We start from the raw sequence: 57,671 nt of genomic DNA, 5'->3' as shown, positions 1-57,671 counted from the left end.
GTCACTCGAGGTCAACTGGTTCACGTTGGCGCCGCCGGCTTCATTCGCCAGACGCCAACCGCCAGTGCCCTTGTGTCCCCACCCGTGCGGCACCGCGATCACGCCGGGCACGATGTCCTTGGTCACCGTGACCGGCACACTGATCTGGCCGTACGGCGAGCTGACCTGCACCTCCTGGCCGTCGTCGATGTGCAGTGCGGCGGCGTCGTCGAAGTTGATCAGCCCGTACTGGCGACGATCGCCCCGCATCAGCAGCGGCGAGTTGTGCATCCACGAGTTCTCCGAACGGGCTTCGCGCATACCGATCATCCGCAGTGGGAACTCGCCGGGATGCGCACCTTGCGACAGCATGGCGATCTCGGCGGTGATGTCGTTGTGCATCAATTGGATTCGGCCGCGCGGATAACTGATGGCCTGCTTGAGGACGCCGGTCTTCAGATGGGGTGCGAGCACCTTCCCGTGCGGATGGCGGTCGGTGAGTCGGCCGAACGTCAGGCCCCCCGGGCGCAGACCGAACCGGTTGCCGCCGCCGGTGAACCTGATGATCCCGTCGGCCACCACTCGCGGGCCGGCCTCGATCCCCAACAGGTTGAGGGCCTTGCCCGTCGCGGCGACCGCGCGGAACACCGGCGAGTGGCCGCGCAGACCTCGCATCAACTCCCCGACGATCTCCCACTCCTGGCGCGACTGGCCGACGGGCTTGGCCACAGCCTCGGTGGCCTGGCGAAACGGCGTGGCCTGGAACGCCTGGAACGTCAACGGAAAGTCGTCGCGTTCGTACATCGTCGTCACCGGCAGGATGTAGTCACAGCGCGACGTCGTCTCGGTCAGGTAGAAGTCCAGTGCCACAGCAAGATCCAAGGATTCGAGTGCGTTCTCCAATTCACTGCCGTTGGGCACCGACAGCACCGGATTGCCTGCGCTGACGAACAGCGCTCTGATCTGCCGCTGACCCGGCGTGAGTATCTCTTTGGCCATCACTGCGGCCGGCTCTGAGCCGATCAGCGCGCGGAACCCGCCGATCCGAGATCTCTTCCGGCGGTAGGCGCGGCGCAGGAACGCCCCCATCATGACGTTGACCAACCGCTGCCCCGGTAGGCCCAGGCTGCCGAAGACCGATCCGCCCGGTTTGTCGAGATTTCCCGCGACCAGGTTGACGACGTCGATCAGGTAGGAGGTCAGCGTCCCGTACCGTCCCGCGCAGGTTCCCAGCCGTCCGTAGATCGCCGCGCGTGGCGTTGCCGCGAGGTCACGGGCCAACGCGCGCACCACGTCCGCATCGATCCCGGTGAAGGCCTGCGTGACCTCGGGTGTGAACGGTGCTGCCTGTGTTCGAAGCCAATCGAGTCCGTCGGCGTGAGCAGCGATCTGCCCGACATCGACCAGACCCTCGGCGAACATCACCTGCAGAAGTGACAGCAGCAGATGCGAATCGGTGTCCGGGACGATCCCGCACCACTCGAACTGGGCCGCCGTCTCGGATCGGCGCGGGTCGATCACCACCACCCGGCCGCCACCCTTGACGATGTCGTGCATCCGGTCCTTGATCCGCGGCGCTGTCAGGAAACTGCCGTGCGAGACGACGGGGTTGGCGCCCATCACGACGAGGAGTTCGGTACGGGTCAGGTCCGGTATCGGAACCGAGATCGGGGTCCCGTAGAGAAGTTGGCTCGCCATCAGCCTGCTGTTGGTGTCCTGAGACGACGCCGTGAAGAAGTGGGTGCGCCGGCCCAGCCCCTTGATGAACCCGAGCGCCGACAGCACATGCGCATAACTGAAGGCTCCGGGATTTCCGAAATACCAACCGACAGAGCCCGATCCGTGGTCCCGCAGGATCGTCGACAGTCGGGTCGTGATGTCTGCGAGCGCCTCGTCCCAGGACACCGGCTCGAACCCGTCGCCCGTCCGGCGCAGCGGGACCGTGACGCGATCGGGGTCGTTGACGACCTCGGTGAACGCGATGCCCTTCTGACAGGCGAACCCGGACGACAGCGGATGGTCCTTGTCGGGACGCAGTGCGACGAGCGTGCCGTCTTCGACGGTGGCGATCATGCCGCAGAGCGGCTCGCAGATCCGGCAGAACGTGATCTTGTGTTCGACACCGGTGTTCTGTTCGACGCTTCCAGCCATATCGGATCCCCTTTCCAGAGGCGCTATCCGGATAGTCTGATCCGGGTGCGCTGGATTGTCGATGGAATGAACGTGATCGGCTCCCGCCCCGATGGCTGGTGGCGCAACAGGCACCGCGCGATGACGACCCTGGTCGACTGTCTGGAACGGTGGGCACTGCGCGACGGCGTCGAGGTGACCGTGGTATTCGAGCGGCCCCCATCGCCGCCGATCGAGTCGTCGGTCATCACGGTGGCGCACGCACCGACTGCGGCCCCCAACTCCGCCGACGACGAGATCGTCAGAATGGTCTCCTGTGATCCGCACCCCGAAGAGATCCGGGTGGCGACGTCGGACCGCGTTCTGTCCGATCGGGTTCGGTCGGCGCATGCGTCGGTGTATCCGGCCGAACGGCTACGGGGGATGATCGATCCCCGGTGAAGTCCTGTAAGGCATCCGGTTGTACCTTCGATAAGTGCGACCACATCCTGCGGCCCGCGACCGCGCACACGACAGGAGCGGGACGTGACCGACGCCTACTACGAACTCATCGATCCCGACGATCCTCTCGGGGAGAAGTTCGCGGCGTCCGGCCATGTGGTCAGCACCTGGGGTGCCACGATGCAGAACGCGGCGCCGGTATCGGCGCTGCTGGTCCGCGCCCTCGAACGGTGCTCGCCGCGTGATGATTCCCGCATCAGCAGGGTTGTCGTGGACCTCCTGGGGCCGGTGCCGGTCACCGACCGGCTGTGGGTCCGATCCAGTGTGGAGCGCCAGGGGACGTTGATCGAGTTGGTCGGCGCCGAGATGATCGCGCCGGGGCCGGGTGGGACCCCACGGCCTGTCGCCAGAGCCAGCGCCTGGCGGTTCCAGCGCAGTGAGGTGGACGGCTTGCCCGTCACCCCGTACGACCCGATGCCACCGGTGGCCGAGGGCCGACGCCGGCGAGACGATGACGGCCTGCCAGCAGATATTCGCGGTCGCCGATATCGCCAACGGGATGGGGAGCCGGTTGGATCCGGCCGAGTGGACGTTTCTCAACACCGACCTCGCGGTACACATCCACCCGCTGCCCGAGGGAGAGTGGATCGGCGTGCGCTCCGAGAACCATTACGGCCGAGACGGAGTCGGCGTCTCTCGCGGAACGCTCTTCGACGAGATCGGTCCCGTCGCAGCCATCCAGCAGGCGCAACTGGTGCGCCGCCGGAGCACCCCGGACATTCCCAACTGAGAGGCTTTACCGTAAGATTTACCGTTGGTTCATTTCCGCAGGCCGGATTGTTCGGAGGTACCTGAGATGCACGATGTCGCCATCATCGGTGTGGGCTTGCACCCGTTCGGCAGATTCGAGGGTAAGTCGGCGATGGAGATGGGTGTGGACGCCATCACCGCCGCGATCGACGACGCAGGCGTGGCCTGGAACGACATCCAGTTCGGCGTCGGCGGCAGCTGGACCGTGGCCAATCCGGATGCCATCGTGGGCATGGTCGGCCTGTCTGGAATTCCCTTCACCAACGTGTTCAATGCGTGCGCTACCGCCGCGAGCGCCACCAAGGCGTGCGCAGACGGAATCCGCTTGGGTGACTACGACATCGGCATCGCAGTCGGCCTCGACAAGCACCCCCGCGGAGCCTTCACCGAGGATCCCGGGCTGGTCGGCATGCCGAGCTGGTACGCCGAGAACGGCCAGTATCTCACCACGCAGTTCTTCGGCATGAAGGCCAACCGCTACCTGCACGAGCACGGGATCAGCCACCGGACCCTGGCCAAGGTGGTCAACAAGAATCTCCGAAACGGTGCCCTGAACCCCAACGCGTTCCGGCGAAAGCCGATGGACGAGGACGCCATCCTGGACTCCCCCATGCTGAATTACCCTCTGACGCAGTACATGTTCTGCTCCCCCGACGAGGGTGCGGCCGCGGTGGTGATGTGCCGCGCCGACCTCGCCCACCGCTACACGACGAACAAGCCGGTGTTCGTCCGTGCGGTCGAAGTGCGCACCCGCAAGTATGGCGCGTACGAGGTCAATACCACCTTCGCGCCGGTGGAGGAAGACGTTGCACCCACCGTGTATGCCGCAAGGGCGGCCTTCGAGAAGGCGGGCATCGAACCATCGGACGTCGATGTGATCCAGTTGCAGGACACCGACGCCGGTGCCGAGATCATCCACATGGCCGAGGCCGGCTTCTGCACCGATGGTGATCAGGAGAAGCTGATCGCCGAGGGCGCCACCGAGATCGGTGGGTCGATGCCGATCAACACCGACGGCGGCCTGCTGGCCAATGGCGAGCCGATCGGCGCGTCGGGGCTGCGGCAGCTCCACGAGATCGTCCGTCAACTGCGCGGCGAAGCCGGCGACCGGCAGATCCCGGGTGAGCCGAAAGTGGGGTTCGCACAGCTCTACGGCGCACCGGGGACGGCGGGCGCCACCATCGTGACGACCTAGGGCTTGGCCCCCGGCGCCGAGTAGTTCGGCTTGCCGAGGCCGAGTGCGTACTGCGCGATCATGTTGCGGAACACCTCGAGGGTGCCGCCGTAGATGCCGACCAGCGGCGCGAACCGGTACACGTACTCGGCTGCGCCGTCGTCGGCGGCCCCGTCGGTGCCGATCGGCAGCGCCGACGCGGCACCCAGGATGTCCATCAGGTCCGGTGAGATGTCGCGCATCGTCTGCGCGAGCGCCACCCGACCGAAGATGCTGGGCGCCGACAGCGACGCCTCCATTCTGGCCACGCTGCGCCCCAGCCGGTAGGCCACGGAGCCGTCGTCGATCAGCCTGCGGCCGTTGGGGTCTGCGGCTGTCGACTTCGCCGCGGCCTTGTCGACCGCGGCAGCCATGAAATTGGCCTGGTGCATCATGATCGACACGTCCTGCAGACCGTCGACGGATGTGTCCACCGCACCGTGCTCGACATTGAGCGGTTCCCGGACCACCGTCCACCCACCGTTGACCTCACCGAGTCGGTACCTGTCGTCCACCCGGACGTCGCTGTAGTAGACGATGTTGGTGCGGTCGCCGTCGACGGTGCGGATCCCCTGGATCTCGATGCCGGGAGTGTTCAGCGGCACCAGGAACATGGTGAGGCTCTTGTGTTTCGGGGCCGTCGGGTCGGTGTTGGTGATGAGGAAGACGTACTGGCAGTTGTGAGCCCCGGTGGTGAACATCTTCGACCCGTTGATGATCCAGCTCGACCCATCCGCCTCGCGGACCGCCCGGGTCTTGCAGGTCGCCACGTCGGATCCGCCCTCGGGTTCGGTGTATCCGAGGCACATCCGCACGTGTCCGGTGTACACCCGCGGCATCACCTCGTCCCTGAGCTCCTGCGAACCGAACTTCTCCACCGACCGCGCGATCATCGCGGTGGTGCCTGCGGTCACCCAGGGCACGTGCGCGCGACGCTTCTCGAGCTCCCAGATCCGCCGCTGCACTCTGGTGAAGGCCCGCCCGGAGTCGGACTTCCACTCTCGCTCCCAGTATCCGGCGGCGCCGATGGCCAGATGCACGCCCTCGTCGAAGTTGTCGCCAGTTTCGCGATCGCGCCGCAACACGTCCTCGGTGACGATCTCGTGCAGGAATTCCCTGGTCGCGTCGAGGAACTTCTGGTCGTCGTCGTCGAGTTGCACTCGTGCGAAGTCCATGGCTCAGCTCCGTCCTTCGCGCTCGGCGACGATCGCGGCGATGTGTTGTGCAGTTTTGCCGGGGTCACCGCCGGCGATCGCCCAACCTCTGGCACGGACGAGGTAGGCGGTCGCCGCCGCCTCGGCCGAGACTCCGAGCCCGCCCTGCACATGGACGGCCATCGTCGCGGCCTTTGCCGCTTCCTCGGCCATGAACACGAAGACCGACGGCGCCAACTCGGGCCGCTCGTCGGGTTCGTTGTCGAGGAACCAGGCCGCGCGTCGGGCGAGGTTGCGGCCCCCCTGCACGGTGATGGCGATGTTCGCCAGCGGATGGGAGATGCCCTGCAGGGTGGAGATCGGGACGCCGAGCGTGTAGCGCGACTTCGCGAACTCCGCGGCGATCGTCATCGTCTCCTCGACGAGGCCGACCAGCGCCGCACCGGTCAGCAGCCGCCATTCATCCAATGCGCGTTGGTATTCGGTGAGCGCCTCGGCGCCACTGGCCACAACTGTCCGAGTGTCGGCGGCGGCGGGGTCCACCCACGCCATCGGCAGCTTGCCGATGTTGTCGACTCGCGCCGGCCGCGACGCAAAGGTCAACTGCACGATCTCGTCGCCGTCGCGGACCACGATGTGATCGGCGATCGATCCGGTCGGGATCAACCTGACCCCGGACACGCTGTCCTGCTGGGCGTCCAGGCCCACCAGTTGCGTGCCGTTGACCACATCGGGATCGACGGTGCCCAGCCGGGCCAGCAGCCGGGCGGCGCAGACATGATCTATCCACGGCACCGGGGCCAGCGAGCGGCCGATCTCCTCGGCGACCAGCGTCAGATCGACCAGCGTCGCTCCGTCGCCGCCGACCGACTCGGGAAGTGCCATCGTCGTGGCGCCCATGGCGCACAGACGTTCCCACAGGTTCTTGTCGAATCCGGACTCCTCTGCGGCGCGGACGGTTTCGATCGTGCAGCGGGTGCCGAAGAAGTCTCTGTAGGCCGCCTGTAAGGCTTGATGATCTTCGGACAGGCTGTAGTCCAGCCTGCGTAATTCGTAGCGGTCCATCGTCAATCGCCTTCCTGCCCGAAGAAGAAGCTGTTCGCGTTGTTGTAGAGGTAGTTGTCGAGGACATCGGTCGGCAGATCCAGCGCAAGCGCCTCCGGGACGACACGGCTCTGCCGCAGCACCGGCCAGTCGGAGGCGAAGATCACCTTGGTCTTCCCACGGGTGCGCATGTAGTGCAGCAGGCTCTCCGGCAGTCGCTTGGGCGACCATGCCGAGGTCATGATGCGCAGGTTGGCGTACTTGATCAACAGCCGGATCGCCACGTCCCACCACGGGTCGGCACCGTGGATCATGCACAGCTTCAATTCCGGAAAGCGCACACACACCCGGTCGAGGTGGATCGGGTTCTGCACTTCACCGGGGATCGGCGGGCCCGGAAGGCCGGTGTTGACACACAGCGGCAGGTCGAGTTCGGCGCACTTGGCGTACAGCGGGTAGTACACCGCGTCACTGGGCGGATACATGCCGTCCCCCCAGAAGCTCGGGCCGACGGCCGCATACGTGATGGGCAGATCGGCGCGGACGGCGGCGAGTTCACGCAGCGCAGGCACCGGGCGGAGCAGGTTGATGCCACCGATCGCGAGGGAGAACCGATCGGGGCGCTCCTGGGCAAACGTGCGCGCGGTGACCGACGGCTTGACCAGGTTGTCCATCAGGATCGCCTTGGCGACACCGTGTTCGTCCATCTCGTCGAGCAGCGCCGACATCTCCACCTGCTCGTAGAGCGACTGCGGACCCTTGAAGTAGTCGTCGCGCACCTTGAGCATGAACTCGGGCTGCTTGGCGGTCTCCCCGAAGTGGACGTTGACCAGGCAATCGATGACCCGGTCGACACGCGCTGTCATGGCTGACCTGCCAGCGCATCACTAGGTGCCACTTGGCTTTTCGCCCACCGGTAGTCGGCTTTGCCGTTGCCGAGACGGCGGACCTTCTCGACGAAGATGAACTCCTTGGGCGCCTTGAACCGCGCCAGCGCCTCGGTGCAAGCCGTGTGCAGCGACTCGGGCGCCACGCTGACCTCGGCGTGTGTCTGCACCAGGGCCACCAGTTCCTGCCCCCACCGGTCGCTGTCGCGCCCGACCACCAGCGCGTCGGCTACCGCGGGGTGTGCCCGCAGCACGCCCTCCACCTCCTCGACAAAAACCTTCTCGCCCCCGGTGTTCACCACCAGCGAGTCCCGTCCGAACAACCGCAGCGTCCCGTCGGACTCCAGGGAGGCGCGGTCACCGGACACCACCACCCGCTGTCCTTCGATCACCGGGAACGTCGCGCGGGTGGCCTCGGCATCATCGAGGTAGCCCAGCGGAATCCGACCCTTCCGCACCACCCAACCGACCTCGGGGTCGCCGGGTTCGGCGAACCGCGTCATGTCCGCCGACGCCACGGCGCCGCCTTCGCGAAGGTCGAAGGTTTCACGATGCGAACCGCGCTGGTTGTGACCGAAGCCCATGTTCCCGGTCTCCGACGATCCGTATCCGTTGATGATGGTCACCTGGGGCAGCTTCTCCAACAGCGCACTCACGTGCTTGGGATTGGTTGCCGCACCGCCGGTTCCGATTGCATAGATCGACGACAACTCGTAGCTGTTGGATTCGAGTTCCTCGATCAGCGGGGACGCGTAGGCATCACCGACCATCGTCATCAGCCCGACCTTCTCTCGCTCGGCGGTCTGCCACACCGCCTGCGGATCGAACTTCGCCCGATCGTCGTACAGCACCACCGGAAGGCCGGCGAGGGTGCCCGAGAACACCGTCCACAACCCCGCGGCGTGCATCAGTGGCGACACCGCGAACCACGGTGCGCCGGTGTTGCCGACCACCTTGTCGTGGATCTCGGTCGCGGATTCGTGGTCCGCGCCCACCATCGACGAGACGTAGGTGTCGCTCTGGCGCCAGAGCACCCCCTTGGGGCGGCCGGTGGTGCCTCCGGTGCAATACATGATGAGGTCGTCGGGGCTCGTCACGATGCGGTTGTCCGGATCACCCATGACCACTGCGGCATCCAGCGACACCGACCCTGGCAGCGCTACCGCCTCGCTGCCGTCGTCGACGGCGATCATCAGCTCGCAGCCCTCTGGGGGAAGAACGTCGGCGAACTTCTCACCCAGCGCCCGGTGGTACACGACCGCGCGGGGTTTGACGTAGGCCAGAAGGTCGGCGACCTCGCGCGGCGAGTAGTGATGGTTGACGTTCACCGGGACGGTGCGGGCCTTCAGTGCACCCACGACGACTTCCGGGTAGCGGTCGTTGTACATGATCAGCGCGATCCGATCCTGCCCGCACTCCCAGTTCGCCAGCTCGCCACGTTGCCGGTGGGTCCCGAAGCCGTTGGCGGCCAAGAAATTCGCGAGCCGCCGGGTGCGCAGCGCCATCTCCCCGTAGGTGGTCCGACGCTCGCCGCACACCGTCATCGTCCGATCGCCGACGACGTCGGCGATGGCGTCGACGACGTCGCCGATGGTCCACTCCCCCATGTCAGACGGACGCCGTCACATCAGCGCCGATGAGCGTGAGTGCGTTGTCGCGCATCACCTTTCGGGTGTCCTCGTAGCTGAACTGGGGAAACTGCGGGATGTCCGCGGTGAACGTCATCGGGTCGGCGAGGCCCTCCCCGTGCGGCCAGTCCGAACCGAACAGGATCTTGTCGACGCCGATCGTGTCGGCGAGCACCTGCACGTCGTCCTCGTAGTACGGCGCGATCCACACGTTGTTGCGCAGCTGCTCGACCGGATCTTCCCTGTAGTGGTACGGCGCGGTGTTGGCCGATTTCTTCAGCCGCTTGATCAGGCGGTACACGAAGTACGACCCGTTCTCGATGCTGGCGACCTTGAGCTTGGGATGCCGGGTGAACACCTGGTGGACGATCATCGAGGCCATCGCGTCGTGAATGGCACGGTCATCGAGCAGCACCTGGTCGAGTGGATCTTTTTTGCCGAAGCCCTCGAACGTCGCCTTTCCTCCCCACAGTGCCGCGATCGCGAGGTAGCCACTGTCGGACAGATGGAAGACCACAGGCACTCCGGCTTCGGCCAGCCGGGCCCACACCGGATCGTGCAGCGGGTCTCCGAGCGAGCGGGGTTTGACCACCCCGGGTACCGGCGCGGGCCGCACACACACGATCTTGGCGCCCCGGCTCAGGACGAACTCGACTTCCTCGACCGCCTTGTCCGGATCAGCCAGCGAGATGATCGGTGCCGACAGGAACCGGTGGTCGGGACGGTCGAAACCCCAGTCCTCGTCCAACCACAGGTTGAACGCGTGAACCGTGGCCATCGTCGCTTCGACGTCGTGCTTGAGGGCCTCCTCCACACCACACGCGAAGGTCGGCAGCATGAACACCGTCTCGAGGTTCTGCTTGTCCAGGACCTTCAGCCGGGCGTCACGGTTCTGGTACTCGGGATGGTCCGGCAACCGGTCGACCTTCATCAGCGATGCCGGATCGACCCCCTCGGGAATCTCACCGCGGAACAGCAGGTCCAGGCAACCCGGCTCGATGATCGGATCGAACGTCGGGTTCGGGATGAAGTGGTTGACCACGCCCCCCATGACGGCGAAGGTCCGCTTGCCCTCGGTGAGCATCTGCACGCCGCGGCGCTTGAACTCCTTGGGCAGGTGGCGGGTGCACGAGTCGATCGTCTCGTAGTAGTGGTTGTCGACGTCGATCGCCCGGTAGTCCAGTGGCTGCACGTTCTCTGTCACGGCGTCTCCTCCTCGAGCGCTGGGAAGCTGGGCTGTCGCTTTTCGAAGAACGCGGTGATGCCTTCGATGAAGTCGGGCCGCTGCATGGACTCGTGCATCAGTTTCTCTGCTGCGGCACTGGTGTCGTGGACGTTTCGCAAAGCGTCGTCGTAGAGCTGGCGTTTGATCACCGCGAGCGAACTCGGCGCGCAGTTGCGGGCCATGTCTTCCGCGTAGGCCAGTGCCCGCGGCAGAAGTTCCTCGGGCGGGACCACTTCCTTGACGAGGCCGAGTTCCTTGGCTTCGTCGGCGAAGAAGGTGCGCCCGCTCAGCAGTAGATCCTGCGCAGCGCTCCAGCCGGCGATGCGCGGCAGGATCCACGAGATCCCGTACTCGGCGATGAGGCCCCGGCGAGCGAACGCGGTGGTGAACTTGGCGCCTGCCGCGGCGAACCGGATGTCACACATCAGGGCCTGCGTGAGTCCGATGCCGGCGCAGGCGCCGTTGATCGCGGCGATCACCGGCTTGCGTAACTGGGTGACGAAGTACGGGTGGCGTTCGCCCACGAGCTTGGTCACGTCGGTGTCACCGCCTGCGTCGGCGCCCCCGATCGTGTCGAGATCACCCATGTCGGCCCCCGCGCAGAATGCGCGTCCACTGCCCGTGAGCACGATGACCCGGACGTCGGGATCGGCCTCGGCGCGGTCGATGCACCGGTAGAAGGCGGCGGCCAGACCACCGCCCCAAGCGTTCATGCGTTCGGGCCTGTTGAGCGTCACCACGGCAACGCCGCTGTCGCGGAGTTCGAAGAGCACCGGGCTCTTCGGATCGGACTCGGCTTCGGAAACGGTCACTGCGACCTCATCGCCCCATCGGCTCCTCAAAAGCGGTTCCAACTCGATGTTTGCACATACTGTACACCTATCGGTATTGCCTTCCGCAACGCTGTTGGAGCTGTCGGAGATCAGGTTTCGAGCAGGCCGAGACGTTCGTACGGCCGCCAGATCCGGACCGAGGCGGCCTCGCGCGGAACCGCTTGTCCCGGTCGATGGAATCCGGTCAGGTGAAGTCGCTTCCACCGTCGACGTTGATGTCGGCACCGGTCATGTAGGAGTTGCGCCGCGACACCAGAAACGCGACGACGGAGCCGATCTCGTCGGGAAAGCCGGCTCGCGGGAGGTGGGCGGGGTGGCCGAAGTGTTCGTCGATCGCGGACATCAATGCGTACGGGTCGCTGCCGTCGACACCGACCGACTCGGCCCAGCCGAGCAGCGAATCCGAAGCGATGCTGCCCGGAGAGACCACGTTGACGAGGATCTCGTCGCGGGCCAGCAGCAGCGACAGGTTCTTCGAGATGCTCGTCACCATGGATTTGGCCGCGGTGTAGGCCGGCAGGATCACACTCTGGCGCTGCGTCGAGTGGGCAGAGAAATTCACGATGCGGCCCCACTGCGCCTTGCGCAGCATCGGCAGCGCGGCTCGAACGCAGTGCACCATGCCCATCACGCCCTCGTCGACCGCGCGGCGCCAATCGTCGTCGCTGAGGTCGTCGAAGGTGCCGCGGACCGACGGGCCGACAGCGTTGACCAGTATGTTCAGCTCACCATCCCACCGGTCGCCGAGATCAGCGAAGAGTTGCCGGACCTGAGCCTCGTCGGAGATGTCGGCGACACAACCCAGGGCCTCCGGACTTCCCCTGTCCCGCAGGTCCGTTGCGGCACGGTCCACCGCCTCCCGGGTGCGCCCGACCACCGCCACCCTCGCACCGTCGTCGGCGAGACACCGTGCGGTCGCCAAGCCCATACCGCGGCCCCCGCCCACGACGACGGCGGTGGCGTCCCGTAAGCCCAGGTCCATCCGAGTCCGTTCGGCTCAGTCAGGTTCCCGTCCAGTTCGGCGCACGCTTCTCCGCGAACGCCGTCGCGCCCTCCATGGCGTCCTTGGACGAGAACACCGGCATGATCAGTTCGTTCTGTTTGTCCCACATCTCGTCCTCGCTCCAGCCTGCCGACTGCGCGATGATCTGCTTGGTGACCGCCACCGCCAGCGGGCCGTTCGCGGTGATGCGCTCAGCGAGAGCCAACGCACCGGCCAGCGCCTCACCCGGTTCGGTGACGACGTTGACGAAGCCCCATTGCGAGGCCTCCTCGGCGGTGAAGTTGTCCCCGGTCAGGGCCAACTCGAGGGCCTTCTGGTACGGGATGCGGTGGGGCAGTCGCAGGAGTCCGCCACCGGCAGCCACCAGCCCGCGCTTGACTTCGGGAATGCCGAACTTGGCGTTTCGGGCCGCGACGACGAGGTCGGTGGCCAACACGATCTCGGTGCCGCCGGCCAGCGCGTATCCCTCGACCGCGGCGATGACCGGCTTGCGTGGCGGGCGCTCGGTGAACCCGATACCCCGGCCCGGGATGGCGGGAACCTCACCGGCCATGAACGCCTTGAGGTCCATGCCCGCACAGAAGGTGCCGCCGGCCCCGGTCACGATCGCCACCGAGAGCTCGTTGGTGTCGTCGAGCTCGTCCATGGCGTCGGCCAGACCCTGGGCCACGGCGAGGTTGAACGCGTTGCGCGCCTCCGGTCGATTGATGGTGATGACCAGGACCCGTCCCTGACGCTCGGTGAGAACCTCGTCTGCCACTGTGCCCCTTTCGCCTGCCGCACTTCACCGTTCGCGCGATGTCGCCGGATATTGCTGGAAAACCTTACTATAGGACTTACAGTAAATGAGTGGAACGATCGTGGGGACTGCCGAGCGGACGCCGGACGGTAAGGTCACGGTCACGGCGGCCCCGCGACACGACTGCAAAGGCGCAGTTCAGACTAGTGGCTGCGGGTAACTTGACTCGCGGTAACTGAACGACGACCGACCCCGCTGCAGGAGCTGCACGTCGCAGGATCGAATGATGGAGGTGCTCTGAGTGGCCAAGCAGGCGACCGCGGAGAAGCGTCAGCGACGTGAACGCGGTTCCATCAACCCCGACGACATCATCAGCGGTGCATTCGAACTCGCCGAACAGGTGTCGATCGACAATCTGAGCATGCCGCTTCTCGGCAAGCACCTGGGCGTCGGAGTCACCAGCATCTACTGGTACTTCCGCAAGAAGGACGACCTCCTCAACGCGATGACGGATCGCGCGCTGCGCCAGTACGTCTTTGCCACGCCCTACGTCGAGGCGAAGGACTGGCGGGAGACGCTGCGCAATCACGCCCGGGGGATGCGGAAGACGTTTATGGGCAACCCGATTCTTGCCGACCTGATCCTCATCCGGTCGGCGTTGAGCCCCCGCGCAGCCAAGATGGGTGTGCAGGAGGTGGAGAAGGCGATCAGCAGCCTGGTCGAGGCGGGTCTGTCGCCCGAGGACGCCTTCGACACCTACTCGGCGATGTCGGTCCACGTCCGCGGATCGGTGGTGCTGCAGCGACTCCGCGAGAAGAACCTGAGCTCCGAAGATGGCCACGGCGACATCGACGACACGATGACGATCGACCCGGAGAGCGCCCCGCTTCTTGCGGCCGTCACTCAGCAGGGCCATCACCTCAGCGCGGCCGACGACCGCAACTTCGAGTTCGGGCTCGAATGCATCCTCGACCACGCCGGCAAGCTCATCGAGGCGAACAGAAAGCCTGCGCGCAAGCCGGCGAAGGCCGCCGCGCGCAAACGCTGACCAGCGCCGCCACACCCCAGCGCCGAAACTGTATTCCACGCGGCCGTGCATCGAATTTGCGCGCGCGGAATACAGTTTCGGCGGTGTTCGTGTCAGACCTCGACGATGACGGCGCCGCCCTGGCCGCCGCCGGCGCACATCGCCGCCATGCCGATGCCACCGCCGCGACGCTGCAATTCGTAGATGAGCGTGGTGACCATGCGGGCGCCGGATGCGGCGATCGGATGTCCGAGGCTGCATCCGCTTCCGGAGAAGTTGACCAGGTCCTCGTCGAGTCCGTACTCCTTGCACGCGGCGATCGGCACGGAGGCGAACGCCTCGTTGATCTCCCACAGGGTGATGTCCGACGGCTTGAGTCCGGCCCGGTCGAGCACCTTGGCGATCACCCTGACCCCACCGAGGCCGGTGTCGCGCGGTGCCACGCCGATGGCGCCCCAGGCGCGCACGGTCGCCATCACGTCGAGTCCGTTCGCGGCGGCGTAGTCACGCTCGACGAGTGCGACCCCGGCGGCGGCGTCGTTGGTGCCGCTGGCGTTGCCCGCCGTGATCGAGAAGCCTTCGATCTCGGGGTGCAGCACCTTGAGCCCGGCCAGCTTCTCCAGCGTGGTGTCGCGACGGGGAGACTCGTCGACGCTGAAGTCGACGACCGATCCGTCGAACTGGGTCACCTTGAGGGGGACGATCTCGTCGACGAACCTGCCGGCGTCGATGGCGTCGACGGCACGCTTGTGTGACCGCACCGCCCAGACGTCCATTTCCTCACGGGTGATGCCCGCGGACTGGGCGGTGTTCCAGCCCACGGTGATGGACATGTCCTTCGACGGCGCGTCTGCTGTCTCGACGTGGGTGGGCGGCATCCAGCGTTCCTCGAACTTCAGCTCGGGGCCGGGAATGCGCCAGTTCGTCAGCGGGGTCATCGACAGCGACTGCACCCCGCCGGCGATCAACACCCGCTCCATCCCGGAGCCGATCTGCGCCGACGCGTTGCCGATCGCGGTCAGGCTGCCGGCGCAGTGCCGGTTGACCGACTGGCCCGGAACATGTTGGAGACCTGTGGCGTCGGCAGCGTAGCGTGCCAGATCGCCTCCGCCGTAATGTGATTCGGCGAAGATGATGTCGTCGATGTCAGCGGGGTCGACACCGGAGCGCCGGACCACCTCGGGCAGGACGGTGGTGATCAGTGTCTCGGGCGGCGTGTTGACCAGCGTGCCCTTGAATGAGCGGCCGATGGCCGTCCTGGCAGCACCGACGATGACGGGTGTTGGCATGTTCTCGACCTCGGCTTCCACGTGAGTGAACTTTACAAAAGTAGCAGATACTGTAGCGCTGGTTACAGGTGAGCCGGGTCACTCCGGTTCGGCGACGTGGAAATGTTCGTCGCGCAACCGGAACGCCTCCCTGGTGCCGTGCTGCGCGCGGGTCTTGACGAAGTTGAATTCACCGGGTGCGAACTGCAGGTTCGTGCCGTAGGCGTGGAAGAGGTAGCTCGCCACCTCCTCGCCCTGATACGCCTGGCTCTGCTCGACCAGGCGGAAGGCCTCCTTGGCGATCACGACCCCGTCGGCGGGCATTTTCGCGGCCTTCTCGGCCCAGTACCGCGCCCGCGCGACCACCGAATCGGCGTCGCAGGTGTCGGTGAAGATCCCGAGGTGTTCGACGTCGGCGGCCTCGATGATGTCGCCGGTGAGCAGCATGCGCCGGGCCAGTACAGGTCCGAGGCGATGGAAGAACATGTGCAGGCTGCCGAGTGCGGGGCCCAGGAATCGGGTTGCGGGCATCCCGATCTTCGTGGAGCGCCCGATCACCGAGATGTCGGTCATCAGCGCCATCTCGAAGCCGCCGCCCAGTGCGTAGCCGTTGATCTCGCCCACCGTGACCTTCGGAAAGCCCATCAAATTGTGGTAGAAGCCGAACGCCCTACGATCCACCGTGAGCCTGCGCCGTTGGCTCGGGCGGCGTTTCTGCTCGGGAGCGTCTTGAGAGCCGTACCAACCGTAGGCATTGTTCATGTCGGCCCCGGTGCTGAACACCCCCTCGGCCCCGCGCAGCAGCACCACGGTGATGTCGTCGTCCTCGGCGACGTCGTCGAGGTAGCGCGCGAGCAGTTCACGCATCGACGCGTCGTAGGAGTTGCGCTGCGCGGGATTGTTCAGCGTGATGGTCGCGATGCGCTTGTCCCGGTCCACGTCGAACAGCACACGGTCATCAGCGGAGGTGGTCATGGCTGGTTCCTGTCGGTTGCGGTTCTCATCGGTCGCTGTTCGAGATCAGCTTTGCCTCAATGGTTTTCCCACGTCCGGCAGCAAGAGTGTTGCGACGGGCGACGGCAAGGTGATCCTGAGCCAACCGCACTGCGCGTGCGGCATTCCCGTCGGCGATGGCGTCGAGCAGTCGGTGGTGATCGCGCAGCGCTGCCCGCATCGTCCTGGGTTCCATCGGATCGCCGGGATGTCGTTCGTCGCTCCACACCGACGATTCGTGCGCCGACCAGATGACTTCGAGCGATCCGATGAGCAGAATCATCGGCTCGTTGCCGCACCGGGAGACGATCGCCTCGTGAAACCTGCGGGCGTTGGGTACATATCGTGCCGGGTTGTCGAACTGCTCGGCCTGTGTGTCGATCGCCGCCTGCAGATGAGGCACCACTTCGGCCATCCGGTCTGCGCGCGCGGCGCACATCCCGGCGCAGATCGGCTCCAGGTGCAGCAGCGCTTCGCTGACGTCACCGGGTGTGGCAGCGCGCGTCTGCAGCACCATGCTGATCATCTGCGCGGTCCGCTCGGCCGAGGGTAGGTGCACCACCGCCCCGCCGACATTGCCCCGCCGCACGGAGATCAGGCCGTCGGATTCCAGGATGTGGATTGCTTCGCGGACCGCGGGTGGGCTGACCCCGAACTCGGCGAACAGGCTCTCCTGCGACGGTAGTACGTCGCCCTCCTTGAGCCGACCGGTAAGGATGTCGTCACGCAGCCTGGATGCCACGAGCTCTGCGACCCGTGGCTGACGAATGCGCGGTGCTGACACTGTTCCGTCGACGGCCTTTCCTTGCTAAGTTGTACAGGATAGTAATCGTATTACCAACTGTATGGCTATCTGTATAGCCTCCGGGAGGAGATGTCCGGGTGGGTGACGACGCGGACGCCGGCACTGTCCGGCAGGTGCGGGACGGTAGAAACGACTCCGTCCTGCGTATCACCCTGGATCGACTGACCCGGCGTAATTCGTTGAGCCACAGCATGATCGACGACCTCGTCGATCTCCTGAGCGCCGCAGCCACCGACGACTCGCTGCGGGCTGTCTGCCTGGCAGGTGCGGGCGACGACTTCTGTGCGGGCGCGGACTGGGTCGCGACCAACAGCGACGCCCAACGCCCGCGGACCGGAGACCTGACGCGGCGAATCCCGCTCACCGCGAACCGCCTGGTGGAACTCATCGCCACGATCCAACTGCCGGTGGTGTGCCGTGTCGAGGGCTGGGCGGTCGGCCTCGGCTGCAACCTCGCACTGGCGGCCGACTTCGCCGTGGCCGGCACCAACGCCACGCTCTGGGAACCCTTCGTCGATCGCGGCTTCAGCCCCGACTCGGGCGCGACCTGGCTGCTGCCGCGGCTCGCCGGGGTCACCCGGGCCAAACGCTTGCTCCTTCTCGGCGAGAAGGTGTCCGGTTCCGATGCCGCCGAGTGGGGTCTGATCCACCAGGCGGTGCCGCCCGGGGATGTCGGCGCGGCGACCGACGACTTGCTGGAGCGCCTGGCCTCGGGCCCGACGGTCGCGATCGGACTGACCAAACAGGCGATCAACTACGGTCTGCATGCCACCCTCCCGCAGTCGATGAGCCACGAACTGGCGAGCCTGGAACTGTCCTGCCGGACAATGGATTTCAAAGAAGGACTGGCTGCGTTCCGGGACCGCCGTGACCCGGACTTCCAGGGCAGATAGACGAAGGGACGCAGGTGAGCTCTCACTCAGGACGATTCGACACCATCGGCTACGAGGTGGACGGTCACAAAGCCACCATCACGCTGAACCGCCCCGAGGCACTCAATGCGCTGTCACCGCACATGGTGACCGAGCTGCGCGCGGCGTACGACGAAGCCGAGGGCGACGACGACATCTGGCTGATGATCGTCACCGGTACCGGGCGGGCGTTCTGCACCGGCGCAGACGTCAAGGAGATCCCCGAAGACGGAAGGGTCGTCTACGAGCGCCCCTACCTGTCGACCTACGACCAGTGGGAAGCGCCCCAGGAGGGCACACCTCCGTTCCGCCGGATGGCCAAACCGGTCCTCGCCGCGATCAACGGTATCTGTTGTGGCGCAGGGCTGGACTGGGTCACCACGGGCGACATCGTGATCGCCTCGGACAAAGCCACCTTCTTCGATCCGCATGTCAGCATCGGTCTGGTCGCCGCGCGCGAGATGGTGCGCCTGGCGCGCGCCCTGCCGCGGTCGGTGGCTCTGCGGATGGCGCTGATGGGTAAGCACGAGCGGATGAGCGCCGAGCGCGCCTACGAACTCGGCATGATCACCGAGGTCGTCGAACACGACAGGCTCCTGGAGCGGGCCCACGAGATCGCCGACATCGTGAATTCCAATGCCCCGCTGGCGGTGCGGGGAACGCGGCTGGCGATCCACAAGACGCTCGACCTGCCGCTCCTGGAAGGCGAGATCCTCGCCGAGACGTTTCGGGAACGCGTGGTCCGCACCGAGGATGCGCAGGAGGGACCGCTGGCATTCGTGGAGAAGCGCACCCCCAACTGGCAGTGTCGTTGAGTACTCCGATGGACGACTTCGACACCATCCTTCTCGATCTCGACCACCACACCCGTGTCGCGACGATCACGCTGAACCGGCCGGAGTCCCTGAACTCCTTCAACCGCACGATGTGTCACGAGATGAAGCACATCTGGCACATCGTCAAAGGCGACGAGGCCATCAACGCGGTGGTGCTCCGCGCGGCCGGCGACCGGGCGTTCAGCGCCGGTCTGGACGTCAAATCGCCCTATGGGCAACCCGGCATCGTCTGGAACCACGAAGATCCGGGCGAGCTGCTCAGCCCCAAGTGGCAGAAGATGTGGAAACCGGTGGTCTGCGCCGTGCAGGGCATGTGCACCGCGGGTGCCCTGTATTTTGTCAACGAGTCCGACGTGGTGATCTGCTCCCAGAACGCCACGTTCTTCGACTCTCATGTCAGTGCAGGGCTGGTGTCAGCGCTGGAGCCGATCGGACTGATGCGCCGTGTCGGACTCGGTGACACGCTGCGGATGGCGCTGATGGGAAACGACGAGCGAGTGTGCGCCGAGACCGCGCTGCGAATCGGGCTGGTCACCGAAGTCGTTGCCGAAGAAACCCTTTGGGCCCGCGCACACGAGATCGCCGCCACCATCGCCGCCAAACCGCCCACCGCCACGCAGGGCACCGTCAAGGCGATCTGGGAATCGCTGGACAAACCGTACCGGGCGGCGATGGACCAGGGCCTCATCTACACCCGGTTGGGCAACCCGATCGCCACGGCGGAGTTGGCGGCACTCGACATCCAGAAGACACCACCGCGGATTCGCTGATGCCCCATCCGCTCTCCCAACGCATCACCGACGTCCTGAACCTGAACCCAGCCGCCGCGGCCATCGAGTTCGAGGGGTCCTGGGTCACCTGGGCGCAGGTCGGCAGGCTGGCGCATTGCATCACTGCGCTGGTCGGGACCGCCAAGGTCGGGATCATGCTCCGCAATCAACCCGCCCACGTCGCGGCACTGCTCGGCGTGCTGGCCGGCGGCGGCACCGTCGTGGTCATCAACCCCGCTCGCGGCGACGCGCGCACCAGAGCCGATCTGGACGCGCTGCAGTTACCGATGATCATCGGCCTGGCCGCGGACCTCGCCGCGCTCGCCCCGTCCACCTCGGCGACCACCGTGGCCATCAGCGATCTGGCGACCGCACCGGTGGTCACCCAGGGCGCCGAAATCGGAGAATCGCACCGTCCCGGTGTGGCGGTGTGGATGCTGACCAGCGGCACCACCGGCCCGCCCAAACGGGTCGATCTCACCTACGACATGCTGGCCCGCAGCGTCATCGGGCGCGAACCGGCCGACTCCCCGGCCCCGACCGCGCTGCGCCGAGGCGTCGCGATCGTCAACTCGCCTCTGGTGCATGTGGGCGGCGTGTTCCGCATACTGCTCTGTATCGCCGAAGCCCGCCCGTTTGTCCTGCTGCCGAAGTTCGACCTGCAGCGCTGGGCCGATGCCGTGCGCGAACACCGCCCGCGCGCGGTGTCACTGGTGCCCGCGGCGTTGCGGATGGTGCTGCATTCCGACCTCACCCGCGACGACCTGGCCGGTGTCCGTGTTGTCACCTCGGGCACCGCGCCGTTGTCGGCCGACGATGCGGACGCGTTCACCGAGAAGTTCGGCGTTCCGGTGCTGACCTCCTATGCAGCAACCGAATTCGGTGGCGGGGTGGCCGGGTGGACACTTCCCGACCATCAGAAGTACTGGCGGGACAAGCGCGGCAGTGTCGGCCGGGCGAACCCGGGCGCGAAGCTGCGGGTCGTCGACGACGACGGCATCCCGCTGGGACCGGACACCGTCGGCCTGCTGGAAGTGAAACCCGCACAATTCGATTCGGCCCAGGACTGGGTACGCACCACCGATATCGCGCGCCTCGACGCCGACGGGTTCCTGTGGATCCTCGGACGGGCCGACCAGGCGATCATCCGCGGTGGCTTCAAGGTGCTGCCCGATGACGTCCGCAGCGCACTGGAGAGCCATCCCGCGGTGCAGGGTGCAGCGGTGATCGGTCAACCCGATCCGCGTCTCGGAGAAACACCCGTCGCTCTGGTCGAACTGCGCGCCGATACCTCCGTCGGCGACGAGGACATTGCCGAATATCTGCGAACTCGATTGGCACGCTACGAGATCCCCAGCACCATCATCGTCGTCGACGCGATCCCACGGACCCCGTCGGGCAAACCCGATCTGGCGGCGGTCCGGTCGTACTTCACACGGACATGACCGTCGCTGCAGCCGACGTCCGGCTCACACCACCTGGCGATCCCTCAACCCTGTGATGTCCGCTGTCGTGTAACCGATCTCACCGAGGATCTCATCGGTGTGCTCGCCGAGCAGCGGTGCCCGCCGACGGATCACGCCGGGGGTGGCCGACAGCCGGAACGGGGTCTCGATGATCGGCACGTCATGCGGCGCGCCGGGAAACGGGACACGCTGCAGATAACCCATCGCCGCGACGTGCGGGTCGTCGAGCACATCTTGTGTCGAGTTCATCGGTGCCGCAGGCAGCTTCGCCGCCTCGAGCATCTCGAGCACTTCGGCTTTGGTCTTGTCGGCACACCACTGCGCCATGGCGTCGTTGAGGACGTCCCCGTTCTCCCAACGCAGATCGTCGTCCGCGAACCGCGGATCGTCGACCCACTCGGCCCGCCCCACGAGGCGGCACCAGCGCATGAACATCGGCCGGCCGGCGATCTGCAGCAGCACCCACCCACCGTCGGCGGTCTTGTACAGGTCACATGGCGCCACCGACGTTCCCTGGTTGCCCATCCGCGGCTTGTCCGTGCCGAGCAGGTCACGTTCGATCAGGAACGCGTTCGACAGCATCATCGCGGTGGGAAGCAGCGCCCCCTCGACATGCTGGCCCTCCCCCGTGCGGTCACGGTGGTAGAGGGCCATCATCACCCCGATGGTCAATGTCAGCGCGGTACCGAAGTCCGCGTAGGGCACCACCGTTCGGATCGGCTGCTCAGGCAGTCCCTGCCGGTACACCGCTCCCGACATCACCTGCCCGGCGCCGTCGAAACCTATCCGGTCGCTGTAGGGACCACCTTCGCCGTACGCGGTCGCGCTGGCGAGGATGATGTCCTGCCTGACTGCACGCAGTGTCTCGTAGTCCAGTCCGTTGGCACGCATCCCCGCCGCCGGCATGTTGGCGACGACGATGTCCGACCGTGCCACCAACTTCCGGGTGATCGCCTTGCCGTCGTCGGTGGTCGTGTCCAGGGTCAGCGAGCGCTTGTTGCGGTTGCACTGCAGATAGGTCCCGCCTTCGCCACCCTCGGTGACCGATTGCACCCAGCGATCCTCACCGCCCTCGCGCTTCTCGATCCGCACGACGTCGGCACCCATGTCGGCCAGCAGCGCCGAACACCATGGTGCGGCGATGAAGCGACCGAAGTCGAGCACCCGCACACCGTCGAGGACGCCCATGGCCCACCTTTGCAGAAGAGGTGACTGTAAGTCTTACGGTACGTTAGCCGATCACACCCCGGCGGGTCAGATGCTCGATCAACGGGGCCGCCCCGGCGGCAAGGTGCTCCGACATCGCCGAGCGCGCAAGGGACTCGTCCCGGCTCGCCAACGCGTCCAGCAGGCGCCGATGATGTGCGTTGGACTGGTCCGGCCAGCCATCGATGGTGGGAAACACCGACTCGGGGGCATAACGGGTGATCTGCGACATCAGCTGCGCGAGTTTCGGCGAGTCCGCGGCGACGTTGATGGCACGGTGGAAATCGTGGTTGAGGCGACTGGCCCGCTCGCCGTCGTCGGTGGCGTACGCGACCTCGAGGTCGTCCTGGATCCTCGTCAGCTCCTGCAGTTGAGAATCACTGATCCCGGCGGCCGCTCGGGCGGCGAGTTCGCCCCCGATGTGCGCCTGAACATCCGACACGTCGGTGATGTCGCGCACGGTGACCGGCCGCACCACAAAACCCCGACGAGGCTGCTGCTCGAGCAGCCCCTCGGCCTTGAGCTCGAACAGCGCTTCACGGACCGGGGTCACGCTGATCCCCAATCCGGCGGCCAGCTGGTCGAGACGCACATACGTTCCGGCAGCGTAGGTTCCGTCGAATATCCGACCGCGGACGATGCGCGCCACGTCCTCGGCGAGCTGGGGCCTTGCGGCGAAGTCGGGGGTGGTCACCGGATCAGACCCGGTAGTCGGCCAACAGGCGCTTGCTGATGATGTTCTTCTGGATCTCGCTGGTGCCCTCGCCGATCAGCAGGAACGGGGCATCGCGCATCAGCCGCTCGATCTCGTATTCCTTGGAGTACCCGTATCCGCCGTGGATGCGGAAGCTCTGCTGGGTCACCTCGGCGCACACTTCGCTGGCGAAGTACTTCGCCATACCGGCGGACACATCGTTGCGTTCTCCGGAGTCCTTGAGCCGGGCGGCGTTGACCATCATCAGGTGTGCGGCTTCGACTTTGGTCGCCATCTCGGCCAATTGGAATGCGATGGCCTGGTGCTCGGCGATCGGCTTTCCGAAGGTGATGCGCTGCTGGGCGTAACGGACCGCCAGCTCGAACGCCCGCACGCCGACACCACACGCCCGGGCCGAGACGTTGACCCGCCCGACCTCCACGCCGTCCATCATCTGGAAGAAGCCCTGCCCGGGCGCCTCCCCGAGGATGTCGGTGGCTTTGGCCGGGTAGCCGTCGAAGATCAGCTCGGTGGTGTCGATGCCCTTGTAGCCCAGTTTGTCCAGCTTGCCGGGAATGGTCAGCCCCGGCGTCACTTCACCGAAACCGGAGGGCTTTTCGATCAGGAACGCGGTCAGGTTGCGATGCGGCTTGTCGGCACCCTCGTCGGTGCGGACGAGTGCTGCCACCAGGGTCGAGCTGCCGCCGTTGGTCAACCACATCTTCTGACCGTCGATGGTGTAGGTGCCGTCACCGTTGTTCCTGGCCCTGGTGCGGATCGCCGCGACGTCGGAGCCGAGCTCGGGTTCGGACATCGAGAAGGCGCCGCGGGTCTCGCCGGTCGCCATCTTCGGCAGGTAGTAGCTCTTCTGCGCATCCGTGCCGTGCTGGCGGATCATGTAGGCCACGATGAAGTGGGTGTTGATCACCCCCGACACGCTCATCCAGCCGCGCGCGAGTTCCTCGACGCACAGCGCGTAGGTGAGCAGCGACTCCCCCAGCCCGCCGTATTCCTCGGGGATCATCAACCCGAACAGGCCCATCTCCCGCATCGCGTCGACGATCGCCTGTGGATAGGTGTCGGCGTGTTCGAGCTCCTGGGCGTTGGGGATCACTTCCTTGTCGACGAACCGCCTCACCGTCGAGACGATCTCGGTCTGGAACTCGCTGAGCCCCAGCGTCTGCGCGAGTTTAGTCATGCGCGATCCCGCTTCGCTTCTCGCTGGTCGTCATACGGCTACCCTTTCGAAAACTGCGGCCAGGCCTTGCCCGCCGCCGATGCACATCGTCTCCAAGCCGTAGCGCCCGCCGCGACGATGCAGTTCGCGAGCCAGCGTCGCCAGCATCCGTCCGCCGGTCGCGCCGACCGGGTGACCGAGTGAGATGCCCGATCCGTGGACATTGGTGCGCTCCAAATCGGTTGGGCCGAAGTTCCACTCCCGCATGCAGGCCAGCGCCTGGGCAGCGAATGCCTCGTTGAGCTCGATCAAGTCCATATCCGCGAGGGTGAGGCCCGACTTGGCCAGTGCGACTTCGGTCGCCGGCACCGGGCCGATGCCCATCACCTCCGGTGCCACGCCTGCCACGCCCCACGACACCAGCCGGACCAGTGGGGTGAGACCGAGCGCAGCCGCCTTCTGCGGTGTGGTCACCACACACATCGATGCGGCATCGTTCTGTCCGCTGGAGTTGCCGGCCGTCACTGTCGCGCCTGGATCATCCTTGCCCAGAACCGGTTTGAGTTTGGCCAGGGAATCCAGCGAGGTGCCGGCCCGGGGGTGTTCGTCGGTGTCGATCACCGTGTCGCCTCCGCGGGCGGACACCGTCACCGGGATGATCACTTCGGCCAACAGCCCGTCGGTCTGCGCGCCGACTGCCCGGCGGTGTGACAGCACCGCCAACTCGTCCTGCTCTTCCCGGGTTATCGAGTACTGCCTGCGCAGATTCTCGGCGGTCTCGAGCATGCCGCCGGGGACCGGATGGTTGCGGCCACCCGCGGTGGTCCTGCCGCGCGCCAGAGCATCGTGCACCTTCACCCCGCCGCGGGCACCTCCCCAGCGCATGTCGGTCGAATGGAACACCACGTTGCTCATCGATTCGGCACCACCGGCGACGACGACATCGTTGTTGCCACTTGCCACTTGCATGCAGGCCTGGAGCACCGCCTGCAGACCCGATCCGCAGCGACGGTCGATCTGCATCCCGGGCACGGTCACCGGCAGTCCGGCGTCCAGTGCGATCACCCGCCCGATCGCCGGCGCCTCCATGCTCGGATAGCAGTGTCCGACGATCACATCCTCGACCGAATCACCTGCGATGCCGGTCCGCTCGAGGAGTCCCCGCAGCGCGGCAACTCCGAGATCGACGGCCGTCAACGCCTTGAACATTCCGTTGTAGCGGCCGATCGGCGTGCGGACGGGTTCACAGATGACGGCTTCGCCCATCAGAGGTGCCGCCCACCGGTGACTTCGAGGACCGTGCCGGTCATGTACGACGACAGGTCTGAGCCCAGGAACAGCGCTACGTTGGCAACCTCGTCGGGCTCACCGGCGCGACCCATGGGGACCTCCGCCACCTTGGAATCCCAGATGTGTTGTGGCATGGCCTCTGTCATGGCCGAACGGATGAGACCAGGCTGGATCGCGTTGACCCTCACACCGAGGTAGGCCAGCTCCTTGGAGGCCGCTTTGGTCATCCCGACGATGCCGGCCTTGGCGGCCGAGTAGTTGGTCTGTCCGAGCATGCCGACCTTGCCGGAGATCGACGACATGTTGATGATCGCGCCGCTCTTCGCCTCCCGCATCACCGCGGCGGCGGCCCGCAGGCCGTTCCAGGTGCCCTTCAGGTGCACGGCGATCACCTGATCGAACTGCTCCTCGGTCATCTTGCGCATCGTCGCGTCGCGGGTGATGCCCGCGTTGTTGACCATGACGTCCAGGGCGCCGAAACCGTCGACCGCAGTGGCCACCAGGGCGTCGACCTCGTCCGAGCGGGTCACGTCACAGCGGACGGCACGGGCGACGTCGTCACCTCCGAGCTTCTCGGCGGCGGCCCGGGTCGCGTCCAGGTTCACATCACCCAGGACCACACGCGCGCCCTCGGCGATGAACCGCTGCGCGATCGCATAGCCCAGACCTTGCGCTCCTCCGGTGACCACAGCCGTTCGACCCGTCAGCAACAACACCTGTCCACCAATCCTCACGTCGGCCCGGAAGGCCGACAGCACTCATATCTGATATACGATATTCGAAAAGCATAGCGCCCCGAGGAGCTCAGCCGATGACCACATCCGAAGTCAGCGACGACGATTTCCGGGAGATTCTGGCTCAGACCCGCCACTTCGTCCGCACCGCCGTCGTCCCCCGCGAGCAGGAGATCCTCGCCGACGACCAGGTTCCCGACGATCTGCGCGAGCAGGCCAAGAAGATGGGGCTGTTCGGCTACGCGATCCCGCAGCAGTGGGGTGGTCTCGGCCTGAACCTCGCGCAGGACGTCGAACTCGCGCTGGAACTGGGCTACACGTCGTTGGCGCTGCGGTCGATGTTCGGCACCAACAACGGGATCGCCGGTCAGGTGCTGGTCGGATACGGCACCGACGAGCAGAAGTCGAGATGGCTGGAGGGCATCGCCTCCGGCGACGTGGTCGCATCGTTCGCACTGACCGAACCCGGCGCCGGCTCGAACCCCTCGGGTTTGCGCACCAAGGCGGTCGCCGATGGCGACACCTGGATCATCAACGGTCAGAAGCAATACATCACTAACGCACCCACCGCCGACCTGTTCGTGACGTTCGCCAGGAGCAGGCCGGCCGATGACAAGGGCGCCGGCATCGCCGTGTTCCTCGTGCCCGCCGATGCTCCTGGTGTGACGGTGGGCCCCAAGGACAGCAAGATGGGCCAGGAAGGTGCGTGGACGGCGGATGTCACGTTCACCGATGTCCGCGTTCCCGCCAGCGCACTGGTCGGGGGCAGCGAGGACATCGGCTACCGCGCGGCGCTGACATCGCTGGCCCGTGGCCGGGTGCACATCGCCGCGCTGGCGGTGGGCACGGCTCAGCGAGCACTCGACGAGTCGGTGCGCTACGCCGCCTCGGCGACACAGGGCGGCACCCCGATCGGCGAGTTCCAGTTGGTGCAGGCGATGCTCGCCGATCAGCAGACCGGGGTGCTCGCCGGCCGCGCACTGGTCCGCGACACCGCGCAGAAGTGGCTCACCGAGGAGGACAGGCGGATCGCGCCGTCAGCGGCCAAACTGTTCTGTACCGAAATGGCCGGCAAGGTCGCCGATCTCGCGGTGCAGATCCACGGCGGCAGCGGCTACATGCGCGACGTGCCGGTGGAGCGGATCTACCGCGATGTGCGATTGCTCCGACTCTACGAGGGCACCAGTGAGATCCAGCGGTTGATCATCGGCGGCGGACTGGTCAAAGGCGCGTCCCGATGACCGGTCGGCTCGAAGGCCGAGTCGCCTTCATCACCGGGGCGGCCCGCGGTCAGGGCCGCGCCCACGCCGTACGGATGGCCGGCGAAGGCGCGGACATCATCGCCGTCGACATCGCGGGCCCACTTCCGCAGTGCGTGCCCTACGATCCGGCGACTCCGGAGAACCTCACCGAGACGGTCGAACTCGTCGAGAAGACCGGACGGCGCATCGTTGCTTCGGTGGTCGATACCCGCGACAGCGAGGCGCTCAACGCCGCGGTCGAGCAGGGTGTCGCCGAACTCGGCCGGCTGGACGTCATCGTCGCCAACGCCGGGGTGTCCGCACCGCAGGCATGGGACGACATCCGTCCCGAGGACTTCCGCGACGTCATGGACATCAACGTGACCGGCACCTGGAACACCGTCATGGCGGGTGCGCACAAGATCATCGAGGGCGGCCGGGGTGGCTCCATCATCCTGATCAGCTCGGCGGCTGGAATCAAGTTGCAGCCCTTCATGATCCACTACACGGCAAGCAAGCACGCGGTGACCGGAATGGCCCGTGCCTTCGCCGCCGAACTCGGCAGACACTCCATCCGGGTGAACAGCGTCCACCCGGGGCCCGTCATGACGGACATGGGCACCGGCGAGATGGGCACGGCGCTGTCGAAGGCGATGGAGACCAACCCGCAGCTGTCCCACATGATGACGCCGTTCCTGCCGACCTGGGCGGTCGAACCCGAGGATGTCGCCGACACCGTGAGTTGGTTGGCGTGTGACGACTCGAAATACATCACGGCCAGCGCGATCTCGATCGATCAGGGGTCTACGCACTACTGAGTGCGAAGGTCCGACCCAGGAACGCAGTCTGGTCCTCGGCCGCCTTGTCGAACCAGTCGTGCCCGGGCCAGACATCGAAGTGGTCGCACGGGTAGTGATGCACCTGCGCCCTGCCGTGCGCCGCGGTGGCGGCCACTGCTCCTGCGGGCACGTACTGGTCGAAGTCGGCGATCTGCACCAACAGTGGGCAGCGCAACCTCTTGGCCGCCGCGGTGGTGCGCACCCCGACCACTTCCAGGCCGATCGAACAGTCGATCTCGTTGCGCCACGTCGGCCCCGCCAGCGACAGATAGCTTTCGTAGGCGCCGTCGAGCGCCAGTGCACCCGCTTGGCCGACCGGAGACACCAGTGGCATCAGCGTGGGGGCGCCTCCCCTGCCCACGGCGACCCGGCTCCTGACACCGGAGAGCGTCCAGCGCAGTGACGAGACGATGTTGCGCGATCTCATCGCCGCGCGGCTCACGGCGGCCCCGCTCGTCAGCGGGGTCAGCGCGATCACTGCTCCGATGTCACTGCGCTCGGCGGCCACCCTGAGCACGTGGCCGCCCGAGAACGACGCCCCCCACAGCGCGATCCGGGAGGCATCCACCCCCTCCAGGCGCTTGGCCGCCTCGACAGCGGCGTGGTAGTCGTGGATCTGACGACGTACCGAAAGCGATTGCCGCGGTTGGCCTTCTGATGCACCGAAGCCCCGATAGTCGAAGGCCAGCACGTCGATTCCGGCCGCCCCGAACCGTTGTGCGAACGGTTCCAGCCCGGAGTCCTTGGTGCCGCCGAAGCCGTGTGCCATCACGACCAGTGGCCTGCTCGAGGATCCGGACGCGGCGGCGAAATGCCATCCGCTGCAGGTGAAACCACCGCTGACGAAGGAGACGTCGTGCGGCGTCATCGCACCGCCTGAGGGGCGCGCCGGGCACGTGTGATCCCTGCGGGCATCTCGCGGGTGCGCAGGTCGTGTTCGTACACAAAAAAGTCCACCTGCTGGGTGTGGCGGGGACGGTCGGTGCAGTGCCCGGCGTGCAGCTGCTGATCGGCGTCGATCACCCGCTCCATCTCGGCGACCGGCGGCAGTGCGTAGCGACCGACGGCATAGGCCGCCAGAAGCCGCGACTGACACTCCACGAACGGGAACAGCGTGGGCACCGACTGGGCGAAGCCGATGAAGGCCAGGTCGTCGATACCGGGCTTGAACATCCGCTTGTAGAGCCGGATCTGGTTGTCCGGGGCGCTCATGAACTCGGGGTCGAAGAAGGGGAACGTGATGTTGTATCCGGTGGCGTAGATGATGACGTCGAAGTCGTCACTGGTGCCGTCGTCGAAGTGGACGGTGTCCCCGTCCAGACGTGCCACGTTCGGCTTGGGCACCACGTCTCCGGACCCCAGCCGCAGTGGCAGTTCGACGGACTGGGTCGGATGGGCCTCGAAAAGTTTGTGATTCGCCGGCGGCAGACCGTACATCGTCGGGTCGGTTCCCAGCATCGGTGCAATCATCTGGACCGCCTTGCGCTGCCACGACAGCGGAAGGTGGGGCGAGGTCCGCCAGAACATGTCCCCGGGACGGCCGGCGATGTACTTGGGCACGATCCACGCGCTGGATCGCGTCGACAGGGTGACGCGGTTACCCAGTGCCCGCGAAGACAACTCCACGGTGATGTCGGCGGCGCTGTTGCCGATGCCGACCACGAGGATGCGCTTTCCGCTCAGTTCCAGGGGCGTCGCCGGATCGACGTAGTGATGGGAATGGATCGATTCGCCCGCGAACGATCCCGGGAACTCGGGCAGGCGGGGGTCCCAATGGTGCCCGTTGGCGACCACCAGCAGATCGAATCGACGCTCCGCGCCGGCCTGATCGCGGATCCGCCAGCCATCGAGCCCCTCCCGGGATGCGTGCACCACGCCGTTGCCGAACTCGATGTGCTCGAGCAGCCCGAACGTCTCGGCATAGTCGTCGAGGTACGCCTTGATCTCGGAGTGGTGCGGAAACGACGGATAGTGCTGGGGCATCGGGAAGTCCTTGAAGGACAGCCGATGCTTGGACGTGTCGATGTGCAGCGAGCGATAGGCGCTGCTGTGCCCGTTCGGATTGCCGAACGCCCAATTGCCGCCAATGCGGTCGGACGTCTCGAACGTCGTGTAGCGGACGCCGTAATCCCTGAGCATCTTGCCTGCAGTCAGACCGCTGATGCCGGCCCCGATCACCGCGACATGCGGGTCTCCACGATTCACCGTCACTCCTCACGCCGAAACGCAATTTACGAGGGTTTTTGACGTACGTCAACAGTCACTGACGCTCGTGAATTCGTGTCCCGGGCAGTCGCGGCTCAGCCGATGAAGCGCACGATCGACTCGGCCACGGCGGCGGGCTTGTCCGATCCCTCGATCTCCACGGTCGTACTCAGGGTGGCCTGGACCGCGCCGTCGAGTTGGGTCACCGAGGCGATCTGAGCGCGTGCCCGCAGCTTCGCGCCCACGCGGACCGGCGTGATGAAGCGGACCTTGTTGTAGCCGTAGTTGATTGCCATGGCCACGTTGTCGACGCTGTAGAGCTGATGCGTGAAGTGCGGCAGCAGCGACAGTGTCAGCAGTCCGTGGGCGATCGTCCCGCCGAAAGGTCCGCCGGCGGCCCGTTCCGGATCGACGTGGATCCACTGATGGTCATCGGTGGCCTCAGCGAACAAATCGACCCGATCCTGAGTGATCTGAAGCCACTCGGTAGGGCCGAGTTCGGCACCCTCTGCGGCAATGAATTCCGCCAAGCCATTGAACTTCTTCATTGATGTCTCCTTTGACCCGGGCCGCCCGCAGAACAGCCTCTCGATACACCGAGAATGATGCGCGTTCCTCACAGTGCCACAGCACCACGGCGGAATTCGCGGCACCATGCCCCTTCGGATCGTGATGAATCGAACTCAGCCGGTCCCTCGTCCCGAGGCCGAAATGTGGCACGCGCTGCCGAATTCGTCGTGTTTCGAACGTTGCGACGGCCGGAGTCAGCGAACCCGTCAGCTCAACGAACCATCTCCGGCTCGCGGCCGGGCGGCGGCGCAGACACCTGGGCAGCGAACGTCCGGGGCGTGAATGCCGGCGACAACGGCGCGCAGTGGGGCAATGCCGGTCGTAATATCCAGAGCACGGCGTCAAATAACTAATCACCATGCCGCCGGGTTTCACGAGTAACAAATTCTTCTGCCTCCACGCCGATCGGTCCGAGCAATTCCGGACGCCAAAAGTAGGGCCCTTGTTTGCCATGTGTCCGATGATTCTGACCAGGAATCCGAAAATCAGAAAAGGTCGGGTGGCTAGCTGGAATTCATACCACCTGCGGCGACATACTGATCTCGTCGCTTTTACACCTAAGCCGGTTAGGGATAGTCGGCAGCCGAGCGGTACGACGTTGTCTCGCACGCTGCCCAACGATGGGAATGACAATGACAATCTCCACACTCGAATCAATCCATGAGATCGATTTCCGGCTTGCCCGGCGCCACAGTTGGTGGGATGACGACGCAGAATGCACCTTGGTCATGTCGCAACCGGGGCTCGACCCCGACCTGTGGCGGGAGTACCTGGGCGGGGCGGAGCGCAGCTACCGCAAACACGGTGTGGAGAGCGCGCTCGACATCGCCGAGATCTGTGATGGGCACGACACCGCCCTTTTCTGGGTGGCTCTCGACTCGGCTGATCGGGTGATCGGCGGGGTCCGGGCCAAGGGACCCCTGACCGGTGCCGACGATTCACATGCAGTCGTCGAATGGGAAGGCCAGCCGGGCCTGTCGGCGGTGCGCAAAATGATCGACGATCGTGCGCCTTTCGGCATTCTCGAGATGAAGTCCGCCTTCGTGACCGATGATCCAGCCCGTAACAAGGGGGTCACGCGAGCGCTGGCGCGTAGCGGATTCCACGGGATGGCGGCGATGGATCTGCAATTCTGCATGGCCACGTCGGCACCGCATGTCCTCGACAAGTGGCGTTCCTCGGGTGGCGTGGTCGCGTCGATCCCGGCGACGCCGTACCCCGACCCGCGGTACCGGACCAAGATGATGTGGTGGGACCGCAGAACATTCATCCAGCACGCCGAACCTACCCAGGTCTCCAAGATCTTCAACGAGATCCTCGGCATGGACCAGATCTCGGTCGGCACGGCCGACGTCGTCGCGATGCCGTGACCGCGCACGGCGACTTCAGGGTCGCCGTATCCGACCAGACTGCACAGCGGGACCTCAACCACGCCGCACCCGCCGTATTCTGACTGCACGATGCCTGACAACGCCCCGCGCCGCAGCCTCGACCTGGTGGTCACTTCGGTGGCCACCCGCTTGATGGCAGCGAATGCGGCCACGTCGGTCGAGGTCAGCCAGCAGGTGATGGCCGACCTCACGTCCTACCTCGGCGTCGACGTCAGCTTCCTGCGGTACAACGACCATTCGATTCGGGCGTCCCGACTGGTCGCCGAATGGCCGGTCCGGACGGACGTTCCCGATCCCGATCCTCTCGGGCTGGTCTATTTCGCCGATGCCGACCCCGTGTTCGCCGAGTCCGAGTACGGCAAGAAACCGATGGTGTTCCGTCCCGAACCCGCCACCGACGACTATCAGCGCCGCATCGAGGAAGGCCGCGCCGTGCCCGCCACGTCGATGGCAGCCGCGCCGCTGGTATCCGGCCAGGACACCACCGGCGTTCTCGGTTTCGTCAAGTTCGGAGACCGGGAGTGGAGTCCGGAAGAACTCAACGCTCTCGAGGCCATCGCGTCGCTGTTCGCCCAGGTGCAGGCGCGGGTCCAGGCCGAGGCGCAACTGCGTTTCCTGGCAGACCATGACGACCTCACCGGACTGAACAACCGCCGGGCCTTGTTGGCGCACCTCGATGACCGGTTGACCGAAGGCCAACCCGGCCCGGTCTCGGCGCTGTTCTTCGACCTCGACCGACTCAAGGCGATCAACGACTACCTCGGCCACACCGCCGGCGACTGGTTCATCCGGGTACTCGCCGAACGCCTTCGCAGAGGCGCCGAGGGCCCGAACCTGATCGCCCGCCTCGGCGGCGACGAATTTGTCGTGGTGCCCTCGAACCCGATGGATGCCGACACCGCCGAGGCACTCGCGTATCGACTTCAGTCGTCGCTGCGCGAACGCGTCTCCATCGACGGTGAGATGCTCACCCGGACGGTGAGTATCGGTGTCGCACTGGGAGTTCCGGGTAGGGACACCACCTCCGATCTCCTCCGCCGAGCCGACCAGGCGGTGCTGACCGCAAAAGGTTCGGGCGGCAACAAGGTCGCGGTGTTCACCGACGACATGTCGATGGAGAGCGAGTTCCGCAACGACATCGAACTGCACCTGCAGAGTGTCATCGAGAACGGCGCACTGCTCCTGCACTACCTCCCCGAAGTCGACATGCGGACCGGCGAGATCCTGGCCGCCGAAGCCCTGGTCCGCTGGCAACACCCGACCCGGGGCCTGCTCTCCCCCGATGCGTTCATCGGCGTCGCCGAATCGATAAATCTCGCCGGTGAATTGGGGCGCTGGGTGATGCGGACGGCGTGCGCCGAATTCGCCGGTTGGCGGGCACGCGGAGTCGGCACGAACACCGTGCTGCGGATCAACGTCTCCCCGGTCCAGTTGGTCACCGACGGGTTCGTGGAATCGGTCGCAGGCATCCTCACCGAGTTCGAACTCGACCGGTGGTCGGTCTGCCTGGAGATCACCGAGAGCGTCGTCGTGCAGGACATCGAGACCACCCGAATCACCCTGGCGGGGTTGAAGGATGCCGGCGTTCTGGTAGCCGTCGACGACTTCGGGACCGGCTACAGTGCGCTGTCCCATCTGAAGTCACTGCCTGTCGACACCCTCAAGATCGACAAGGGATTCGTGCAGGACCTCGGCTCGGATCCGGGTGACCTCGCGATCGTGCGGGCCATCATCGCGCTCGCCGAAGCATTCGGTCTGGAACTGGTCGCCGAGGGTGTGGAAACCGAAGCGGCCGCGCTGACGTTGCTCCGCCACGGCTGTCACCGGGCGCAGGGCTTCCTGCTGTCCCGACCCATTGCCGCGGCGGCGATGGAATCACTGTTGGCCAAGGGGCGGATCCCGCTGCACTTCTCGGCGTCCTCGCCGCGCACATAGCCGGGGCGTCAGGCAGGTTCGAGCGCCTCCGACGACTCCCCCGTAGACGCTGCGGCAGCGCGGGCGACGACGGGGTCCGAGGTCAACAACTCGACGCGACCGAACCGACTGGCCGCCTTGCTCACCAGCGCGACCTGCACTTCGGTCCCACCGCCCGCGGGCAGTAACGGGGCGCGGCCGGTGGGTGATCCGGCCCTGCTGAGCAGGATGCCGTGGCGTGCCCGAACGGCCAGGTGCCCATCGGGCGTTGCGAAGACCGCGCCGATCACCGCACCCTGCTCGAAGACCAGGCGGTCCAATCGGGTCACCGGATGCACCCTCACACCGCGGACGTGCGCTTCTTCGTCGAGCCAGTCGTGGACCGAGCCCACAACGTCACCCGGGTCGGGGGTCATCGAACCGATCTCGGCCACCTCGACGACGTCACCGTCTTCGGATTCCATCGCTGTCGTGGTCCATTCGGACACGCGGGTGTACAGGTAACCCGATGGTGAGGCGATGCAGCGAGCGGTCCAATCCCGCAACCGCGAACCGACAAACGCAGGAATTCGGCGTCCCGTGAGCGCGGGCGGCGCCGCGGTGAGCCGGATCGGTAGAGCGTTCGCCGACTCCGGGATCCTCGCGGGGTCCAGGCCTTCCGTCAGGTCGGCGAGGTAGGCCAGGGTGTCGCGGTCGTCGCTGTCGAGGCTGAACCATTTCGGGCGGTCACCCGCGGCGCCGGAAGCCCGCGGGTCCGGCGAACCGGCGACGAGCACCTCGGCGCCACCGTCAACCGCGGAGATCGCGCATGCCAACCCCGCCATACCGGCGTCGGCGCATACGACATCCACCTCGTCGTGCCACTGCAGATCCCACTCCATAGTTATGTATCCCGTATTTGCCATTGGCAAGATTTACGACCAGGTCCCATATTGCCCCTTGTCGGCCATGGATCTCGCACAATGATCCCAGAAGAATGCCTTGGCGCCGCCGATACATGTGGTTCCGGAAATTTGCCACAATGCGCTATGGCTAAAGGGCGAGCGACTGTGCGGCGCACTTCTGAAAGACCGGTCGTCGAGTTCCAGCCCGGTGCGCTCATGTGTCCATTCTGCGCGATATCCGGACTGCTCACGACGAGCGAACGAATGTGCGCGCCGGAAGCCCCGATTGTGTCCCCGCCGAGAGGCCGCACCTGCCCGGGATGTGGCCACCTAACTAACTAGGTTTACTCTGTTCCCTGCACGCCACAGAGAGGGGAATCTCGATGGACCTGGACTGGTCGTCGACCGACCTCGCGTTCCGCGATGACGTTCGCGCTTTTCTCGACGAGAAGCTCACGCCTGAGTTGCGTCGAGCGGGTCGGCTGATGACAAGTGTGTACGCCGACCACGACGCCAGCATGGAGTGGCAGCAGATCCTCCACGAGCGGGGTTGGGCAGCGCCGGCGTGGCCCGTCGCCCACGGTGGATGCAATTGGAGCCTGACCCAGCACTACATCTTCAGCAGAGAGTCGACGCTGGCAGGCGCGCCGTCGTTGTCACCGATGGGCATCAGGATGGTCGCGCACGCGATCATCAAGTTCGGCACCGACGAGCAGAAGAACTACTTCCTGCCGCGCATCCTGACCGGCGAGGTGTTCTTCTGCCAGGGCTACTCCGAGCCGGAGGCGGGTTCGGACCTGGCGGCTCTGTCGATGGCCGCCCGCGACGACGGCGATCACCTGGTCTGCACGGGCAGCAAGATCTGGACCACCCACGCGCGGGAAGCGAACTGGATGTTCGCCCTGGTGCGCACCACCCGCGGCGACAAGAAGCAACGGGGCATCACGTTCGTCCTGTTCGACATGTCCACACCGGGAGTCGAAATCCGTCCGCTGGTGATGACATCGGGCGAAGAAGTGCAGAACCAGGTGTTCTTCGACGAGGTGCGGGTGCCCAAGACCAACGTCATCGGCGAGATCGACGACGGCTGGACGGTGGCCAAGTACCTTCTGGAGTTCGAACGCGGAGGGGGTGCGGCCGCACCGGCTCTGCAGGTGATGGCAGAGGAGATCGCCGCCGTCGCCGGCGGACAACCCGGTCCCGGCGGGGGGCGACTTCTCGACGACCCCGCCTTCGCCCGCAAGCTCGCCGATGCCCGGATCCGCACCGAGGTTCTCGAGATCCTCGAATACCAGGTACTGGCCGTGGTGGCTGCGGGCGGGAACCCGGGGGCCAAGTCATCGATGCTCAAGGTGCTCAGCACCGAGCTGAGCCAGTCGATCACCGAGCTCGCGATGGAGGCCGCAGGGCCGCGGGGGCGGGTGTACCAACCGCATGCGACGTGTCCCGGTGGCCCCATCGCCGATTTCGAGACGCCCGCCGGTGGCTACGTCAGCGGTGAGGCCTGGCAGGCAGTGGCTCCGCTGCGGTACTTCAATGATCGCGCCGGCTCGATCTACGCCGGTAGCAACGAAATTCAACGCAACATTCTGGCCAAGGCTGCATTGGGGCTGTAGATGGACTTCACACTCAACGACGAACAGGAACTGCTGCGCAACGGTCTCAGCAGATTCCTCGCGACGCGCTATGACCTGGAGCAGAGTCGGTCCGCGGCCAAGACCGGCGCGGGCTGGCAGCCCGACATCTGGCGCGCGTTCGCCGACGAACTCGGCATTCTCGGTGCGACGCTGCCCGAAGAACACGGCGGAATCGGCGGCGGACCGGTCGAGTTGATGGTGATCGCCGAGGCCCTGGGGCATGCTCTGGTGGTCGAACCCTACGTCGACACCGCGGTCGTCGCGGCGGGTCTGCTGCGCCGCGCCGGAGCCACCGACCTGCTGGAGGCAGTGGTGGCCGGGCACACCATCGTCACACTGGCCGCCACCGAACCGACGTCGGGTGAGCACTGGCGCAACGTCACCACCCGCGCCGAGCGCGACGGGGAGCATTGGGTGCTGACCGGCACGAAGATCGTCTCGGCCAGCACGCCGCTGGCCAGTCATGTGCTCGTCACCGCAAGGACGTCCGGCCAACAGGCCGACGTCGACGGCATCTCGCTGTTTGTGGTCGAACTCGGCTCGGCGACTGCGGGTATCGAACTGCACCACTACCGAACCATCGACGACCGGCGGGCTTCCGACATCGTCCTCGACGGGCTTCAGTTACCGGCGGCGGCCCTGCTCGGCGACGAGGGCGACGCGTGGCCGTCCATCGCGCAGGCGCGCGACGAAGGCGCCGCGGCGATCTGCGCCGAAGCGGTGGGGTGCATGCGCAAGGTCCTCTCCGACACCGTCGAGTACTGCAAGCAACGCCAACAGTTCGGACAGCCCATCGGCAGCTTCCAGGTGCTCCAGCACCGCATGGTGGACATGTACATGGAGGTCGAACAGGCAGCCGCGGCAGCACTTCTGGCGACTCTGCACCTCGAGGCCGACGACATCACCCGGGCGCGCGCCGTGTCGGCGGCCAAGGCGACGGTCGGGCGCGCCGCGCAGTTCGTCGGCCAGCAGGCGGTGCAGCTTCACGGCGGCATGGGGATGACCGAGGAACTCGCGATCGGGCACTATTTCAAACGGCTGACGGCGCTGCAGTTCGAGTTCGGATCGACCGACCACCACGTCACGCGGTACGCGGAACTCACCGCGCGATGAACTGGCGTCCCGCAACCGACTGCTGCTCAGAGCAATTCGGCGTCCGCCTTGACGTGCAAGAGTGCGGGTCCGTCGATGGCGAAGAGATTCCGCATCGCGTCGTCGAGTTCGTCGGCGCGACTCACGGAGATGCCGGCCGCCCCGCACAGCCGGGCGTAGGCGGCGAAGTCCGGGTTCACCAGCGAGGTCTGCCAGACCGGGAATTGCCCGGCGAGCTGTTCCTTGCTGATCTTGCCGAGAACGCCGTTGTCGAGCAGCACGTGCTTGACGCCGATGCCGTACTTGACCGCGGTGGTGAGCTCGGCGAGGTATTGCCCGAAGCCGCCGTCCCCGGTCACCGCGACGACGGGGCGGCCGGGATCTGCGGTCCACGCACCCATGGCTGCCGGAAATCCGAATCCGATCGAGCCGAGGTAGCCCGACATCAGCACCGCCTGCCCGCTGCTCTCGAAGTACCGGCCGAAGGAGTAGGCGTTGTTCCCGACGTCGACGGCGATCACGGCATCAGCGGGGCAATGCGTCGTGAGTGCGGCAAATACCGCGGCACTGGACACCCCGCGCCCTCGGTCGTCGGCGGCGCGGCGCGCTTTTTCGGCGCGCCAGATCGCCCAGCGTGCGGCGACGTCCGCCCGCTGATCTCGCGACGTCACCTCACCGAGTGCGTCCCGCATCGTGCGCAACGTGACGGCCGCATCTCCGAGCACCTCATGAGCGACGGGGTGAAAACGACCGATCGCCGAAGGGACATCGTCGACCTGGACGATCGTCTTGTACGGGGCGATGCCGGTGTGGTTGGAGAACGATGCGCCCACCACGAGCAACACGTCGGATTCGTTCATCAACCAGGACGCCACCGGAGTACCTGAGCGGCCGAGCACGCCGGCGCCCAGCGGGTGCGTGTCGGGCAGCAAGCCCTTCGCGCGGAATGTCGTCAGCACGGGGGCGCCGAGATGCTCCGCCAACTCGCGGAGTTCGAGGGCGGCGTCCTTCGCGCCGTGCCCGGCGATGATCACCGGCCGGCGCGCTGCCTCGAGTGCAGCGACGGCTCCGCGCATCGACGTCGGCGACGGGGCGAAAGCCAGGTCAGCGCGCCGCCCCGACGGGGTGGTGGCACCCTGATCAGAGGCGAGATCCTGCACTTCGTCGGGCAGCACCAGGTGTGCCACCCCCCGTCCGTCGATCGCGTGTTTGACCGCAGTCGCGGCGAGCTCAGCATGGTCGGAGCCGGCGTGCACGGTGACCGTCGACAGCGTGACGTCGCGGAATACAGCCGACAGGTCTAGGTCCTGAAAAGCGCCCCGCCCCAACACCTTCGACGGCACCTGACCGGAGATCGCTATCACCGGGGACCCGTCGAGTTTGGCGTCGTAGAGGCCGGTCAGCAGGTTGGTCGAGCCCGGACCGGCGATGGCGAAGCACACTGCCGGGCGGCCGGTCAGCTTTCCGTACGCCGAGGCGGCGAACGCCGCAGCCCCCTCATGGCGGATGCCGATGTACCGCAGCTCACCGCGCTGCTCGGCTGCGCGCAACGCGTCGGCGAATCCGAGGTTGGAGTGTCCGACCATGCCGAACACCGTGTCGACGCCCCACGCCACCAGGGTCTCGACCAGCACGTCGGACACGCTGCGGGGCCGCGCGACGACGTCGGTCAATGCGACGTAGGTGCCGTCGGCCCGTTCCTCCACGTCGTAGGCAGTCACGGCGTCACTGAAGCCTTCCGGCGGTGCTCCGGTGATCGGGTCGTAGTCATACCCGTGCCAGGGGCAGCGCAGCAGGCCGTTCTCGATCGACCCGTCGCCGAGAGGTCCGCCCTGATGGGGACACTGGTTGCTCAGCGCGCCGACCCGTCCGTTGCAGCGGGTGAGCGCGAGCGCCCGACCGTCGACCACAGCGCTGTGCACCCTGCCCTCGGCGGGCAGGTCGTCGAGCCGGTGCCAGGTGATGCCGGTCATCGGGTGCTCCCCGCCCACCGCACGCCGGCAAGCTCCGCGACGTCGCGTTTCCAGCTGGTCAGGTCGGCGGCGGTGAAGTCCGACAGCGAATCGTGTCCGCAGGCGCGGGCGAGGACCACCATCAACTCGGTGACTGCGCCCAGGTACCGGGTGAGTTGTTCGGCGGCGCGTTGCACGGGTAACCGGGCACCCAGATGCGGTTTCTGAGTCGCGATGCCGACCGGACAGTTGTCGGTGTGGCACGCCCGCATCCCCACACAGCCGATGGCCTGCAGGGCGACGTTGGAGACCGCGACCGCGTCGGCGCCGAGCGCGAGCGCCTTGACCATGTCGCTCGCTCGGCGGAGCCCGCCGGTCGCGATCAGCGTGACGTCGCGAGCACCGGACGTGTCGAGGTGTCGTCGAGCGCGGGGCAGCGCGGCCAGGGTGGGGACACTGATCGTGTCGCGCAAGATGGTCGGAGCCGCGCCGGTGCCGCCGCCGCGGCCATCGAGGATGACGTAGTCGACGCCGAGTTCCAACGCCGCGTCGAGATCTGCCTCGATGTGCTGCGCCGACATCTTCACCCCGACCGGGATTCCCCCCGAACGTTCCCGGATCCGATCGACGAGGGCCTTCGCGTCGAGCAGCGTCATCCAGTCGACGAACCGCGCCGGTGAGACGGCGGCGGTGCCCTCGGGTAGGCCCCGAACCGCGGCGATTCTCCCGGTGACCTTGCTCCCGGGGAGGTGTCCGCCCGTGCCGGTCTTCGCGCCCTGCCCCAACTTCAGGTGCAGGGCCTGCACCGTATCCAGGACCGCCTCGTCCCAGCCGAACAGGCCCGACGCGAGTTCGTACAGATAGCGCGAGCTCTCGGCCTTCTCCTCCGGCAGCATCCCACCTTCCCCCGAGCAGATCGCCGTACCCGCCGCTTCCGCGCCGCGGCTCAGAGCGATCTTGGCTTGCGCCGACAGCGCACCGAAGCTCATGTCGGACACGAACACTGGGATTGCCAAGCGCAGCGGCCGGGCGGCGGCCGGGCCGATGGTCACCGCGGTGTCGACCGGCTCATCGTCCAGCTTCGGAAAGCGGCGCAGCTGGGCGGTGAGTACCTGGAGATCGTCCCACTGCGGGAGCTGATCGCGCGGCACTCCCATCGCCGCGACCGCTCCATCCGGTCCGGACAACCCCACCGCGGCCATGGTGTGGATCTCGGTGACGTAGGGCTCCTCGACGGTGTCCTGATGCGGATCGTCGAACAACCTGTCGTAGACGGTGGCCGCCGCCGGACCCGGACGGGTCGACTGATACTCGACCAAGTCGTCTTTGGTGATGCACACCTGTCCATCGACCACGGTGCTGGGGAAGGCGTGAAGCCACTTTGCCGGGTTGTAGCCCGAAATGCCGGTGTCGAGGCGGAAGCTCCACCCGTGTAGTCCGCAGATCAGGTCCTCGCCCTCCACGCGACCATCGGCCAGCAGCGCACCGCGGTGCGGGCAGCGGCCCTCGAAGACATGCACCTCCCCGGCCCGACGGACGATGACGAGATCGACGCCATCGACCTCGGCGGAAGCGGGGACGTTGTCCACCAGGTCATCGATCTGGGCAATCGGCACGTGCACTGTCGCTATGGGATTCGCCATCTTCTGCCTTGCTCGTAGTTCGGTCTTCGGGCTGGTTTGTAACGCCGGTGCGACGTGTTGTCGCTACCCCGTTTTCTGCTGAACCCGGAAGTACCCGCGGTCAGCGGCGAGGGCAGCCAACAGGACGCGCAGCTGGGATCGGCCCCGGTGGATTCGTGACATGACGGTGCCCAGCGGCGTGGACATGATGTCGCTGATCTCCTTGTAGGCAAGGCCCTCGACGTCGGCGTAATACACCGCCATCCGGAACTTGAGGGGCAAGGCATCCAGTGCGTTCCTGATGTCGTCGTCGGGCAACGACTCCAACACCTCTACCTCCGCGGAGCGCAGCGCTCGCGGTGAACGCTCTGCGTCGGCTGCCAGCCGCCGGTCGGAGATCGTCTCGATCGGCAGCTCGGTGGGCCGGCGCATCTGCTTGCGGTAACCATTGATGTGGGCATTGGCCTGGATGCGGAAGAGCCACCCTTTGAGATTGGTCCCTTGCTGAAAGGTCCGAAAACCCTTGTACGCCCGCACCATGGTCTCCTGCACCAGGTCTTCGGCGTCAGCGCGCTGCAGGGTCATCCTCATGGCCCCTCCGAACAGCGTGTCCATGAGTGGGATCACGTCGCGCGCGAAACGCGCCGCCAGGTCGGCGCCGGTGTCCTCCGGGATCGGGGCGGGGCGGCCACTGATCTGCAGAGGTACATCGGGTCCGATATCGACGTCGTCCGTAGACGCCTTGGCGGGGTCGCTCGGAGTGATCCCGCTGACGGGATTGGTGGCCATGCGCGTCTCTCTCCTTGGAATCTGTCGACCCGGAAGGCCGTGGCCGTTGCAGCTGACCCGCTTCCGCCCACGGTGCAGCCATGAACAGCTTCTTTGCTGCACGACGAGATGTGTTATCAAGTTTGGGAGTCGCGCGGTCCGGTTACCAGATCGGGTTGTGCCGTTCTCGGCAAGGATCGTGCCAGGAGGTGGTCGGAGTGGCCCGAGCCACACAGAAGGTGGCGCTGCTGGTGTTGCCGCGGGTGATCGCCATGGATTTCAGCATCGCCGCGCACGTGCTGGGCGGGCATCCGGGCTTCGAGCTGCTGGTGACCGGGCATGCCGGGCATGCGGGTCCGGAGGATGGCGTCACGATCGTGCCGTCGCAACCGCTGGCCGTGGTGGGTGACGCGGACGTGGTGGTGGTCCCGGGATTCGGCGATCCGCACGTACCGCCGCCGGATGTCTACCTGGACGCGATCGCCAACGCCGCGCGGCGGGGCGCCACCGTGGTCGGTATCTGCACCGGGTCGTTCGCGCTGGCCGCCAGCGGTATCACGGACGGCCGCAAGGTGACGACGCATTGGCAGTTCACCGAGCAGCTCAGAGAGCTGTATCCGAGTACGACGGTCGTCGAGGATGTGCTGTACCTCGAGGACGGCAACCTGCTGACGTCCGCGGGGGCCGGCGCGGGGATCGATGTGGGCCTGCACCTGATCCGCAACACCTTCGGTGTCGGGTCCGAGCTCGCGGTGAGCAGGGAGCTGATTGCGCCGCCGACTCGTCCCGGACAGCAGCCGCAATACGTCGACGTGCTCAGCCCGCCCAGCGCCGATCTGGCCGAGACGCGGAACTGGGCGCTGCAGCGCCTGGAGCAGCCGCTCACCGTGGATCAACTGGCCCGCCACGCGACGATGTCGCGGCGCACCTTCATCCGCCGGTTCGGCGAGGAGACCGGCATGCCGCCCGTGCGCTGGCTCACCCTGCAGCGGGTGCTGGTCGCCCGGCGGCTCCTCGAGACCTCGGACTGGTCCGTCGAACGGATCGCCGCGGCCTCCGGCCTGGGCACCGCTGCCAACCTCCGCATCAGCTTTCGCCGGGAGACCGGCCTGCTGCCCAGCGACTACCGCCGCCGGCACCGCCGGGCGTCCGACGTGACGGGCTGAGCGACGCAGGCGGCACACCCTGGCACGATGCTTGCCAAAAACGGCACCGCCCGATCTGGCCGCCCGAGCACACCGGCTCTTAGCGTGAGAAACACATCTCAACGCGATATAGGAGCACGTCATGGCAACGGAACAGGTCGAGAGCTGGGGCGTCCCGTGGGAGCAGGCGTTCGGCTACGTCCAGGCCGTCAAGCACGGCGACACAATCCATCTGGCCGGTCAGTTCTCCCACGACGGCACCGGGCTCGTCGCCCCGGCCCCCGTGGACGAACACGGCCGGGTCACCGACTACAGCACGATGGCCGAGCAGATGCGCACGACCTACGCGAACGCGACCGAGCTGCTTGCCCGGTTCGGCGCCACGCTCGACGACGTCGTCGAGGAGGTGGTCTACGTGTTGGACATGGACAGCGCGTTCGCCGCTGCCGGCCCGGTGCGAAAGGCCGCCTTCGGCATGGAGCTGCCGCAGGTGGCGACCACCATCCTGGTCACGCCACGGCTCGCGCGGCCCGGACAGCTCGTGGAGATCAGTTTCACCGTCAAGCTGAAGTCCTAGGCGTGGCTGATACCGACCGTGCCGTGTTCGACCGCCTGACCCGAACCCATTCGCCGGCGCGAACCCCGAAGATGCTCGGCACCGCATGCGTACTGGGTGGCAGCATCGCCGGCCTGATGGCCGCGCGGGTACTCGCCGATCACGCCCACACCGTGCTGATCGTCGAACGCGACGATGTCGAGGCCGACGGCCGTCCACGAGTGGGCGTCCCGCACGATCGACAAGGGCACGTCCTGCTACCGGGTGGTTTCGCGCAGCTCGAACGCTGGCTGCCCGGGTTCACCAGTGAGGCACTGGATCACGGTGCCCTGCTCGTCGATTACAAGCAGCAGGCCGTGTACCTCGGCGATGCACAGCGGCTGCCGAATCGCGACATGTCGATCCTCGCGGGTACCCGCCCGCTTCTCGAATCCCGGATCCGGGCCATGGTTCTGGCGTTGCCCAACGTGTCGATCCTGTCGGCCCGGGCGACGGGTCTCGACTTTCGCGACGGCGCGGTGCACGCCGTGCGGTACGCGAGACGAGATGGCGAACACGTCGTCGGTGCCGATTTCGTGGTGGACGCCACGGGGCGATCCAGCAAGACATCGGAGTGGCTCGAGCAGGCCGGCTTCCCACGTCCTCGGCTACACCGGGTACGCACCGACATCAATTACGCGACAGCACTGTTCGAGCGTTCGGGGGATCCCGGTGAGCTGCCACTGACTGCGCTCGCGCATTTCGACGGGCCGTCCGCGCCGGATGGGTTGGCTCTCGGCACGACCCTCGTGGCTGAGGAGGACCAATGGATGGTGATGCTCGCGGCCTACGAACCTGCTCGGCCTCCGCGGACGCTCGAGGACTTCCGTGCGACGTGCGCCAAACTGCCGCCCGTCTTCGGTCACGCGGCCGGGGGGCAGTTGACCCGCGAGATACAGACATACCGACAAGCCGACAGCCGCCGCCGCGACTTCACCGGACTGGACCCGTTCCCGGCGCGCCTGGTCTGCGTCGGAGACGCGGTGGCGTCCTTCAATCCCATTTACGGACAGGGCATGTCGTCAGCGGTGCTGCATGCGAGCTGCCTGTCCGAGTATCTGATCGCCAACCCGCTGCCGCAGGGCATGGCGACGGAGTTCTTCGACATGCAGGCCGTGGTGACCGACGCTGCGTGGGCTCTCTCGGCCGGGGCCGACGCCGCCAGGCTGGATGCGCTTCAGGGCGTGGAGGTGTCCGTGGAACTCGAACAGCAGCGATGGGCCATGGATCAAGTGGTCCAAGCCACCTTGAGCGACCAGACGGTCGCCGACGCCTTCAGCGCCGTCTCGTTCATGCTCGACCATCCGTCGATCCTGGCCGAACCGGCGCTGTTCGAGCGGGCAGTCGCCGCCAATGAACGGATGCCCGCCCGAAGGTGAGGCGGTCAGCACGAGGCACGGCTGCGGCCTGCGGTCACGACCGCCTGGCGACGATCACCGGTATCCGGACAGATTGCACGACCTGCGAGCCCACCGAGCCGAGCAGCATTCCGGCGAAACCGCCGCGACCGTGACTGCCCACGACCAGCAGCTGTGCCTGTTCGGCCTCCTCGAGGAGCCTGCGGCCCGGCTGGTCACGATGCACCGAGCGGCGCACGGCCACCTCGGGATAACGCTCCCGCCAGCCTGCCAGCCGCTCGGCCAGCAACAGTTCCTCCTCGGGTTCGATCTCGTTCCACCCCGAGCCGGGCAGTGCGTAGCCGGCGTCGCTCCAGGTGTGCACGGCTACCAGGTCGACCCCGCGGCGAGAGGCCTCGTCGAAGGCGACCGCGGTGGCGTGCTCGGAGGCAGGAGAACCGTCGACGCCCACGACCACGGGAGCCTGCGCCGGGTGTGGGATCAGCGGATCCTCGTCGTGGATGACAGCCACAGGGCAGTGAGAATGCTGGACCAGGCCGATGCTGACCGACCCGAGCAGTCGCCGTTCCCACTTTCCCAGTCCGCGACTGCCGACGACGATCATGTCGGCGTCCTTCGTCAGATCCGCCAGCGCCGGAATCGGCTGCCCGGAGATCACCTTCTCCTCCACGCGGACCTCGCCGGCTTCCCCGACTGCGGCGTGCACGACAGCCTGTGCTTCAGAAAGGATTTCGCGGGCGGCCGCCTGCTCGTCCTCGATGAAGCCTGCCGGCAGCGGGACCTGGATCCAGGCCTGCACGGCAGCCCCCGGCAGCACGTGCACGAGTGTCAGCGGAACGTGACGCATCGCTGCATCGCGGGCTGCCCAGTCGATGGCTACTCGCGACGCAGGTGAGCCGTCGACTCCGACGAGGATGCCGAGGGGTGCTGGTGGGGTGGACATCGGTGCGCCTCCTCCTGGACAGCAACTGTGCCGTCCGGTATCTCAACGCTATCGTCGCCGGGGACCCACGTCAGGGGGCCACAGTCACCTCGGCGAAGGGACGAAAGTCCTCCGCCGTCGGCCACCTCGGCCGAGATCGGTGAAGCGACCAATCCGGCCCGGTGTCGGTAACGAATCGATCATCGGCACGTGCTGACGATGCCGATCTGTCCGTCCCAGTGCTATCCGGAGGTGTTCATGAACTCCGTTCAGACCCAGGAGCTGGTGGTTCTCCTCGACGACGCGGGCCGCAGCATCGGTGCGGCGCCCAAGTCGGAGGTGCATCACGGCGCGACGCCGCTGCACCTGGCGTTCTCCTGCTACCTGTTCGACGACACCGGCCGGGTGCTGCTCACGCGGCGCGCGCTGGCCAAGCGTGCCTTCCCCGGCATCTGGACCAACTCCTTCTGCGGCCATCCGGGTCCCGACGAATCGATGCCGGGCGCGGTCACCCGCCGGGCTCACGAGGAGCTCGGGGTGGACGTCACGGAACTGCGCTGTGTGCTTCCCGATTTCCGGTACCGCGCGGTTGATGCCGGCGGCGTCGTGGAGAACGAGATCTGCCCGGTTTTCTGTGCCCGGGCAGTCGGCCCGGTGGCCGTCGACCCCGACGAGATCATGGACACCGCGTGGGTGGAGTGGGAGCAGCTGTGTACCGCTGTGCAGTTGCCATGGGCGATCAGCCCCTGGGCCATCGCGCAGGTCCCGCTGCTCGACGGTGCGGGCATCGGGCGACGGAATCAGGACCTCAGCTCGTAGAGACGCTCGGCATAGACCAGATCGTCACGCCACAGTCGGGTCGCCGCGATCCCCATCAGTGATCTGATCGCCGGGGCGACCAACATCGCCTTGTCGAAATGGCGTCGATCCGAGTGCGCGATGGTGGCCTCCACGACGGCGGTCCTGGGCAAGCCGTCCCGCCCCGGGCTCAGCGGGGTGGCGTGTGTCTCCACCACGCTGCCCTGGCCCTCGCCGTCGATGATGCGCATGACGACTGTGCGTGGGCCGGGCGTGGTGAACTCGGCGATGACCGGTACTCCCAGCCTGCCGATGCGGAAGGTCACGGCGACGACGAAGCGATCGGATTCGTCGGGAAGGTCTGCATCGATTGCCGGCGCACTGAGCACCTCGAGTCGGGTGAACGAGTACGGATGGAACCAGGCGCCGTGCCATGGATCCAGCCGGTTGGCGACGACATCACGAGGTTCACAGACACCTTCGACCCGTGTGACGGCTGCCAGTCGGGGTGCCGGCGGCCGGACGGGGATGATCGGCGCCTCGGTGGGCGTCTCGTTGCCGACGGCGTCGAGTCGCACCCAGCACAACACGCCGTCGTCGTAGGACGGGAAGGGGCGCCACCTGCCGTGACGCTGGTCGGAAAGGCGCAGACCGTGCCACGGGCACACCAGGGTTCCGCATTCCACCGGCGCGGTCGCCAGGTCCGCGCCCAGATGCGGACACGCCCGCGGCGCCACCCGCAACCCTCCGTCGGCCGCGCGCCAGGCCACGAGTTGGACCCCGCCGACGGTGGTGCCCCAGGCCTTGGCGGCGATCTGCGAGCTGGCCGCGAACGGGAACCAGTTACCGCTCGGCCGGCGCTGCGCGCGGGAGAGCGCCGCCCCGATCACCGCTGGATTGGCGTCGGCGTAGGTGGGTGCCTGCGCGGACCAGTCCGACGGTGCGAGCGTCTGGAACGGCCACGCCTTGGCCGCGCGCTCACGCAGATCCGCGAACTTGCTCATCGACCTGCTCATCGAGGCCGGCCTCCTCCCCGCGCCGCCAGTTTGCGCAGCAGCGCCGATCGACCGTGATTGGGAACCGTGTGCAGGACATGGCCTGCCAGCCCGAAGCTCTCGAGGAGGCGGTTGGCGGCAACCCATCCCGTGGTCGCCGCACGCTCCATCAGGGCCACCGGGACATCGATACGAATACCGTCCCCTGCCAACATCACTCGTGATTCCGGTGTCTGCACGTCGGGCCGCCGGGCGAAATCGCCCGGTGCGAGGCTGGGACAGTCCTGCCGACGTATCAACTTCTCGCCGACGATGGACGCGGCCGCGGTTTCGGGGTAGAGCTCGTGCATGCGCGCCACCAACGCATCCCGCACCCGGTCGTCGGATTCGGTGACGGAGTACGCATGGAGTTCCACGACCGAACCGCCGGTCCGTGCCGCCCACAGAGCGGCTTCACGTTCGTAGCGCTCCAGCACGCTGACGTTGTCGAGCGGCGGACGGCCGCCGGTGCCCATGAACGGTGCACGATCGGACCGCACCGGGCGATCGAGCCACAACCGCAACACGACAAAGGGCGGCGCATTGTCGAGCTCGGCCACCCGGGCCCGCCAGTCGTCGTCGCCGACGCCCGGCGAGGCGGCGACGATCTGGCGCAGTCCGGCGACGTCGGTGGCAAGCACCACCGCGTCTGCGGCGAATGTGGCGCCGTCCTTGCACGTCACGTGAACGTCCGAGCCCAGCGAGAGGCTCTCGACGGGTTGCCCGGTGTGGAATCGCACCCCGCGGGACTCCAGATACTGTTGCAACGGATTCCACAGTGCCACATCGAAGTTGGAGTTCGCGACGTCGAAGAGCAGACCTTCGCTCGAGCCGAGGAAGTAGATGTGGAACATCGTGACCAGTTCGGCTGCCGACAGATTCTCCGGCAGCGCGAAGAAACTACGGGCGAACACCTCGAACGCGAGATGCTGTGCCGCATCCGGGAAGTTGATGTCGCGCAGGAATGTCCCGGCGTCGACGTCATCGAGTTCGTGGTACGTCTCCGGCACCGACACCGTCGCCAACGGCGCTGCGGCCCTGGCGTCGAGGCGCACCATGTCGCGCAGTCGGAACGTCGGACTTCGCAACGCGAACACCAGTGCATTGAGCAGTGGCGTTCGCGGCAATCCGCGGAACGTGTCCAGGCGTCCTGTCGCGTCGACCAACGGGTAATCGTCGACCGGGGTCAGGGCGCTCAGGTGCGGATCTGCGCGGCGCAGTAACGATCTCAGGTTGTAGTACTGCCGGAAGAATGCGTGGAAGCCACGATTCATCGCCGTCGACGTCCCGTCGGCGAGGTTCTCGGTCCATCCGCTGACCCGTCCGCCGAGGTGGTCCCCCGCTTCGACGACGTCGACGCTGACGCCGCGCTCGCTGAGCCCGGTGGCCGCGGCGAGTCCGGCGATGCCTGCGCCGACGATGACAACGCGCGGAACTCGGTCGAGTGCCGCGGCGTCAGGGAGTCCGGGGTGGGCCGGCAGTGTCTGGCGCAGTGGATCTGTTCGATCCACGCTTCAGTTACTCCCGTGTCGTAGCCGGGCGTTCCACGACCGCACGAGACCGCTGCCGGCGACGGCGAGTCGACGGCCCTTGCCTACCGTGGCGCGCCGACCGAAGATCTCGAAGTCGATCTCCTCGATGCGCGCCAGGATCTCTGAGTACAGGGTCGACGCCGCAGCGACGCACGGGCGAGACGCCGGCGCCAGTTCGGCGATACCCGGCTGTGCGTCGGCGTAGATCTGACGCGCCGCAGCGTGCTGATCCATCAGGGCGCGACGCACCCGCGGTTCCACGCGCCTGTTGTCCTGACACCACTTCAGAAGCTCGCGGTCGACACCGTGGGCGGCGAGTTCGTCGGCCGGCAGATACACCCTGCCGCGGGTGAGATCCTCGTCGACGTCCCTGATGAAGTTGGTGAGCTGGAAAGCCTTTCCGAGCGCTGCCGCGTGCGGTGCGGCGTCTTCCCGCGGTCCGACGGTGCCCAGTATCGGCAGCAGCTGAAGCCCGATGACCTCTGCCGATCCGTACATGTACCGGTCCAGCGCCGCACGATCCGGGTAGTCGGTGACCGTCAGGTCCATGCGCATCGACGTCAGGAAGTCATCGAACAGATTCCAGCCGATGTCGTACTTGCGCGCCGTGTGCACCACCGCGGTCAGCGTGGGGTCGTCGTCGCACGGCTGGTTCTCGACCAGGGCGTTGAACAGCCTGGTGGACAGTGCCTGCAGTTGGTCGGCACGCAGCTCGCTGCCCCTGCCGTCGAAATCGTCGAGGATGTCGTCGGCACGCCGGGCGAACCCGTAGAGGGCGTGCACCGCAGGACGCTGCTTGGGTGCCAGCAGACGGGTGGCCAGAAAGAAGGTCTTCCCGTAGCGCGCGTTGATCTTCTTGCACTCGCGGAATGCCGCACGCAGTTTCGGGTCCTGAAGACCGGCTGCATCGAGCTCGGATCCAATCATCGGTGAACCTCACGTTCAGGATGGCGAACAGATACTCCGGTGATGCGGTCAGCGGCCAGCTTGCCGGACAACACCGCGGTGGGCACACCCACTCCGGGCACCGTCGAGGACCCGGCCAGAACCACGTTGTCCACGCCGCGCACGGTGTTGGCCGGCCGGAACGGCCCGGTCTGAGCGAAGGTGTGCGCCAACGCGAATGGCGTGCCCGCGGCCATGCCCTGGCGCCCCCAGTCGGCGGGGGTCACCACATGCAGCACCTCGAGATCGTCGCCGAGTTGAGGGAGTCGCGAGGAGACGGCGCCGAGCATGTCCTCGACGTAAGCCGACCCGGTGACATCCCAATCAACCTGTCCCACATCGGTATTGGGCGCGGGGGCCAATACGTAGAGCAGATCGCGGCCGGGTGGCGCCAGAGTCGGGTCGCTCGCCGTGGGCCTGGTCACCAGCAGAGACGGATCCCCCATGACCCGTCCGCGGTTGATGATGTCGTCGAAGGTCTGCTTCCAGGCGTCGCCGAAAACGATGGTGTGGTGCCCGATGTCGTCACCCATGGCCGGACATCCGACATGGGCCACCACTGCCGACGGCGCCGGCCGGAGCTTCAGCAGTCGGCGGGGTGTGCGACCCAGCAGGCGGTAGGTGTCGGGAAGCTCGGTGGTCAGCACGACTGAGTCGGCGGGAATCCGCATGCCGGTCTGGGTGCGCACCGCGGTGACCCGCGAGCCGCTCCACTCGAGATCGGAAACCTGGGAGTCGTAGACGAATTCGACTCCTGCGGCGGCAGCGGCGGCGGCCATCGCATCGGGAAGCGCCCGCATCCCGCCGCGCGGGAAGTACACCCCGGCGATGGTGTCCATGTAGGCGATGACCGCGTACACGGCCAGCGCGCTCTGCGGCGGCACCCCGGCGTAGAGCGCCTGGAAGGTGAACACCCGCAGCAGTCGCTCGTCGGACAGGAACTTGCGGATCACCTTCTCCCAGCGCCTGAAGCCGCCGAGGGCGAGCAGTCGGGCCAGTTGCGGCGTCAGCAGCGACAGCGGTGAGTCGAAGTTGGCGCCGATGAACCCGTCGAACTCGGTCTCGTAGAGCTTGGTCAGCCACGAGCGCATGCGCAGGTACTCCTCGGCCTCCCCACGGCCGGAGAACCGTTCCACCTCGGCGAACATCGCGTCGGGTTCGGTGTGCACCGCCAGGGAGCTACCGTCGGCGAACATCGCCTGGTAAGCCGGGTGCACCGGTAGCAGTTCGAGGTGGTCGGTCAGCTTCTCGCCGACCGCGGCCATCGCCTCGTCGATGATGCCGGGCATGGTCAGCACCGTGGGGCCGGTGTCGATGCGATAGCCGGAGATGTCCGCGCGTCCGACCCGGCCGCCGGGCACCGAGCCGCGTTCGACGACGGTGACCTGGCGTCCGCGCCCGGCCAGATACAGCGCCGCGGACAGACCGGACAAACCCGCCCCGACGACGACGACCCGGTCGGTCTTTCCTTCGATGGTGCGCATCACGCGGCCCTTTCGGTACAGATGACGGCCATGTCCTCGAGTGCTGAACGGGCCGCTTCGGGAAGCTCGACCGAGTCGAGATGTGCCAGCGCTCGGTTCAGGCGCTGGTCGATGAGCTGCTCGATCCACTGGACCGCGCCGCTGGCCGAGATCAGCGTCCGCCACCGCTCGGCGTCGGCGCTGTTGAGGTCGGGCGTGCTCATCAGTTCGGAGAGCTGGCGACGCAGCCCGGCGTCGGCGAGCTGGTGCGCGGCGACGATGACGCTGGTCGCCTTCTGGGCTGCCAGGTCGGTGCCGACCGACTTGCCTGTCAAGGTGGTCGACCCGAACACACCCAGCAGGTCGTCGCGCAACTGAAAGGCCTCGCCGATGGCCGCGCCGTACCCGCCGAGGGCGTCGATCACCTCGTCCGGACAGCCCGACATCGCTGCACCGATCTCCAGCGGCCGGCGCACGGTGTAATTGCCGGACTTCCGCCTCAGCACATCGAGCACCTCGTCGAGTGTCGGGAAGGTGTGCGCGTCGTTCACCAGGTCGGCGAACTGGCCGACGGCCAGCTCGATGCGCATGTCGTCATACCGGGGCCAGACTCGCGCGAGAGCTTCGGCGCCGATCCCGCTCTCGCGGAGCATCTTTCCGGCCCACACCAGGCAGAGATCGCCGAGCAGCACCGCCGCCGACTCGCCGAAACGGGCTGAAGCACCCGTCAGCGCGCGGTCGCGGTGCCAGGTGCTGAACATCACGTGCGCGGCGGGGCGACCCCGGCGTAACGCCGATTCGTCCATGACGTCATCCTGCATAAGAGCGAAGGCGTGGAACAGCTCCAGGCTCGCCGATGCGCGCAGCGCCGAATCGTCTTGTCCCGCACCACACAGCCAGCCCAGGTACATGAACGTCGACCGCACACATTTGCCGCCGTCGACAAAGCCCGACAACACCTCGTTCGCGACGCCGACGCGGGCGGCGCCCAGGTCGGTGCGACACTCGCCCGCCACGAAGTCGGTGAGATGGGACCGCACCGCGACCCGGATCTCGTCGCGCCAGTGCACCGGACCACCGGTGACGGCGTGGCCGCGGTGCCTGTGGAGATGTCGGCGCGGCGGGACCAGCGCGCGCGTGCCGCCCTCGCCCCCGCTCAACAACGTGACCTCGCGCACAGCGCTGCGCTGACATTCAGAAGTGGTCGATCTGGCATGTTCGGCAACTCGGCGTTCCCCATTCACACAATCGGCCCGGCGCTGGAAAGCAACGCCGGGCCCGCTCCGATGCGGGCCTGGCGTATGTCCATCATTCGGAGCCGTACCCCGTTTGGTTGGGTTGACGACAAAGAAAATTGCGTCATCGCTTTGACCAGTGCTTTCCCCGGGAGGGGGCGACCTCCTGGATGCCGATACGGTAGTGCAGAGTCACCAGCGGCGTCGGGGACCACCAGTTCCACCGGCCGAGGATGCGCATGAAGGCCGGCACCAGGATCAGCCGGACCAGGGTGGCGTCGACCAGAATCGCCAGCGTCAGACCGACGCCGAACATCCGCATGAACGAGACCTGCGCGGCGATCAACGCTGCGAACGAGATCGACATGATCAGGGCGGCGGCCGTGATGACCCGTCCGGTGCGGGCCAGTCCGAGGGCCACGCTGTCGTCGATATCGGCGCGGGTGCGCTCGCTGGCCAGCCAGTACTCACGGATGCGGGCGAGCAGGAAGACCTCGTAGTCCATCGACAATCCGAACGCGATACAGAACAACAGGATGGGCATCGTCGCGACCAGCGTGCCCGTGGGCGTGGTCCCGAAGGCCCCCAGGTGACCGTCCTGGAAGATCCACACCAGCGCACCGAACGCGGCGGTCAACGAAAGAACGTTCAGGACAAGCGCTTTGATCGGCATGACGACGCTACCGGTCAGCAGGAACAGCAGCACGAAAGTGACCACCGCGATCACGCCGAGCACCAGCGGTACCCGTGAGGTGATCGCCGCGACGCTGTCGCGGTTGACCTGGGCCATCCCGGTGAACTCCACGGCACGGTCCCCCGGCGTGGGCACCTCGTGCAGCCGGTCGAGTTGCTCGTCGGATGCCGGCGAGAACAGCGGAGCGCTGCTGCTGACGGTCAGAAAGGCGCTACCGTCGGATATCCCCGCGGGGGCCGCCGGTGGGCCGACCTTCGTGCCGCCGGCGAAGGTGCCGGTGGGCGCGCTGACCGGCCCCACATCAGCCACCATGGACAGCCGAGCGGCGTACTGCTCGACGTCGGGTTCGGTCAGGCCCCGGGAGTCGGGTATCACCACGGTCACCGCGGTCGCGGAGTCGTCGGCGAAGCCCTCGCGCATCCGGTCACCGACCTGGTGCGACGAAGCGGTCGCCGGGAGCACCCGATCGTCGGGGAAACCCCACTCGATGCCCAGGAACGGCAGGCCGGCGACAAGCAGCACTGCCGAACCGGCAAGACCGACGGGCACCGCCCGCCGCATCACCGCGGTCGCCCACCGGTACCAGAACAGTTGCCGCACCGGGGTGGGCGTCGGCTCACCGCGGCCACGTCGACGACGGATGCTGCGGCGCACGTCGTAGGCGTCGAGGCGGGTGCCGAGCAGCACGATCGCGGCCGGGGTGACCACCAGCGCGGCCACCGCGCACAGCGCAACGGTGGCGATGCCGGCGTAGGCGAACGACTTGAGGAAATACATCGGGAAAAGGACCATCGCGGCCAACGACAACGCCACCGTCGTCGCCGAGAAGATCACGGTGCGCCCGGCGGTGCGCATCGTGGTGGTCAACGCCTCGTCGGGTTCGGCGCCGGAGGAGATCTCCTCGCGGTAGCGGCTGATGATCAGCAGCGTGTAGTCGATGGCCAGGGCCAGGCCCAGTGCAGTAGACAGGTTCAGCGCAAAGATCGAGACATCGGTGCTCAGCGAGATCAGCCGCAGGATCGCCAGAGAGCCGACGATCGCCACAGCACCCACCGCCACCGGCAGTGCCGCGGCGAGCAGACCACCGAAGACCCAGACCAGCACGGCGAAGCTGAGTGGGATCGCGATCGCCTCCATCACCAGCACGTCGCGCCCGGTCTGCGAGTTGATCTGTGCGAACACCATCGCCGCACCGCCCGCCTGCACGGTGACATCGCGATGCCGGCTCTGGACATCCGCGACCACCTCGTCGGCAAGGGCCTGCGCCCGCTGTGGCGCCTCCTTCTCTTCCCCGGCGATCCCGGCGACGATCAGTCCGGACGTGCCGTCGACGCTGATGAGTCCGCCTGCGGCCGGCGGTGGCGCCGTCCATGCCGATACCACGCCCGTCACCGCCGACGCACCGCCGAGGCGCTCGGCGATGTCGGCCGCGGCGGCGCGCGCCGCCGGGCTCTGGACGCCGTCGGGCGCGCTGACCATCAGGATCAGCTGCGTGTTCGGCTGACCGAACTCGTCGGTGAGCAGTTGGGTCGCCCGGGTCGACTCGGCGGCGGGATCCTGGAACCCGCCGGCCGACAGGCTCTTGGTGACCGGCACGGCGAACACCCCGGCGAGGACCATCAACAACGCGGTGACAGCCAGCACGCGACGGGGTGCAGTCAAGGCCAGCACGGTGATCCGGTTCAGCACGGGCTGGTCCATGCCCAGCATTCGGCACAGACGTCAGTTTGGTTCGGTCACCGTTCGCCGGCGGCGCGTCAGAGGTTGTTCTCCTCGATCATGCGCAGCGCGGTGTCGTAGATGGCCTGGCCGTGAAGGGTGAACAAGGCGACCACATCGACACTGTCGCCTCCGACCTCCTTGGCGATGAACAGCCCGTCCGCACCGGCGATCGCATACGTCGCCAACTGGCCGACCTGAGCCTCGGACAATCCCAGCGCCAGATCGCGGATACTCGCCGACAAGGCCGCGAAGGCTTGTTCACGAACCTGCACGAACATCGCCCTCGCCTTCGGTTCGACCGGCCGCCGTTCCAGCGCGAGCATCAGACCCAAGCGGAGGAAGTCGGGCGAGTCCATCACCGCTTTCGCCGTACCGACCGCCACCTCCATCAGACGATCCCTGGCCACGACGTCCGCGGGCATCTGCCATACCTTCAGCCAGTTGCCGAAGCTGCGCTCGATGACGGCGGCAATCAGGTCGTCCTTGTCCTTGAAATGCCAGTAGATGGAACTGGCCGGCAGTTCACATTTCGCGCTGACCGCGCCGATGCTGGTGCCCTCGTAGCCACGCTCGGTCGCAATCTCGGTGGCAGCGTCCAAGATCCGGTTGCGGGACATCTCGCCGTCCGCTCGCCGACGACGGCGCTGGGGTTTGTCTGGCGCGGCCATTTTCTCCCTCACCCTTGACTCTGTAGTGATCACTACATTAGCGTAGCGATCACTACAGAACAAGTCGTCGGTCAGCGTTGACCCGGCAGACAGGTGAGAGACAGCCATGAACGATTCTTCGACCTACGACGTGGCGATCGTCGGCTACGGCCCCGTGGGTGCCACCGCAGCCAATCTGCTGGGACAGAGCGGACTCGAGGTCGTCGTCATCGAACGTGACCCCGACATCTATTTCCGCGCCAGGGCGATCTCCACCGATGAGGAGGTTGTTCGGATCTGGCAACAGGTCGGGTTGTCGGAACGGCTCACAGCCGACATGCAACCCGGTGCGGGCGCGAACTTCGTCGACGCCGAAGGTGTGCCCTTCGTCAGACTTCTCCCCACCGAGCGGGGATGCGGGCACCCTCCGCAGCAGTTCATCTATCAGCCCGCTGTGGACAAAATCCTGCGGGAAGGGGTCGAGCGCTTCCCCAACGTCTCGCTTCTGCTCGAACACGAGTGCCTTCGGGTCATCCAGCATGCCGGCGACGTCGAGTTGATGCTCGCCGACCTGACCGAGGACAAGTTCACGAGGATCCGCGCGTCATACGTGATCGCCGCCGACGGGGGGTCGAGTTCGATCCGCGGACAACTGGGTATCGGTTTCAGGGGACGCACATTCTCGGAGCGGTGGATCGTCATCGACACCAAGATGCTCGAGGAGTGGCCCGGCCATGACCGGTTGCGTTTCCACTGCAACCCCGCCCGCCCCACAGTGGACTGCCCCACTCCGCTGGGGCACCACAGGTGGGAGTTTCCGGTGCGCGATGAAGAAGACGAGAAGGACCTCCTCACCGAGGAGGTCATCTGGAACGTGCTCGGGGACCAGGGGATCACCAAGGACCACGTCGAGATCATCGGCTTCGCCTGCTACAGCCACCATGTGCGGTTCGCCGACCGGTGGCGGATAGGCCGGGTGTTCCTGGCGGGCGATGCAGCACACGCGATGCCGCCGTGGATCGGTCAGGGCATGTGCGCCGGAGTGCGGGACGTGGCCAACCTCTGTTGGAAACTCGGTGCAGTCCTCAACGGTTCACTGCCCGACGCGGTTCTCGACACCTACCAGGACGAGAGACTGCCCCACCTCAAGGAAGTCACCAACCGCGCGGTCAAGACAGGCAGACTCATCGTCGAGCGAAATCG

The 57,671-nt window shown here is 66.6% G+C and carries 50 protein-coding genes and 1 pseudogene (2 of these 51 cut by a window edge); 19 read left to right on the top strand and 32 right to left on the bottom strand.

Annotated elements, in window-relative coordinates:
- Nucleotides 1-2,130 carry the 5' portion of a molybdopterin-dependent oxidoreductase gene (locus ABDC78_RS09850; RefSeq protein WP_178362048.1) on the bottom strand. It extends 72 nt beyond the left edge of the window, so the window shows 2,130 of its 2,202 coding nt (coding positions 1-2,130); it begins with the start codon at nucleotides 2,128-2,130; its stop codon lies off the left edge, out of view.
- 45 nt (nucleotides 2,131-2,175) lie between these two features.
- Here ABDC78_RS09850 and ABDC78_RS09845 point away from each other — a divergent pair, with 45 nt between their 5' ends.
- The 3 genes and pseudogenes from ABDC78_RS09845 (at nucleotide 2,176) to ABDC78_RS09835 (ending at nucleotide 4,555) form a co-directional block, all read left to right on the top strand.
- Complete coding sequence (locus ABDC78_RS09845; protein WP_178362047.1) at nucleotides 2,176-2,550, top strand: NYN domain-containing protein; 375 nt, start codon at nucleotides 2,176-2,178, stop codon at nucleotides 2,548-2,550.
- 84 nt (nucleotides 2,551-2,634) lie between these two features.
- Nucleotides 2,635-3,340 (top strand): annotated as a pseudogene (locus ABDC78_RS09840) (thioesterase family protein).
- Between the two features lie 66 nt (nucleotides 3,341-3,406).
- Entirely contained in the window at nucleotides 3,407-4,555 is a 1,149-nt protein-coding gene (locus tag ABDC78_RS09835) for a thiolase family protein (RefSeq protein ID WP_178362046.1), read from the top strand.
- Here the strand turns inward: ABDC78_RS09835 and ABDC78_RS09830 are convergent.
- From ABDC78_RS09830 to ABDC78_RS09795, 8 genes are all read right to left on the bottom strand, one after another.
- Nucleotides 4,552-5,748: an acyl-CoA dehydrogenase family protein gene (locus ABDC78_RS09830; protein WP_178362045.1), complete on the bottom strand. Its 1,197-nt coding sequence runs from the start codon at nucleotides 5,746-5,748 to the stop codon at nucleotides 4,552-4,554. The two genes, ABDC78_RS09835 and ABDC78_RS09830, sit on opposite strands and share 4 nt — an antisense overlap.
- Nucleotides 5,749-5,751: 3 nt before the next feature.
- Entirely contained in the window at nucleotides 5,752-6,792 is a 1,041-nt protein-coding gene (locus tag ABDC78_RS09825; protein WP_178362044.1) for an acyl-CoA dehydrogenase family protein, read from the bottom strand.
- A gap of 2 nt (nucleotides 6,793-6,794) precedes the next feature.
- Nucleotides 6,795-7,637 (bottom strand): amidohydrolase family protein, encoded by an 843-nt coding sequence (locus ABDC78_RS09820; RefSeq protein WP_178362043.1) that lies wholly within the window; start codon nucleotides 7,635-7,637, stop codon nucleotides 6,795-6,797.
- Nucleotides 7,634-9,265 carry an acyl-CoA synthetase gene (locus ABDC78_RS09815; RefSeq protein WP_178362042.1) on the bottom strand — a complete coding sequence of 544 codons (1,632 nt, stop codon included), beginning with the start codon at nucleotides 9,263-9,265 and terminating at the stop codon, nucleotides 7,634-7,636. The genes ABDC78_RS09820 and ABDC78_RS09815 overlap by 4 nt, the downstream gene beginning before the upstream one ends.
- A 1-nt stretch (nucleotide 9,266) precedes the next feature.
- Nucleotides 9,267-10,490 carry an amidohydrolase family protein gene (locus ABDC78_RS09810; protein WP_347133417.1) on the bottom strand — a complete coding sequence of 408 codons (1,224 nt, stop codon included), beginning with the start codon at nucleotides 10,488-10,490 and terminating at the stop codon, nucleotides 9,267-9,269.
- Nucleotides 10,487-11,323, bottom strand: a complete 837-nt coding sequence (locus tag ABDC78_RS09805; RefSeq protein WP_178362041.1) for an enoyl-CoA hydratase — start codon at nucleotides 11,321-11,323, stop codon at nucleotides 10,487-10,489. The genes ABDC78_RS09810 and ABDC78_RS09805 overlap by 4 nt, the downstream gene beginning before the upstream one ends.
- A gap of 205 nt (nucleotides 11,324-11,528) precedes the next feature.
- Entirely contained in the window at nucleotides 11,529-12,326 is a 798-nt protein-coding gene (locus ABDC78_RS09800) for an SDR family oxidoreductase (RefSeq protein ID WP_178362040.1), read from the bottom strand.
- 19 nt (nucleotides 12,327-12,345) lie between these two features.
- Entirely contained in the window at nucleotides 12,346-13,107 is a 762-nt protein-coding gene (locus ABDC78_RS09795; RefSeq protein ID WP_178362039.1) for a crotonase/enoyl-CoA hydratase family protein, read from the bottom strand.
- Between the two features lie 280 nt (nucleotides 13,108-13,387).
- Here ABDC78_RS09795 and ABDC78_RS09790 point away from each other — a divergent pair, with 280 nt between their 5' ends.
- Nucleotides 13,388-14,134: a TetR/AcrR family transcriptional regulator C-terminal domain-containing protein gene (locus ABDC78_RS09790; protein ID WP_178362038.1), complete on the top strand. Its 747-nt coding sequence runs from the start codon at nucleotides 13,388-13,390 to the stop codon at nucleotides 14,132-14,134.
- A 92-nt stretch (nucleotides 14,135-14,226) separates the two neighbouring features.
- Here the strand turns inward: ABDC78_RS09790 and ABDC78_RS09785 are convergent, their stop codons facing one another.
- The 3 genes from ABDC78_RS09785 to ABDC78_RS09775 form a co-directional block, all read right to left on the bottom strand.
- Nucleotides 14,227-15,402: a thiolase family protein gene (locus ABDC78_RS09785; RefSeq protein ID WP_178362367.1), complete on the bottom strand. Its 1,176-nt coding sequence runs from the start codon at nucleotides 15,400-15,402 to the stop codon at nucleotides 14,227-14,229.
- 78 nt (nucleotides 15,403-15,480) lie between these two features.
- Entirely contained in the window at nucleotides 15,481-16,356 is an 876-nt protein-coding gene (locus tag ABDC78_RS09780) for an enoyl-CoA hydratase/isomerase family protein (protein ID WP_178362037.1), read from the bottom strand.
- 25 nt (nucleotides 16,357-16,381) lie between these two features.
- On the bottom strand, nucleotides 16,382-17,158 hold the full coding sequence (locus tag ABDC78_RS09775; RefSeq protein ID WP_178362036.1) for a GntR family transcriptional regulator: 777 nt from the start codon (nucleotides 17,156-17,158) through the stop codon (nucleotides 16,382-16,384).
- A 98-nt stretch (nucleotides 17,159-17,256) separates the two neighbouring features.
- On the opposite strand from ABDC78_RS09775, the gene ABDC78_RS09770 reads away from it, so the two are divergent.
- The 4 genes from ABDC78_RS09770 to ABDC78_RS09755 are packed head-to-tail and all read left to right on the top strand — an operon-like array spanning nucleotide 17,257 to nucleotide 21,141.
- Nucleotides 17,257-18,072, top strand: a complete 816-nt coding sequence (locus tag ABDC78_RS09770) for an enoyl-CoA hydratase-related protein (protein ID WP_178362035.1) — start codon at nucleotides 17,257-17,259, stop codon at nucleotides 18,070-18,072.
- A gap of 14 nt (nucleotides 18,073-18,086) precedes the next feature.
- Nucleotides 18,087-18,905 carry an enoyl-CoA hydratase-related protein gene (locus ABDC78_RS09765; protein WP_178362034.1) on the top strand — a complete coding sequence of 273 codons (819 nt, stop codon included), beginning with the start codon at nucleotides 18,087-18,089 and terminating at the stop codon, nucleotides 18,903-18,905.
- 8 nt (nucleotides 18,906-18,913) lie between these two features.
- Nucleotides 18,914-19,696 carry an enoyl-CoA hydratase/isomerase family protein gene (locus ABDC78_RS09760; protein WP_178362033.1) on the top strand — a complete coding sequence of 261 codons (783 nt, stop codon included), beginning with the start codon at nucleotides 18,914-18,916 and terminating at the stop codon, nucleotides 19,694-19,696.
- A complete protein-coding gene (locus ABDC78_RS09755; protein ID WP_178362032.1) occupies nucleotides 19,696-21,141 on the top strand; it encodes an AMP-binding protein in 1,446 nt (481 codons plus the stop codon). Before ABDC78_RS09760 ends, ABDC78_RS09755 begins: the two co-directional genes overlap by 1 nt.
- A 24-nt stretch (nucleotides 21,142-21,165) precedes the next feature.
- Here ABDC78_RS09755 and ABDC78_RS09750 read toward each other — a convergent pair whose 3' ends face one another.
- The 5 genes from ABDC78_RS09750 to fabG are packed head-to-tail and all read right to left on the bottom strand — an operon-like array spanning nucleotide 21,166 to nucleotide 26,245.
- Nucleotides 21,166-22,350 carry a CoA transferase gene (locus tag ABDC78_RS09750; protein WP_178362031.1) on the bottom strand — a complete coding sequence of 395 codons (1,185 nt, stop codon included), beginning with the start codon at nucleotides 22,348-22,350 and terminating at the stop codon, nucleotides 21,166-21,168.
- 43 nt (nucleotides 22,351-22,393) lie between these two features.
- Entirely contained in the window at nucleotides 22,394-23,062 is a 669-nt protein-coding gene (locus tag ABDC78_RS09745; protein WP_178362030.1) for a GntR family transcriptional regulator, read from the bottom strand.
- A gap of 4 nt (nucleotides 23,063-23,066) precedes the next feature.
- The gene (locus ABDC78_RS09740) at nucleotides 23,067-24,260 is read right to left on the bottom strand and encodes an acyl-CoA dehydrogenase family protein (protein ID WP_178362029.1); all 1,194 of its coding nucleotides are present in this window, start codon (nucleotides 24,258-24,260) and stop codon (nucleotides 23,067-23,069) included.
- Between the two features lie 30 nt (nucleotides 24,261-24,290).
- Entirely contained in the window at nucleotides 24,291-25,505 is a 1,215-nt protein-coding gene (locus ABDC78_RS09735; protein ID WP_178362028.1) for an acetyl-CoA C-acetyltransferase, read from the bottom strand.
- Complete coding sequence (gene fabG, locus ABDC78_RS09730; protein ID WP_178362027.1) at nucleotides 25,505-26,245, bottom strand: 3-oxoacyl-ACP reductase FabG; 741 nt, start codon at nucleotides 26,243-26,245, stop codon at nucleotides 25,505-25,507. The genes ABDC78_RS09735 and fabG overlap by 1 nt, the downstream gene beginning before the upstream one ends.
- A 95-nt stretch (nucleotides 26,246-26,340) precedes the next feature.
- Between fabG and ABDC78_RS09725 the strand changes: the two genes are divergently transcribed.
- Together ABDC78_RS09725 and ABDC78_RS09720 are read left to right on the top strand one after the other, a co-directional pair.
- The gene (locus ABDC78_RS09725) at nucleotides 26,341-27,504 is read left to right on the top strand and encodes an acyl-CoA dehydrogenase family protein (protein WP_178362026.1); all 1,164 of its coding nucleotides are present in this window, start codon (nucleotides 26,341-26,343) and stop codon (nucleotides 27,502-27,504) included.
- Nucleotides 27,501-28,322 (top strand): mycofactocin-coupled SDR family oxidoreductase, encoded by an 822-nt coding sequence (locus ABDC78_RS09720; RefSeq protein ID WP_178362025.1) that lies wholly within the window; start codon nucleotides 27,501-27,503, stop codon nucleotides 28,320-28,322. Before ABDC78_RS09725 ends, ABDC78_RS09720 begins: the two co-directional genes overlap by 4 nt.
- Here ABDC78_RS09720 and ABDC78_RS09715 read toward each other — a convergent pair.
- From ABDC78_RS09715 to ABDC78_RS09705, 3 genes are all read right to left on the bottom strand, one after another.
- The gene (locus ABDC78_RS09715; RefSeq protein WP_178362024.1) at nucleotides 28,309-29,211 is read right to left on the bottom strand and encodes an alpha/beta hydrolase; all 903 of its coding nucleotides are present in this window, start codon (nucleotides 29,209-29,211) and stop codon (nucleotides 28,309-28,311) included. The two genes, ABDC78_RS09720 and ABDC78_RS09715, sit on opposite strands and share 14 nt — an antisense overlap.
- Nucleotides 29,208-30,548, bottom strand: a complete 1,341-nt coding sequence (locus tag ABDC78_RS09710) for an NAD(P)-binding domain-containing protein (protein WP_178362023.1) — start codon at nucleotides 30,546-30,548, stop codon at nucleotides 29,208-29,210. Before ABDC78_RS09710 ends, ABDC78_RS09715 begins: the two co-directional genes overlap by 4 nt.
- Nucleotides 30,549-30,643: 95 nt before the next feature.
- A complete protein-coding gene (locus tag ABDC78_RS09705; protein ID WP_178362022.1) occupies nucleotides 30,644-31,096 on the bottom strand; it encodes a MaoC family dehydratase in 453 nt (150 codons plus the stop codon).
- Between the two features lie 750 nt (nucleotides 31,097-31,846).
- On the opposite strand from ABDC78_RS09705, the gene ABDC78_RS09700 reads away from it, so the two are divergent.
- Entirely contained in the window at nucleotides 31,847-32,488 is a 642-nt protein-coding gene (locus ABDC78_RS09700; protein WP_256736484.1) for a hypothetical protein, read from the top strand.
- A 90-nt stretch (nucleotides 32,489-32,578) separates the two neighbouring features.
- Entirely contained in the window at nucleotides 32,579-34,444 is a 1,866-nt protein-coding gene (locus tag ABDC78_RS09695; protein WP_178362020.1) for an EAL domain-containing protein, read from the top strand.
- 8 nt (nucleotides 34,445-34,452) lie between these two features.
- On the opposite strand, the gene ABDC78_RS09690 is transcribed toward ABDC78_RS09695, so the two are convergent.
- The gene (locus ABDC78_RS09690) at nucleotides 34,453-35,328 is read right to left on the bottom strand and encodes a hypothetical protein (RefSeq protein WP_256736483.1); all 876 of its coding nucleotides are present in this window, start codon (nucleotides 35,326-35,328) and stop codon (nucleotides 34,453-34,455) included.
- Nucleotides 35,329-35,690: 362 nt separating this feature from the next.
- Between ABDC78_RS09690 and ABDC78_RS09685 the strand changes: the two genes are divergently transcribed.
- A complete protein-coding gene (locus tag ABDC78_RS09685; protein ID WP_178362019.1) occupies nucleotides 35,691-36,923 on the top strand; it encodes an acyl-CoA dehydrogenase family protein in 1,233 nt (410 codons plus the stop codon).
- Nucleotides 36,924-38,057, top strand: coding sequence for an acyl-CoA dehydrogenase family protein (locus ABDC78_RS09680; protein ID WP_178362018.1), 1,134 nt, complete (start codon nucleotides 36,924-36,926; stop codon nucleotides 38,055-38,057). It abuts the gene before it with no gap.
- Nucleotides 38,058-38,083: 26 nt separating this feature from the next.
- On the opposite strand, the gene ABDC78_RS09675 is transcribed toward ABDC78_RS09680, so the two are convergent.
- The 3 genes from ABDC78_RS09675 to ABDC78_RS09665 form a co-directional block, all read right to left on the bottom strand.
- Nucleotides 38,084-40,009, bottom strand: coding sequence for a thiamine pyrophosphate-binding protein (locus ABDC78_RS09675; protein WP_178362017.1), 1,926 nt, complete (start codon nucleotides 40,007-40,009; stop codon nucleotides 38,084-38,086).
- Nucleotides 40,006-41,631 carry a glutamate synthase-related protein gene (locus tag ABDC78_RS09670; RefSeq protein ID WP_178362016.1) on the bottom strand — a complete coding sequence of 542 codons (1,626 nt, stop codon included), beginning with the start codon at nucleotides 41,629-41,631 and terminating at the stop codon, nucleotides 40,006-40,008. The genes ABDC78_RS09675 and ABDC78_RS09670 overlap by 4 nt, the downstream gene beginning before the upstream one ends.
- A gap of 63 nt (nucleotides 41,632-41,694) precedes the next feature.
- Complete coding sequence (locus ABDC78_RS09665; protein WP_178362015.1) at nucleotides 41,695-42,399, bottom strand: sigma-70 family RNA polymerase sigma factor; 705 nt, start codon at nucleotides 42,397-42,399, stop codon at nucleotides 41,695-41,697.
- 197 nt (nucleotides 42,400-42,596) lie between these two features.
- Here ABDC78_RS09665 and ABDC78_RS09660 point away from each other — a divergent pair, with 197 nt between their 5' ends.
- The 3 genes from ABDC78_RS09660 to ABDC78_RS09650 all read left to right on the top strand — a co-directional run bounded on the left by ABDC78_RS09660 (nucleotide 42,597) and on the right by ABDC78_RS09650 (nucleotide 45,497).
- A complete protein-coding gene (locus tag ABDC78_RS09660; RefSeq protein WP_218621490.1) occupies nucleotides 42,597-43,544 on the top strand; it encodes a helix-turn-helix domain-containing protein in 948 nt (315 codons plus the stop codon).
- 121 nt (nucleotides 43,545-43,665) lie between these two features.
- Nucleotides 43,666-44,100, top strand: coding sequence for a Rid family hydrolase (locus ABDC78_RS09655; protein WP_178362014.1), 435 nt, complete (start codon nucleotides 43,666-43,668; stop codon nucleotides 44,098-44,100).
- A gap of 2 nt (nucleotides 44,101-44,102) precedes the next feature.
- Nucleotides 44,103-45,497: an FAD-dependent monooxygenase gene (locus ABDC78_RS09650; RefSeq protein ID WP_178362013.1), complete on the top strand. Its 1,395-nt coding sequence runs from the start codon at nucleotides 44,103-44,105 to the stop codon at nucleotides 45,495-45,497.
- Nucleotides 45,498-45,531: 34 nt separating this feature from the next.
- Here the strand turns inward: ABDC78_RS09650 and ABDC78_RS09645 are convergent, their stop codons facing one another.
- Entirely contained in the window at nucleotides 45,532-46,419 is an 888-nt protein-coding gene (locus ABDC78_RS09645) for a universal stress protein (protein ID WP_178362012.1), read from the bottom strand.
- 237 nt (nucleotides 46,420-46,656) lie between these two features.
- On the opposite strand from ABDC78_RS09645, the gene idi reads away from it, so the two are divergent.
- Nucleotides 46,657-47,217: an isopentenyl-diphosphate Delta-isomerase gene (idi, locus tag ABDC78_RS09640; protein WP_178362011.1), complete on the top strand. Its 561-nt coding sequence runs from the start codon at nucleotides 46,657-46,659 to the stop codon at nucleotides 47,215-47,217.
- On the opposite strand, the gene ABDC78_RS09635 is transcribed toward idi, so the two are convergent.
- The 7 genes from ABDC78_RS09635 to ABDC78_RS09605 all read right to left on the bottom strand — a co-directional run bounded on the left by ABDC78_RS09635 (nucleotide 47,199) and on the right by ABDC78_RS09605 (nucleotide 56,489).
- On the bottom strand, nucleotides 47,199-48,200 hold the full coding sequence (locus ABDC78_RS09635) for a DUF5914 domain-containing protein (RefSeq protein ID WP_178362364.1): 1,002 nt from the start codon (nucleotides 48,198-48,200) through the stop codon (nucleotides 47,199-47,201). The genes idi and ABDC78_RS09635 overlap by 19 nt on opposite strands.
- A gap of 8 nt (nucleotides 48,201-48,208) precedes the next feature.
- Nucleotides 48,209-49,741 carry an FAD-dependent oxidoreductase gene (locus ABDC78_RS09630; protein WP_178362010.1) on the bottom strand — a complete coding sequence of 511 codons (1,533 nt, stop codon included), beginning with the start codon at nucleotides 49,739-49,741 and terminating at the stop codon, nucleotides 48,209-48,211.
- A 3-nt stretch (nucleotides 49,742-49,744) separates the two neighbouring features.
- Complete coding sequence (locus ABDC78_RS09625) at nucleotides 49,745-50,689, bottom strand: phytoene/squalene synthase family protein (RefSeq protein WP_178362009.1); 945 nt, start codon at nucleotides 50,687-50,689, stop codon at nucleotides 49,745-49,747.
- Nucleotides 50,686-52,191 (bottom strand): phytoene desaturase family protein, encoded by a 1,506-nt coding sequence (gene crtI / locus ABDC78_RS09620; protein WP_178362008.1) that lies wholly within the window; start codon nucleotides 52,189-52,191, stop codon nucleotides 50,686-50,688. Before crtI ends, ABDC78_RS09625 begins: the two co-directional genes overlap by 4 nt.
- Nucleotides 52,191-53,240, bottom strand: coding sequence for a polyprenyl synthetase family protein (locus ABDC78_RS09615; protein WP_347133489.1), 1,050 nt, complete (start codon nucleotides 53,238-53,240; stop codon nucleotides 52,191-52,193). The genes crtI and ABDC78_RS09615 overlap by 1 nt, the downstream gene beginning before the upstream one ends.
- Nucleotides 53,241-53,529: 289 nt before the next feature.
- Entirely contained in the window at nucleotides 53,530-55,788 is a 2,259-nt protein-coding gene (locus tag ABDC78_RS09610; protein WP_178362362.1) for an MMPL family transporter, read from the bottom strand.
- Nucleotides 55,789-55,856: 68 nt separating this feature from the next.
- On the bottom strand, nucleotides 55,857-56,489 hold the full coding sequence (locus tag ABDC78_RS09605) for a TetR/AcrR family transcriptional regulator (protein ID WP_178362361.1): 633 nt from the start codon (nucleotides 56,487-56,489) through the stop codon (nucleotides 55,857-55,859).
- A 106-nt stretch (nucleotides 56,490-56,595) separates the two neighbouring features.
- Here ABDC78_RS09605 and ABDC78_RS09600 point away from each other — a divergent pair, with 106 nt between their 5' ends.
- Nucleotides 56,596-57,671 carry the 5' portion of a bifunctional 3-(3-hydroxy-phenyl)propionate/3-hydroxycinnamic acid hydroxylase gene (locus tag ABDC78_RS09600; RefSeq protein WP_178362007.1) on the top strand. It continues 499 nt past the right edge of the window, so 1,076 of the gene's 1,575 nt are visible here — the first part of the coding sequence; the start codon lies at nucleotides 56,596-56,598; its stop codon lies beyond the right edge, outside the window.

The sequence above is a fragment of the Mycobacterium sp. DL genome, from assembly GCF_039729195.1.
Classification (GTDB): Bacteria; Actinomycetota; Actinomycetes; order Mycobacteriales; family Mycobacteriaceae; genus Mycobacterium; species Mycobacterium hippocampi_A.
This window is presented reverse-complemented; position numbering and strand designations above follow the sequence as displayed.

Excerpts from the sequence above, each read along its gene's own strand:
- ABDC78_RS09835 (WP_178362046.1), top strand. The coding sequence starts at position 3,407 with ATGCACGATGTCGCCATCATCGGTGTGGGCTTGCACCCGTTCGGCAGA.
- ABDC78_RS09830 (WP_178362045.1), bottom strand. The coding sequence starts at position 5,748 with ATGGACTTCGCACGAGTGCAACTCGACGACGACGACCAGAAGTTCCTC.
- ABDC78_RS09825 (WP_178362044.1), bottom strand. The coding sequence starts at position 6,792 with ATGGACCGCTACGAATTACGCAGGCTGGACTACAGCCTGTCCGAAGAT.
- ABDC78_RS09820 (WP_178362043.1), bottom strand. The coding sequence starts at position 7,637 with ATGACAGCGCGTGTCGACCGGGTCATCGATTGCCTGGTCAACGTCCAC.
- ABDC78_RS09815 (WP_178362042.1), bottom strand. The coding sequence starts at position 9,265 with ATGGGGGAGTGGACCATCGGCGACGTCGTCGACGCCATCGCCGACGTC.
- ABDC78_RS09800 (WP_178362040.1), bottom strand. The coding sequence starts at position 12,326 with ATGGACCTGGGCTTACGGGACGCCACCGCCGTCGTCGTGGGCGGGGGC.
- ABDC78_RS09785 (WP_178362367.1), bottom strand. The coding sequence starts at position 15,402 with ATGCCAACACCCGTCATCGTCGGTGCTGCCAGGACGGCCATCGGCCGC.
- ABDC78_RS09780 (WP_178362037.1), bottom strand. The coding sequence starts at position 16,356 with ATGACCACCTCCGCTGATGACCGTGTGCTGTTCGACGTGGACCGGGAC.
- ABDC78_RS09760 (WP_178362033.1), top strand. The coding sequence starts at position 18,914 with ATGGACGACTTCGACACCATCCTTCTCGATCTCGACCACCACACCCGT.
- ABDC78_RS09755 (WP_178362032.1), top strand. The coding sequence starts at position 19,696 with ATGCCCCATCCGCTCTCCCAACGCATCACCGACGTCCTGAACCTGAAC.
- ABDC78_RS09750 (WP_178362031.1), bottom strand. The coding sequence starts at position 22,350 with ATGGGCGTCCTCGACGGTGTGCGGGTGCTCGACTTCGGTCGCTTCATC.
- ABDC78_RS09740 (WP_178362029.1), bottom strand. The coding sequence starts at position 24,260 with ATGACTAAACTCGCGCAGACGCTGGGGCTCAGCGAGTTCCAGACCGAG.
- ABDC78_RS09735 (WP_178362028.1), bottom strand. The coding sequence starts at position 25,505 with ATGGGCGAAGCCGTCATCTGTGAACCCGTCCGCACGCCGATCGGCCGC.
- ABDC78_RS09725 (WP_178362026.1), top strand. The coding sequence starts at position 26,341 with ATGACCACATCCGAAGTCAGCGACGACGATTTCCGGGAGATTCTGGCT.
- ABDC78_RS09720 (WP_178362025.1), top strand. The coding sequence starts at position 27,501 with ATGACCGGTCGGCTCGAAGGCCGAGTCGCCTTCATCACCGGGGCGGCC.
- ABDC78_RS09715 (WP_178362024.1), bottom strand. The coding sequence starts at position 29,211 with ATGACGCCGCACGACGTCTCCTTCGTCAGCGGTGGTTTCACCTGCAGC.
- ABDC78_RS09705 (WP_178362022.1), bottom strand. The coding sequence starts at position 31,096 with ATGAAGAAGTTCAATGGCTTGGCGGAATTCATTGCCGCAGAGGGTGCC.
- ABDC78_RS09700 (WP_256736484.1), top strand. The coding sequence starts at position 31,847 with ATGTCGCAACCGGGGCTCGACCCCGACCTGTGGCGGGAGTACCTGGGC.
- ABDC78_RS09695 (WP_178362020.1), top strand. The coding sequence starts at position 32,579 with ATGCCTGACAACGCCCCGCGCCGCAGCCTCGACCTGGTGGTCACTTCG.
- ABDC78_RS09690 (WP_256736483.1), bottom strand. The coding sequence starts at position 35,328 with ATGGCAAATACGGGATACATAACTATGGAGTGGGATCTGCAGTGGCAC.
- ABDC78_RS09685 (WP_178362019.1), top strand. The coding sequence starts at position 35,691 with ATGGACCTGGACTGGTCGTCGACCGACCTCGCGTTCCGCGATGACGTT.
- ABDC78_RS09680 (WP_178362018.1), top strand. The coding sequence starts at position 36,924 with ATGGACTTCACACTCAACGACGAACAGGAACTGCTGCGCAACGGTCTC.
- ABDC78_RS09675 (WP_178362017.1), bottom strand. The coding sequence starts at position 40,009 with ATGACCGGCATCACCTGGCACCGGCTCGACGACCTGCCCGCCGAGGGC.
- ABDC78_RS09670 (WP_178362016.1), bottom strand. The coding sequence starts at position 41,631 with ATGGCGAATCCCATAGCGACAGTGCACGTGCCGATTGCCCAGATCGAT.
- ABDC78_RS09665 (WP_178362015.1), bottom strand. The coding sequence starts at position 42,399 with ATGGCCACCAATCCCGTCAGCGGGATCACTCCGAGCGACCCCGCCAAG.
- ABDC78_RS09655 (WP_178362014.1), top strand. The coding sequence starts at position 43,666 with ATGGCAACGGAACAGGTCGAGAGCTGGGGCGTCCCGTGGGAGCAGGCG.
- ABDC78_RS09645 (WP_178362012.1), bottom strand. The coding sequence starts at position 46,419 with ATGTCCACCCCACCAGCACCCCTCGGCATCCTCGTCGGAGTCGACGGC.
- idi (WP_178362011.1), top strand. The coding sequence starts at position 46,657 with ATGAACTCCGTTCAGACCCAGGAGCTGGTGGTTCTCCTCGACGACGCG.
- ABDC78_RS09635 (WP_178362364.1), bottom strand. The coding sequence starts at position 48,200 with ATGAGCAAGTTCGCGGATCTGCGTGAGCGCGCGGCCAAGGCGTGGCCG.
- ABDC78_RS09625 (WP_178362009.1), bottom strand. The coding sequence starts at position 50,689 with ATGATTGGATCCGAGCTCGATGCAGCCGGTCTTCAGGACCCGAAACTG.
- crtI (WP_178362008.1), bottom strand. The coding sequence starts at position 52,191 with ATGCGCACCATCGAAGGAAAGACCGACCGGGTCGTCGTCGTCGGGGCG.
- ABDC78_RS09605 (WP_178362361.1), bottom strand. The coding sequence starts at position 56,489 with ATGGCCGCGCCAGACAAACCCCAGCGCCGTCGTCGGCGAGCGGACGGC.